The 57,671-nt window shown below is 71.0% G+C and carries 43 protein-coding genes, 1 tRNA gene and 1 pseudogene (1 of these 45 cut by a window edge); 10 read left to right on the top strand and 35 right to left on the bottom strand.

Annotated features, from left to right (window positions below; genetic code table 11):
* The 4 genes from ACWD4J_RS15655 to ACWD4J_RS15640 form a co-directional block, all read right to left on the bottom strand.
* Positions 1 to 809 carry the 5' portion of an aromatic ring-hydroxylating oxygenase subunit alpha gene (locus ACWD4J_RS15655; protein ID WP_451395903.1) on the bottom strand. 568 nt of this gene lie to the left of the window's left edge, so the window shows 809 of its 1,377 coding nt (coding positions 1–809); the start codon lies at positions 807 to 809; its stop codon lies beyond the left edge, outside the window.
* 34 nt (positions 810 to 843) lie between these two features.
* Positions 844 to 1,377, bottom strand: coding sequence for a 3-phenylpropionate/cinnamic acid dioxygenase subunit beta (locus ACWD4J_RS15650; RefSeq protein WP_451395902.1), 534 nt, complete (start codon positions 1,375 to 1,377; stop codon positions 844 to 846).
* Positions 1,378 to 1,523: 146 nt separating this feature from the next.
* Complete coding sequence (locus ACWD4J_RS15645; protein WP_451395901.1) at positions 1,524 to 3,713, bottom strand: protein kinase domain-containing protein; 2,190 nt, start codon at positions 3,711 to 3,713, stop codon at positions 1,524 to 1,526.
* A gap of 71 nt (positions 3,714 to 3,784) precedes the next feature.
* Positions 3,785 to 6,163, bottom strand: a complete 2,379-nt coding sequence (locus ACWD4J_RS15640) for a protein kinase domain-containing protein (protein WP_451395900.1) — start codon at positions 6,161 to 6,163, stop codon at positions 3,785 to 3,787.
* A gap of 661 nt (positions 6,164 to 6,824) precedes the next feature.
* Here ACWD4J_RS15640 and ACWD4J_RS15635 point away from each other — a divergent pair.
* A complete protein-coding gene (locus ACWD4J_RS15635; protein WP_451395899.1) occupies positions 6,825 to 7,307 on the top strand; it encodes a DUF5994 family protein in 483 nt (160 codons plus the stop codon).
* Between the two features lie 52 nt (positions 7,308 to 7,359).
* Here ACWD4J_RS15635 and ACWD4J_RS15630 read toward each other — a convergent pair whose 3' ends face one another.
* The 20 genes and pseudogenes from ACWD4J_RS15630 to bldG form a co-directional block, all read right to left on the bottom strand.
* Positions 7,360 to 8,553 (bottom strand): PP2C family protein-serine/threonine phosphatase, encoded by a 1,194-nt coding sequence (locus tag ACWD4J_RS15630; RefSeq protein WP_451395987.1) that lies wholly within the window; start codon positions 8,551 to 8,553, stop codon positions 7,360 to 7,362.
* A gap of 121 nt (positions 8,554 to 8,674) precedes the next feature.
* Entirely contained in the window at positions 8,675 to 9,190 is a 516-nt protein-coding gene (locus ACWD4J_RS15625; RefSeq protein ID WP_451395898.1) for a DUF5994 family protein, read from the bottom strand.
* A gap of 211 nt (positions 9,191 to 9,401) precedes the next feature.
* Entirely contained in the window at positions 9,402 to 10,391 is a 990-nt protein-coding gene (locus tag ACWD4J_RS15620; protein WP_451395897.1) for an STAS domain-containing protein, read from the bottom strand.
* Positions 10,392 to 10,774: 383 nt separating this feature from the next.
* A pseudogene (locus ACWD4J_RS15615) lies at positions 10,775 to 11,065 on the bottom strand (DUF3631 domain-containing protein); the annotation flags it as partial.
* Positions 11,066 to 11,295: 230 nt separating this feature from the next.
* Positions 11,296 to 11,369, bottom strand: a tRNA-Thr gene (locus ACWD4J_RS15610).
* A 119-nt stretch (positions 11,370 to 11,488) separates the two neighbouring features.
* Positions 11,489 to 13,054 carry an alpha/beta hydrolase gene (locus ACWD4J_RS15605; protein ID WP_451395896.1) on the bottom strand — a complete coding sequence of 522 codons (1,566 nt, stop codon included), beginning with the start codon at positions 13,052 to 13,054 and terminating at the stop codon, positions 11,489 to 11,491.
* Between the two features lie 128 nt (positions 13,055 to 13,182).
* Entirely contained in the window at positions 13,183 to 14,388 is a 1,206-nt protein-coding gene (locus tag ACWD4J_RS15600; protein WP_451395895.1) for a DNA polymerase III subunit delta', read from the bottom strand.
* Between the two features lie 193 nt (positions 14,389 to 14,581).
* The gene (tmk, locus tag ACWD4J_RS15595) at positions 14,582 to 17,752 is read right to left on the bottom strand and encodes a dTMP kinase (RefSeq protein ID WP_451395894.1); all 3,171 of its coding nucleotides are present in this window, start codon (positions 17,750 to 17,752) and stop codon (positions 14,582 to 14,584) included.
* A gap of 136 nt (positions 17,753 to 17,888) precedes the next feature.
* A complete protein-coding gene (gene topA / locus ACWD4J_RS15590) occupies positions 17,889 to 20,726 on the bottom strand; it encodes a type I DNA topoisomerase (RefSeq protein WP_451395893.1) in 2,838 nt (945 codons plus the stop codon).
* 229 nt (positions 20,727 to 20,955) lie between these two features.
* Positions 20,956 to 21,153 carry a hypothetical protein gene (locus tag ACWD4J_RS15585; RefSeq protein ID WP_451395892.1) on the bottom strand — a complete coding sequence of 66 codons (198 nt, stop codon included), beginning with the start codon at positions 21,151 to 21,153 and terminating at the stop codon, positions 20,956 to 20,958.
* A 300-nt stretch (positions 21,154 to 21,453) separates the two neighbouring features.
* Positions 21,454 to 23,754 (bottom strand): protein kinase domain-containing protein, encoded by a 2,301-nt coding sequence (locus tag ACWD4J_RS15580; RefSeq protein ID WP_451395891.1) that lies wholly within the window; start codon positions 23,752 to 23,754, stop codon positions 21,454 to 21,456.
* A 199-nt stretch (positions 23,755 to 23,953) separates the two neighbouring features.
* Positions 23,954 to 24,745 (bottom strand): ABC transporter permease, encoded by a 792-nt coding sequence (locus tag ACWD4J_RS15575; protein WP_451395890.1) that lies wholly within the window; start codon positions 24,743 to 24,745, stop codon positions 23,954 to 23,956.
* A gap of 120 nt (positions 24,746 to 24,865) precedes the next feature.
* Positions 24,866 to 25,648 (bottom strand): ABC transporter permease, encoded by a 783-nt coding sequence (locus tag ACWD4J_RS15570; protein WP_451395889.1) that lies wholly within the window; start codon positions 25,646 to 25,648, stop codon positions 24,866 to 24,868.
* A complete protein-coding gene (locus tag ACWD4J_RS15565; protein ID WP_451395888.1) occupies positions 25,645 to 26,649 on the bottom strand; it encodes an ABC transporter ATP-binding protein in 1,005 nt (334 codons plus the stop codon). The genes ACWD4J_RS15570 and ACWD4J_RS15565 overlap by 4 nt, the downstream gene beginning before the upstream one ends.
* 107 nt (positions 26,650 to 26,756) lie before the next feature.
* Positions 26,757 to 27,764, bottom strand: coding sequence for a helix-turn-helix domain-containing protein (locus tag ACWD4J_RS15560; RefSeq protein WP_451395887.1), 1,008 nt, complete (start codon positions 27,762 to 27,764; stop codon positions 26,757 to 26,759).
* 28 nt (positions 27,765 to 27,792) lie between these two features.
* Positions 27,793 to 29,328, bottom strand: coding sequence for a DUF7059 domain-containing protein (locus ACWD4J_RS15555; protein WP_451395886.1), 1,536 nt, complete (start codon positions 29,326 to 29,328; stop codon positions 27,793 to 27,795).
* 91 nt (positions 29,329 to 29,419) lie between these two features.
* Positions 29,420 to 30,007, bottom strand: coding sequence for a small secreted protein (locus tag ACWD4J_RS15550; RefSeq protein ID WP_451395885.1), 588 nt, complete (start codon positions 30,005 to 30,007; stop codon positions 29,420 to 29,422).
* Positions 30,008 to 30,200: 193 nt separating this feature from the next.
* Positions 30,201 to 32,606, bottom strand: a complete 2,406-nt coding sequence (locus tag ACWD4J_RS15545) for a sodium-translocating pyrophosphatase (RefSeq protein ID WP_451395884.1) — start codon at positions 32,604 to 32,606, stop codon at positions 30,201 to 30,203.
* Positions 32,607 to 32,897: 291 nt separating this feature from the next.
* Entirely contained in the window at positions 32,898 to 33,335 is a 438-nt protein-coding gene (locus tag ACWD4J_RS15540) for an ATP-binding protein (protein WP_451395883.1), read from the bottom strand.
* Positions 33,336 to 33,434: 99 nt separating this feature from the next.
* Positions 33,435 to 33,776: an anti-sigma factor antagonist BldG gene (gene bldG, locus ACWD4J_RS15535; RefSeq protein ID WP_010986038.1), complete on the bottom strand. Its 342-nt coding sequence runs from the start codon at positions 33,774 to 33,776 to the stop codon at positions 33,435 to 33,437.
* Between the two features lie 287 nt (positions 33,777 to 34,063).
* On the opposite strand from bldG, the gene ACWD4J_RS15530 reads away from it, so the two are divergent.
* Complete coding sequence (locus tag ACWD4J_RS15530; protein WP_451395882.1) at positions 34,064 to 36,400, top strand: DEAD/DEAH box helicase; 2,337 nt, start codon at positions 34,064 to 34,066, stop codon at positions 36,398 to 36,400.
* Between the two features lie 9 nt (positions 36,401 to 36,409).
* Here ACWD4J_RS15530 and ACWD4J_RS15525 read toward each other — a convergent pair whose 3' ends face one another.
* The 7 genes from ACWD4J_RS15525 to ssd form a co-directional block, all read right to left on the bottom strand.
* On the bottom strand, positions 36,410 to 36,856 hold the full coding sequence (locus tag ACWD4J_RS15525) for an Rv3654c family TadE-like protein (protein WP_451395881.1): 447 nt from the start codon (positions 36,854 to 36,856) through the stop codon (positions 36,410 to 36,412).
* A complete protein-coding gene (locus ACWD4J_RS15520; RefSeq protein ID WP_451395880.1) occupies positions 36,853 to 37,239 on the bottom strand; it encodes a TadE family type IV pilus minor pilin in 387 nt (128 codons plus the stop codon). Before ACWD4J_RS15520 ends, ACWD4J_RS15525 begins: the two co-directional genes overlap by 4 nt.
* Positions 37,240 to 37,330: 91 nt before the next feature.
* Complete coding sequence (locus tag ACWD4J_RS15515; protein WP_451395879.1) at positions 37,331 to 37,552, bottom strand: DUF4244 domain-containing protein; 222 nt, start codon at positions 37,550 to 37,552, stop codon at positions 37,331 to 37,333.
* Positions 37,553 to 37,649: 97 nt separating this feature from the next.
* On the bottom strand, positions 37,650 to 38,432 hold the full coding sequence (locus tag ACWD4J_RS15510; protein WP_451395878.1) for a type II secretion system F family protein: 783 nt from the start codon (positions 38,430 to 38,432) through the stop codon (positions 37,650 to 37,652).
* Entirely contained in the window at positions 38,429 to 39,283 is an 855-nt protein-coding gene (locus ACWD4J_RS15505; RefSeq protein WP_451395986.1) for a type II secretion system F family protein, read from the bottom strand. The genes ACWD4J_RS15510 and ACWD4J_RS15505 overlap by 4 nt, the downstream gene beginning before the upstream one ends.
* 5 nt (positions 39,284 to 39,288) lie before the next feature.
* Positions 39,289 to 40,497, bottom strand: coding sequence for a TadA family conjugal transfer-associated ATPase (locus ACWD4J_RS15500; RefSeq protein WP_451395877.1), 1,209 nt, complete (start codon positions 40,495 to 40,497; stop codon positions 39,289 to 39,291).
* Entirely contained in the window at positions 40,494 to 41,609 is a 1,116-nt protein-coding gene (ssd, locus tag ACWD4J_RS15495; RefSeq protein ID WP_451395876.1) for a septum site-determining protein Ssd, read from the bottom strand. Before ssd ends, ACWD4J_RS15500 begins: the two co-directional genes overlap by 4 nt.
* A gap of 553 nt (positions 41,610 to 42,162) precedes the next feature.
* On the opposite strand from ssd, the gene ACWD4J_RS15490 reads away from it, so the two are divergent.
* Entirely contained in the window at positions 42,163 to 42,996 is an 834-nt protein-coding gene (locus tag ACWD4J_RS15490; RefSeq protein WP_451395875.1) for an HAD family hydrolase, read from the top strand.
* Positions 42,997 to 43,409: 413 nt separating this feature from the next.
* Here the strand turns inward: ACWD4J_RS15490 and ACWD4J_RS15485 are convergent, their stop codons facing one another.
* The gene (locus tag ACWD4J_RS15485) at positions 43,410 to 44,234 is read right to left on the bottom strand and encodes an oxidoreductase (protein WP_451395874.1); all 825 of its coding nucleotides are present in this window, start codon (positions 44,232 to 44,234) and stop codon (positions 43,410 to 43,412) included.
* A 143-nt stretch (positions 44,235 to 44,377) separates the two neighbouring features.
* Between ACWD4J_RS15485 and ACWD4J_RS15480 the strand changes: the two genes are divergently transcribed.
* The gene (locus tag ACWD4J_RS15480; RefSeq protein WP_451395873.1) at positions 44,378 to 45,379 is read left to right on the top strand and encodes an ATP-binding protein; all 1,002 of its coding nucleotides are present in this window, start codon (positions 44,378 to 44,380) and stop codon (positions 45,377 to 45,379) included.
* Positions 45,380 to 45,454: 75 nt separating this feature from the next.
* Here ACWD4J_RS15480 and ACWD4J_RS15475 read toward each other — a convergent pair whose 3' ends face one another.
* Positions 45,455 to 46,828, bottom strand: coding sequence for a hypothetical protein (locus tag ACWD4J_RS15475; RefSeq protein WP_451395872.1), 1,374 nt, complete (start codon positions 46,826 to 46,828; stop codon positions 45,455 to 45,457).
* Between the two features lie 359 nt (positions 46,829 to 47,187).
* Here ACWD4J_RS15475 and ACWD4J_RS15470 point away from each other — a divergent pair, with 359 nt between their 5' ends.
* From ACWD4J_RS15470 to ACWD4J_RS15445, 6 genes are all read left to right on the top strand, one after another.
* On the top strand, positions 47,188 to 49,710 hold the full coding sequence (locus ACWD4J_RS15470; protein WP_451395871.1) for a bifunctional SulP family inorganic anion transporter/carbonic anhydrase: 2,523 nt from the start codon (positions 47,188 to 47,190) through the stop codon (positions 49,708 to 49,710).
* A 139-nt stretch (positions 49,711 to 49,849) separates the two neighbouring features.
* On the top strand, positions 49,850 to 51,847 hold the full coding sequence (acs, locus tag ACWD4J_RS15465) for an acetate--CoA ligase (protein WP_451395870.1): 1,998 nt from the start codon (positions 49,850 to 49,852) through the stop codon (positions 51,845 to 51,847).
* A gap of 268 nt (positions 51,848 to 52,115) precedes the next feature.
* Positions 52,116 to 53,522, top strand: a complete 1,407-nt coding sequence (gene nhaA / locus ACWD4J_RS15460; RefSeq protein WP_451395869.1) for a Na+/H+ antiporter NhaA — start codon at positions 52,116 to 52,118, stop codon at positions 53,520 to 53,522.
* Positions 53,523 to 53,612: 90 nt separating this feature from the next.
* Complete coding sequence (locus tag ACWD4J_RS15455; RefSeq protein ID WP_451395868.1) at positions 53,613 to 54,119, top strand: phage holin family protein; 507 nt, start codon at positions 53,613 to 53,615, stop codon at positions 54,117 to 54,119.
* Positions 54,116 to 55,075, top strand: a complete 960-nt coding sequence (locus tag ACWD4J_RS15450) for an alpha/beta fold hydrolase (protein WP_451395867.1) — start codon at positions 54,116 to 54,118, stop codon at positions 55,073 to 55,075. Before ACWD4J_RS15455 ends, ACWD4J_RS15450 begins: the two co-directional genes overlap by 4 nt.
* Before the next feature lie 152 nt (positions 55,076 to 55,227).
* Complete coding sequence (locus tag ACWD4J_RS15445) at positions 55,228 to 55,416, top strand: hypothetical protein (protein WP_451395866.1); 189 nt, start codon at positions 55,228 to 55,230, stop codon at positions 55,414 to 55,416.
* Between the two features lie 139 nt (positions 55,417 to 55,555).
* Here ACWD4J_RS15445 and ACWD4J_RS15440 read toward each other — a convergent pair whose 3' ends face one another.
* Together ACWD4J_RS15440 and ACWD4J_RS15435 are read right to left on the bottom strand one after the other, a co-directional pair.
* On the bottom strand, positions 55,556 to 56,755 hold the full coding sequence (locus ACWD4J_RS15440; protein ID WP_451395865.1) for a MarP family serine protease: 1,200 nt from the start codon (positions 56,753 to 56,755) through the stop codon (positions 55,556 to 55,558).
* 116 nt (positions 56,756 to 56,871) lie between these two features.
* Positions 56,872 to 57,570 carry an NUDIX hydrolase gene (locus tag ACWD4J_RS15435; protein WP_451395985.1) on the bottom strand — a complete coding sequence of 233 codons (699 nt, stop codon included), beginning with the start codon at positions 57,568 to 57,570 and terminating at the stop codon, positions 56,872 to 56,874.
* Positions 57,571 to 57,671: the final 101 nt, after the last annotated feature.

Here is a 57,671-nt window from a genome sequence, read left to right as displayed (position 1 = left end):
AACCCGAAGAACTTCGGGCCCGGCTCGTCCTCGGTCGGCGCCATCGAGAACGACAGCGAATGCCCGGGGGCCGCCTGGATGTGATAGCCCATCATGTTCTCGCGGAAGGGCACCGGGAAGGCGCCGATCTCCCACACCGACCGGTGCAGCGTGCCGAGGTGGTAGTCGTCCCCGGCGAAGTTCTCGCTGCCCGACTTCCAGTTGGCGTCGATGACGAACCGCTGCGGCGGTCCCACGACCTCCATGCCGTGCTCGTTGAGCCCGAACAGCAGGTCCAGGTACCAGGCCATGCCGCCCAGGTACTCCTCCAGCGGCGGAGCGGACGGGTCGAGCGTCGCGAAGATCAGCCCGTGGTACGACTGCACCCGCGCGGCCTTCGACAGCCCGTTGCCCTCCTTGGACATCCCGCCGAACGCGTTGCGCCACAGCGGCGCGCCCACCAGGTCGCCCTTCGCGTTGTACGTCCAGCCGTGGTACGGACACCGGAAGTGCGAGGTGTTGCCCGAGTCCGCGCGGCACACCTGCACACCGCGGTGCCGGCACGCGTCGAACAGGACGTTGATCCCGCCCTCCTCATCGCGGATCACGATGAAGTTGTCCTCGCCGATCTTGCGCAGGACATAGTCGCCGTTGGCCTCGATCTCCGACTCGTGGGCGAGAAACACCCAGCACCGGCCGAAGATCGTCCGCAGCTCGCGGTCGTAGATCTCCTGGTTGCCGAACAGCCCGGCGGGCACCTCGCCCTGGGCCAGACCCGTGTCGAGTTCGTCGAGAAGCGCGTCAGCTCTCGTGCTCTTCGCCTGCGTCATCGCCGCGGTCCTCTCAGCAGAGTGTTCAGAAGCATCAGAAGAAGATGGAAAGGTTGTGCGTGCCGATCACCGTGAGATCCAGCAGGACCTCGCGGCGCAGGAGGCGCAGCGCGCCGTCCTCCCTGCGCAACACGTCGTGCCGCTCACCCGAGAGCAGCTGCGGCTGGGTCTGCTCCTGCCGCGTGCGGTAGATCATCAGATTGCTGCGTACGCTCACGAGGTCCGCGTCCTCGGCGTCCGCGGTGACCCTGATGCCGGTCACGAAGTGGCGGATACGGGACGGCGGGTCCTCCGCCCAGGCGTACTGGGTCTCGTTCCGCGCCACCCGGCTCTCCAGCGATCCGTACGTCTCGTCGAGGTGGAACGCCCCGGGGACGAAGCCGGTCCCGCGCGCCCGCTCGACGGTCTGCCGGATCGGCACCTGGTAGACCACGTCGCGGCTGACCATCGCCTCCAGCCACTCGCGTTCCTGATAGGCATCCAGCAGCTCGGTCTCGGTGTCCATCCACTCGACGACCTCGTTGTAGAGGGCGCTGCCGACCCTCACCCTGACCCCAGTCCCGACCACGGAGGCCCCTCCCTTCCGAAGATGAACACACTTTTGCATGCACTTTTGCGTACGGCAATAGGCGGGAGTTAATTGGTCGTTACAGGCGCCTGGGACGGCTGTGCAGGCGGGGCGTCCGTGCAAGCAGGGCGTCCGCCCCGCCCACATCACGCGGTGGGCAGCGCGAAGGCCAGAAGTGTGGTGTCGCAGGCGATCCACATGCGACTGCCCGAGGCCACCATGGACCAGGGCAGGAACAGGGTGTCGACCTGGTACGGAAGGTGCCAGACCTGCTTGCCGTCGGCGAGGGCGTACCCGTACAGACCGGGGTTGCTGCCCCCGTCGATACCGAGCAGAACGAGGCCCGCCCGGACCCCGAGCAACTGGCGGAGGCCCTTTCCCGGGTCCGGCGTCTGCCAGAGACGATGTCCGTCGCGCAGGCTGTAGGCCGTGAGCGGGCCGGTCCCGCCGGTGACATCCGTACCGACCGGGGGATCCGGAAGGGTGAAGACCGTTTCACCGATCACGCTCAGCTGCTGTGTACCCGCCCCCGTGCGCTTCCGCCACCGGGTCGCTCCGCTGTCTGCGTCCAGCGCCGCGAAGGAGCCGTTGGCGAGGCTCTGCTCGAAGAGCACTGTGCTGCCGTCGCCGCTGAGGAGCGCCGTGCCCGCGAGCCCCTCGTTCTGGATGGGGACGCTCGGGTCCAGGCCGGTGGCGACCGTCCACAGCGGGGTGCCGTCGGTCAGCCGGAGGGCCGTCAGTTCGGCGGTGTCCTTGCGCAGGGCGATGGCGAGGCGGGTGCTCGGGTTGCTGCCGATGCCGAAGACGTCGGTGGTGTAGCTCCACAGCTTCTTGCCGGAGCGCGGGTCGAGGGCGTAGACGGCGCGGCGGTCATCCGTACCGCCCTCTTTCCGTGTGACGCACAGCAGCACACGGCCGCGCGGGTAGACGGTGGTGAGCGGGGCGTGGCGCTCCCAGCGCTTCTTGCCCGTGCCGTCGAGGGCGTACAGCCCGCCGGTCTGGGCCGAGGTGACGTACGCCCATCCGTCGCTGCCGGCCTGAACAACCAGGTCCGTGGAGTCGGGTTGCGGGTCGCCGGGCGGGGTGAAGTGCCAGCGTCGGGTGCCGGTCACCAGGTCCCGGGCGTGCACGGCACCGTCCAGTTCGATGGCGTACACGGTGCGCCCGTCCGTCACGGAGGGGGCGGAGCCGTACGGCTTGCTCTGCCACCCGGGCACGGCCTTGCCTGTGTCCGGGTCCAGCGCGGCCGCTCCTCCCCCGTTCCTGTCCGTGACCAGGAGCCGCCCGGGCGCCACCCGCCATACCCGGGAGAAGCCCTCCGGGAGCGACTTCTTCCACAGGAGGCTGGGCGGCTTCGGCTTCCCGGAGTCCCCAGAGGTCAGGTACCAGCCCGTGAGGGCCGCCGCCGCGATGCCGCCGCCCGCCGCCGCGAGCACCCGGCGCCGTCCCCATCGGCGGGCCGGTACGTGCAGCAGCGCCGCCTGGACCGTTTCCTCCCGCCTGCGCACTTCCCGCCGCACGGACTCCGGCAGCCAGCCGGTGCCGGGCAGTCCCGGCGCGCCGAACAGCGCCGCCAGTTCCGGCACCTCCGGTCGCTGCCACGGCTCCTTCTCCAGGCATGCCGCGAGAGCCGCGCGCAGAGTCTCCGGGATGCCCTCCAGATCCGGTTCCTCATGGACGGTGCGGTACAGCAGGATGTGCAGGCCGCCCGCTCCGAACGCGCCGCGTCCCGTGGCGGCGAACACCAGGGTGGCGCCGAGCGAGAAGACGTCCCCGGCCGCCGTGACGGTCCGTCCGGAGATCTGCTCGGGCGGCATGTAACCGGCGGTGCCGACGAGTTGGTTCGTGCCGGTCAGCCCGGCCCCGTCCACCGCCCGCGCGATGCCGAAGTCGATGACCCTGGGGCCGTCCTCGGTCAGCAGAATGTTGGAGGGCTTCAGGTCGCGGTGCACCAGTCCCGCCGCATGGATGGCGGCCAGCGCCTCGGCCAGCCCGGCGGCCAGCCCGCGCACCGTCTCTTCCGGCATCGGTCCGTGTGCGGTGACGGCGTCGGTGAGGGAGGGAGCGGGCAGGTAGGCGGTGGCCAGCCACGGCTGCGCGGCATCGGGATCGGCGTCCAGCACGGAGGCGGTGAAGGCCCCGCTGACCTTGAGAGCGGCCTCCGTCTCGGCGCGGAACCGCTCCCGGAAACGCGGGTCCTGGGCGTAGCTCTCCCGTACGACCTTGACCGCCACCGGACGCCCGGCCCGGGTGGCGGCCAGGTAGACCCGGCCCATGCCTCCGGAGCCCAACAGCCGGATCACCCGGTACGGGCCGATGGTCGCCGGGAGCGGCATCGATGACGGCGGCGGAACCTGAGACGACGAAGACGACAGAGACGGTGAGGGCGACGAAGACGGCGGGATGGTCATTCCGCGTCCGCCCGGTACGCCCGCACCCGGCCGCCGCCGCTGACGAACACCGTGCTGTCCTGCACCGCTACCCCCCAGGAGTCGATCCCCCCGGTGAGGCCGCTGCCGATGCCGGACGGCGAAGGGGAGGCGGACGGGGCGGCCGCGGCGGAGGAGCTGGGCTTCTCCTGAAGCGCCCAGAGCTGTTTGCCGTCCGAGGTGCGCAACACCAGGCAGCCGGCCTTCCCCCCGGTCACGGACGTGCTGCTCGCGCTGACCTGGAAGGGGCTGAACAGGACCGCGGTGACCTGCTCGGAGGCGGCGATGGTGCGGATGGAGAAGGAGTAGGTGGACAGCATCTGGGGGCTCGCGATCTTCCACCGGACCTTGCCGGTGTGCAGGTCGACGGCGTAGACGCGGCCGCCGTCGTTGGCCAGCACCAGATCGCCGGCCACTGCCGGGGGCGTCGCCGCGGTCATGGACACCGACCAGCGGCGGGTCCCGCTCGCCGCGTCGTAGGCGGTCATTCCGCCCTTGACGTTCACGGTGATCAGCAGATCGCCGGCTGCCGTCAGCGAAGAGGTGAGCTCCCCGCCGGCGGACTGCATATAAGCCGGGAGATTGCTGTCGGGATGGGCGGGGACCTTCTGCGACCACCTGGACGTGCCGCGCGCCGCGTCCAGTGCGTGCAACGTCAGGCCGGCGTCGGTGTCCTCGGTGTAGTAGAAACCGTGGCGGTCGGCGGCAAAGCGGATGCCGAGCGAGGTGGCCACGACGGGCTTCTGCCAGCGGATGGAACCGTCGTCCAGGTCGATGGCGGCGGCGGTCTCGCTGACGCTGTAGCCCGGGGTGGCGCTGGGCGTCGGGCTGGTGAACGAGAACCCTCCCTCGATCTTCCTGACCTGGCAGTAGGCGGTTTTGCCGTAACTGGCCAGCAGCATCGACACGTCGGCGTCCTCGGACATGCGGATCTTGGACCGCACCCGGGCGGTAGCCGGGTGCACGGTCTCCAGCAAGTGCACGGTCTCCAGCGAGTACTTCCCCTCGGAGGAGGAGAGGCCGGTGCTCATGTCCGAGGCGAGCAGCCCGGTACTGGTGCGGCCCAGGACAAACGCCTGGGCGAGCGGATCCTTCTCCCTCACCACCTGTCCGTCGGCCCCGAGGCCGTGTCTCCAGCGGACATCACCGGACGAGGCGTCGAACGCGGCCGCCGCGTACTGACCGTCGTGGAGCACCAGTGTCGAGCCGAAGGGGTAAAGCTGCGGGCTGGCGACGGAGATGGGTACGGGGGTCGTCCACAGCGGCTTGGGCGGGTCGGTGAGCTTCACGGTACGAACGGTGCTCCCCAGCGGCTTCCCGCTGCCCTGACTCTTCCCGTCCGTGCCGCCGCTGTCGCCGTCGTCCGCCAGGACCGCCGTGACCACTCCGCCCGCGGCCAGCGCACCGAGGACGGACAGCCCGCCGATCAGCACTGCTCGGCGGCTGGGACGAGGCCCCTTCCCGCCGTCACCGGGCAACGTCCCGGGAGGAGGCGGGACCACGGCCATCAGCTCGGCCTCACGGGCCCGAGCCGCCAGGTCCTCCCGCAGAGCGGGGACCAGCAGCGCCTCCGGGTCGGCGGGCGCCAGTTCGGCCAGAATCTGCTCCAGCGTGGGCCGCCGTGACGGGGTCTTGTCCAGGCAGCGCAGCAGCAGCGGATGCAGCGCGGCCGGAACCCCGTGCAGGTCGGGCTCAGCCGTCACGACGCGGTGCAGCACTCCCTCGTCGCCCAGACCGAACGGGCCCTCTCCACAGGCCGCGTACACCAGCATCCCCGCCAGCGCGAAGATGTCGCACTCCGGGCCGACGTCGTGGAACGACGCGACCTGCTCCGGCGCCATGAAGGCAGGGGAGCCGATCACAGTGCCGGTGCCGGTCAGACGGGTCTCGCCGAGGGCCTTGGTGATGCCGAAGTCGATCACACGGGGACCGTCGGCGGCGAGCAGCACATTGCCGGGCTTGAGGTCGCGATGCACCAGACCGGCGGCGTGGATGGCCCCCAGAGCCTCGGCCAGCCCGGTCCCGAGGGCACGCAGAGCGGACTCCTGGAAACTGCCGCAGGTGCGCACCGCCTGATCGAGTGTGGGTGCCGGGATGTACGCGGTGGCCACCCAGGGCCGGTACCCGTCGGTGTCGGCGTCCACCACGGGCACCGTGTACACACCGCTGACCCTGCGGGCGGCGGCCACCTCCCGGCGGAACCGGCTGCGGAAGGCGGGGTCGTCCGCGTACTCCTCCCGCACCTGCTTGACCGCCACCAGCCTCCCCGAGGGGGTCCGGCACAGGGACACCACGCCCATCCCGCCCTCGCCGAGCTGACGCATCACCACATACGGGCCGATGGTGGCGGGTAACACGACGGTCGCCGCTTCCGAACCCAGCCCCTCCCCCGAGCCTGGTGCAGGTGCCTGTGCTCCCATGCCTCCCCCAAGTACCGGAATACTCTGCAGCAACTTCAGCGAGGGGAGGGACGTCCCACCCCAGCGTACGGTTCCCCGTTACGGGGACGATGCAACAGTGCGCAGCAGCCGAGATCGACGGACGCCTTCATCCCCCGGCAGTAACCCTCGCCTCAGACCACCTGAGCCGCCGGCAGCCGCACGGCCCGCGCCCGCCGTCGCCGCCACCTCCGCCGAACGAAAAACCCCAGCTCAGAAACTGTCTGAGCGGGGGTTCCGGTGGAGCCGCCTTCGGGATGCGAACCCGAGACCTACGCATTACGAGTCCTGGTGGGGGTGTGGTGGGTGATTCCGGGCGGTGCCTCGGTGTCCGGAACCACCTGGTCAGGGCAGGGGCTGGGTGATGCGCGGTCTGCTCCATTACGGCTGGTGCCACACCGTCCGCTCACGCATCGCTCACGCACGACGGGCCGTGGGCATCCAGGTACTGGATGCCCACCCGGCATGGCGGCAGGACGCTCTGCTCCCTGCGCCACCGGCGCCCGGCGGCACGAGGAGTAGCGTAATAATGCCGGGCGGGTCCCGTGTTCGCACCGGCTCCCTAAGACGGGTGGTCCTCATGACCAGCTCCCATACACCCCCTGTTTCCGGGCACCTGCCCAGTGGCGTCCATGAGGCCGTGCGGCCGGGGTGTGCGCTGCTCCGGCTGGAGACGACGGAGTCACGCGAAGGTGTCCTCGACGGTGCGTGGTGGCCGCGGTCGCGCGACATCGGAGCCGAGCTGCCCGCACTGCTGAGCGCCCTCATCGAACATATAGGCCCCGTGAGGCGCGTCGGGCTGGACACAGCGGCCTGGGAAGGGCTCCCGACGCGGATCGTCGTGGACGACCAAGTGGTGCACATCGACGCCTTCCCGGTGGGTGACGACACTGTCCTGATCACCCGGGGCGACCAAGAGCTCTTCTCGCTACTGGTGGTTCCGCCGAACGCGACACCCGAGGCCGCCCGCACCGCGATGGCCCAGGCAGTCCGGGCAGACAACATCAGCCAGGCGGAACAGATCCTCATCGATACCGGGAGCGGGCGGGGTCCCTCCGACTGACGGACCTCCCTCGGCGAGACCGGCGGAACGGTGTCGGACGACAGTGGGGAGGTCAGCCGCGCCACTCCACCATGAGCAGCGTCGCGTCATCCGTGGTGTGTCCGCCCCGCGCCCGCTGGAGCGTGTGGGACAGGGAGCGCGTCACCGCACGGATCCCGCGGCCGGTTCTCTCCAGCTGATTCACACAGTCGATCAGCTGGTCCTCCCCGAACTCCTGCCCACCGGTCTTGTGCTCCTCGATCAGTCCGTCGGTGAAACAGAGGACGCGGTCCCCGCGCTCCAGCCCCAGCTCGCTGATCCGTGGCTCCGAACCACCCAGGCCGACCGGGAGGGTCGTCGGAGCGACCAGGCGCTGCGTGACGCGGTGGTTGCGGACGAGGATCGGCGACGGGTGCCCGGCATTGACCCACTGCAGCCGTCCCGTCGTCGTGTCCAGCTGCAACATCTGCGCGGTGACGAAGTGCTCGGGACCGAACTGCTCCGCCACGGCGCGGTCCATGCAGTCGTAGATCTCCGACAGCCCGATGCCGAGGCGGCGGGCGTGGCGGTAGGCGCCGATGGCCACGGTGGCCATCGTGGCCGCGTCCAGGCCGTGCCCCATCGCGTCGATCATGGCCACGTGGAGGATGTCCCCGTTGAGGGCGTAGTCGAAGCTGTCACCCGCCACGTCATAGGCGGGTTCCAGGATTCCCGCCACGGCGACACGAGGCATGATCATCGCCAGCGGTGGCAGCAGAGACCACTGGATCTCCGCGGCGACGCTCATCGGCTCACCACGTCGGACGCCGAAGAAAAGGTCGGAATAGCCGTGCTTGGTCACCAGCAGGTCGGCCACCAGGCCGGAGATCCTGAGCAACAGGCGGCGGTCGTGGTCGTCGACGTTGTCCAGCGTCACTGCCATGACTCCCACCTGGTCGCCGCCGTCCAGCAGCGGCAGATGGACCCGAACGCCGTCCTTCTCGGGCAGCTCGACGGGGACCGCGTCGAGAAAGCAGCGGCCCGCCTCGGAGTCGTCGATCACGTGCGGATCCCCGTCCGTGAGGCCCTCGCCGGGCAGGGGTACGAGCAGCATCTGGCCGTAGTCCTGCAGCAGCACCTGCGGACGACGGCCTCCCAACCGCTCCATCACGTCGGCGACCAGCGGCCCGATGAGATGGGGCGGAAGCTCGTGCGCGCGATCCAGAACCGCTCCCAGCAACGCTTCCCCGAAGCTCTCGGAGCGGTCCGCACGGCGTCCGGGCGTCATCCGCTCACCCGCCATGATCCGCGCGTACTCGACCAAGAGATTGCTCGTGCCATCGCTCCACCGAGCCCATCGACAACCGGACCGGCCAGCCGGTCATATGAACCCGACAGGCGTCGGGCCCTCACCTGAGTCCGTGTCCTCCTTCCGCCTCCCATGTGGCTTCTCCAGCGAGGTCTTCCTCGGCGAGTGCCAGCATGCGCGGAGCCGGCAGCGGGTTCTCCGGGTCGGCGGCAGCCATCAGCAGCTCGGTGGCCGCTCCAGCCGGCTCGTCAGGTGGGATCACCAGCAGCTCCCAGCGCCCCACCGTGCCGCAGTCCAGAGTGATGGCATGCGCCTCGGCGGCGAGACCCGACCGGACCACCTCGATCACGTGGCCGGGCGACATCACCGTCTGCGGGGCATCGCGCCACGAGGCGGTGTCTACGGTTACGCGGGTGACGGTGCCGACAGCCGGGTCCAAGGAGCCGACCAGCGCGGGCAACTCCAGTTCCAGCGCGTCGCACCGCGGCCACCACGCTCCGTCCAGCGGGCCGTGGCTGACGTCCGGCGTAAGGCTCAGCCGGGGCAAGGGCATCCAGTAGCTCTGTGCGTCATCCGGTGACGTACCTTCGGCGGGCTTCGTGATGGCGTCCATCATGCGATCCCGTTCCGGGCGGCTTGCGGCTGCCCGCGTCTGTCACTCGCCGGGAACGGCGCCGCCGTGGTCGTGCGCCCGAAAAGCTCTCGGTAAGGTCAGCGTACTCCCGGCCGTGACGGGCGGCGCGAGATGCCGAGCCAGGCGGCCGCACCGGCCTGGACGGCGCAGCCGTTTGTCGCCTGCGCAACGGATGCCCGCAGCAGACGCTCGATCAACGGCCTGCTGGGGACGGCCCTCCCAGACGCAGGATCAGCACACAGGGAGCGACCGGACCGGGCAGCCCCACGATCTCTCCCATGTTCTGCCAGCCCCAGGACTCGAAGGCGGCTTGTCCGGCCTGGTCGGCCGGATGGAGCAGGGCGACTCCCAGGGCGGCGTGCCGGTCGGTGAGCAGACGCTGTTGCAGGCGGTGGGCGATGTCGCGGTCCTGAGCGTGCGGATGTGCCACGACCTGAGTGAGGACCTGGAACCGTGCACAGGCGGTGAGCCGTTGGATGCTCTCCTGCAACATTCGGTCGAAGCCCCGCCTGCCGGAGCCGCCTGGGCCCACCGGAAAGCCGTAGGCACAGCCGACCAGCACCGTCGTCTCGGCGACCAGCAGAGCGAAGCCGGGACGCCGGGCACTGACGGCCAGGCGGCGCAGGAACGCTCCCCGGTTGTCGAACGACTCCCCGGGGGTGTCCGCGACGGACACCATGGCCAGATCCGCGATGTCCTCCCTCATCCCCTCGGTCTGCCAACGGGTCAGCCGGCGCAGGCGGATCCCGTCCTTGAGGACCGGCCCACGAGCGGGGTCCTCAAGCGTCCGCCTCCCGTCGGCCGACGGACCCGAGGAGGCCGTCTCCAGGAGGTCGCGGGGCAGGGCGGGCGGCACGGGATCCGTGGGGCCCGCGAGGAGCAGGGGGGTGGATCCGGTGACGGCGAGGAGCCGGGTGATCTGTGCGCACGGGTGATGCAGTTGCAGGGAGGCGTGCACTCGGCCGGCGCGCCGTGACGCCGACAGGAGGACGTCCAGGCCCCTGACATCGCAGGAGCCGACCGTGGTCAGGTCGATGTCGATGACGGTGACACCGTCGCGCAGACACTGCTCCAGCGCGGCCCGCAGTAGCGGCGCCGTGGCCGGTCCGATCTCACCGGCGAGCGTGACGAGTGCCCCCTCCCCTCGGTTCCGCCGGTGGATGTCCAGCCGGGAAAGGACCATCACGCCTCCCCTCGGCAGGGACGCAGGCCGGAACGGGTACGCGGTACGGGCACAGCCGTGACGAGCTTGCGTGGAATTGCTTCGACCGCGGTGGACATGATGCCGACCCGTCTCCGCGCCGACCGCTGGGGCGGCCCAGGGTTCGTCTCTCGCCGAGGACGACCCGGCGTGGCGGCCGGAATACGCGATGCCCTCGGTACCTCAACCGTACGTCGCGGGCAGCCGGAAGCGGCTGCGAGGGGGCCAGCAGTAGGCCAAGGAGTACTTGTGGGAACAGTCGAGGACACTTCGCACACCGGTGACAGGACTGGTCTCGTCCTCGGCGCGCGGCACGGCAAGGGCCGCGCGAGACACGAGCCGTTCTCACGGCCCGGGGCAGGTGATCACGGCAGGGACGGCCACCGGGGGATGCGGGGCTCAGCCCGAGCTGGGGCGGCGGGCTCGACGTCCACCGGGTGGACGGTGGGGCAATAGCGCCGCCACGCGTCGAGGAACTTGTTGCGCATGTAGCCCTTGCGCTGGGTGCCGTCGACGAGGCGGACCTTGCCGGGCTTGATGTCGTACTGGCGCAGCATCTTCGCCAGTACGCGGGCGTCCAGCCCGTTGCGCCCCCACTCCGCCCACGGGCTCTCGGCGTCCTGGCGCAAGTGGTACAGGAGCTCGTCCGGAGGAAGCCGCGCACAGGGCGGAGAAGGCCCGGAAGAAGGCCAAGCGCGCCAAGAAGGCCCAGGCCGAGGGCAGGAAGAAGACCCGGCGGAAGAAGCCCAAGGAGTAGGGCCGAAGCCCCCTCCGCTCACGCATCGTTCACGCAAGCCATCCCACGGCACCCCCGGCCGTGTGATACGCCATGCCGCGAACAATAGAAAACCCCAGGTCAACGACTATCTGACCTGGGGTTTACCTGAGCCGCCTTCGGGATTCGAACCCGAGACCTACGCATTACGAGTGCGTTGCTCTGGCCATCTGAGCTAAGGCGGCGTGTCGCGATCACTATGGTGCGATCAGCGGCGTCGCCAAGTCTACACAGTTTCCGAGAGTGCTCTGCACACCCCCTGAGACCACCGCCCCTCCGGCACCCGTGACCGCGGGTGACCGGGCTATGAGCAGCGCTTTCCGTTCACCGGAGCGACCCCGTCGAGCAGATAGCGGTCGATCGCGGAGTCGATGCACGTGCTGCCGCGGCCGTACGCCGTGTGGCCGTCGCCCTCGTACGTCAGGAGCCTGCCGGAGGAGAGCTGACCGGCCAGGGCCTCGGCCCAGTGGTAGGGGGTGGCCGGGTCGCGGGTGGTGCCGACGACGACGATGGGGGCCGCGCCGTTCGCCTCGATGCGGTGCGCCCTGCCCGTGGGCCGCACCGGCCAGTACGCGCAGCTCAGGGACGACCAGGCGAGTGCCTTACCGAAGACGGGGGACGCCTTCTCGAAGGCCGGGAGCGACTGCTCCACCTGCTCCGGAGAGGTGAAGGGCGCGGGGAGGTCGAGGCAGTTCACGGCGGCGTTGGCGAACATCAGGTTCGTGTACGTGCCCTTCGGGCCCCGCTCGTAGTAGCTGTCCGCGAGTGCCAGCAGCTCCGCGCCGTCCTTCTTCCTCATCGCCGCGGTGAGGGCGTCCCGCAGCTGGGGCCACGCCCCCTCGTCGTACATCGCCGCGATCACACCGAAGGTCGCCAGCGACTCGGTGAGCTTGCGTCCGTCGCTGGAGCCGCCGGCGATGGGGGCGGCGTCCAGCCGCTGGAAGAAGGCCTTGAGATTGCTGCCCACGGCCTCGGGCGTGCTGCCCTGGCTGCCGAGAGGGCAGTCCGTTCGTTTCACGCAGTCCTCGGCGAAGGCGCGGAACGCCGTCTCGAATCCGGCGGTCTGCTCCTCGTTCAGCCGGCGGGCGGACAGCGACGGGTCCATCGCGCCGTCCAGGACCAGGCGGCCGACCCGCTCGGGATACAGCCCCGCGTACGTGGCGCCCAGGAACGTCCCGTACGAGGCGCCGACAAAGTTCAGCTTCTTGTCACCCAGCGCAGCGCGCAGAATGTCCATGTCGCGAGCCGCCTCGACCGTGGAGACATGCGGCAGGACCGCACCGGACCGGCTCTCGCAGCCGTCCGCGAACTTCTTGAACGCGGCGGCCAGCTCGTCGGTCTCGCGCTTGTCGTCCGGGGTGATGTCGGTCTTCGTGTACGCGTCCATCTGGGGGCCGTCGAGGCACTCGACGGGCTCGCTGCGCGCCACGCCGCGCGGGTCGACGCCCACCATGTCGTACCGCGCGCGGACCTCGGCCGGGTAGCCGAGGGCCGCGTACGCCTGGAGGTAGCCGACGGCCGAGCCGCCCGGTCCGCCCGGGTTGACCAGCAGCGAGCCGAGGTGTTTGCCGGGGCCCGTGGCCTTCTTGCGGGCGACGGCCAGCTTGATGTCGCCGGAGTCCGGCTTCTCGTAGTCGAGCGGGACCTTCAGCGTGGAGCACTCGAATCCTGGGACACCGCAGTCACGCCAGCTCAGCTTCTGGCCGTAGTACTCCGAGAGACTCGCCGGTGTGGCCCTGGGCAGCGCTGCGAGCGCGGCATCGGTCGTCGAGTCGCCCGCCGAGCAGCCGGTGGAGAGCAGCCCGGCGGCGACGAGAAGGGCGCCGGCCGCCCGGAGCCCGCTTGCCTTGATGTGACGCGTGGTGTTCATCCAGCGAGCCTAACTGTCCGCAATGGCGCGACTGCGGTCCGTGGCGCTATGGACTTTGTGCGAGTCGAGTGGCAATCACGTCCGGCGGACTTCGGTGGCGGGTGGGCCGGCCCGGCAGGCCGTGCCGGTCAGCCCGCCCGCAGGGCGACCGTCATAGCCTCCACGGCCAGCAGCGGTGCGACGTTGCTGTCGAGGGCCTCCCGGCACGCGGAGATCGCCTCGATGCGGCGCAGCGTCGACTCGGGCGAGCTGCTGCGGGCTATCCGCTCCAGCGCGTCCTGCACCTCCGTGTTGGCGACGGCGACACCGGAGCCGAACTGCAGGGCGAGGACATCGCGGTAGAAACCCGTCAGGTCGACCAGGGCGAGGTCCAGGCTGTCGCGCTGGGTGCGGGTCCTGCGGCGCTTCTGTCTGTCCTCGAGCTCCTTCATCACCCCTGCCGTGCCGCGGGGCATCCTGCCGCCCTGTCCCGCGCCGAGGGCGGCCTTCAGGTCTTCGGTCTCCTTCGCGTCGACCTCCTCGGCGACCTGTCTGGCGTCCTCCGCCGCCTCGTCGATCAGCTCCTGCGCGGCCTTCAGGCACCCGCCTATGTCGGCGACACGGAGCGGCAGCTTCAGCACGGCGGCGCGGCGCTCCCGCGCCCGCTCGTCCGTCGCGAGGCGCCGCGCGCGGCCGATGTGCCCCTGCGTGGCGCGGGCCGCTGCGACCGCGACGCCGGGCTCGATGCCGTCGCGGCGTACGAGCACGTCGGCCACCGCGTCCACCGGAGGTGTACGCAGCGTGAGGTGGCGGCAGCGCGAGCGGATGGTCGGCAGGACGTCTTCCAGGGACGGCGCGCACAGCAGCCAGACCGTGCGGGGGGCGGGCTCCTCCACGGCCTTCAGCAGGACGTTGCCCGCGCCCTCCGTGAGGCGGTCGGCGTCCTCGAGGACGATGACCTGCCAGCGGCCGCCGGCGGGCGACAGATGGGACCGGCGTACGAGGTCGCGGGTCTCCTTGACGCCGATGGAGAGCAGGTCCGTGCGGACGATCTCCACGTCCGCGTGGGTGCCCACCAGCGCCGTGTGGCAGCCGTCGCAGAAGCCGCAGCCCGGGGCGCCGCCGAGTGCGCGGTCGGGGCTGACGCACTGGAGCGCTGCCGCGAAGGCGCGCGCGGCAGTGGAGCGGCCGGAACCGGGCGGACCCGTGAACAGCCACGCGTGCGTCATCTTCGACGCCTCCGGGAGCGGGGCGTCCGTGGCGACGGCGGTCACCAGGGCGTCGGCGTCTCGGGCGGCCGCGGCGAGCTGGGCGCTCACCTTCTCCTGGCCTACCAGGTCGTCCCACACGCTCATGGGTCCACCACCCTTTCGTCGCACTTCGCCTTGCCCGGTCCATTGTGGGGCCGCCCACTGACAGTGACGGTCAGGGCGGACCGGGCAGACCGTCGGGGCCGGACGGGCGGACGGTCAGGGCGGACCGGACAGACGGACCGAGCGGACCGGACAGACCCGCCCGGTCCGCGGTACGGCCGGCCCCTGCCGGCCCTCAGCGGCGGCCCCTGCCCCAGCGCCCGCCGTCGTCCCCGTCCCGGTCCTCGTGCGGCCCCAGCAGTTCGTCCGCCAGGGTCGGGAGGTCGTCCAGAGGGGTCTCCTCCGCCCAGTCGGACCGCGGGCGGCCCGTGCGGCCCTCGCTGTCGACGCGGGGCAGCTCGTGCGTCCTGGCGTTCGAACCGTCCGGCTGCGGGCCTGCCGGGCGCTCGTCGCGGAAGTAGCCCGGCGGCACCCGGCCGGCGGGGTCGTCGTCGCGCCGGGCATCGCGCACCGGAGGCAGAACAGCCGTCTCGTCCGCCGCACCCGCGGGCTCGGCAGGAGCCGCGGGCGGCTGCGGCAGCACCGCCGTCTCCTCCGCATCCGGGTCGGCTGCCGCGCCACCGTGCCGCACGGGCGGCAGCACCGCTGTCTCGTCGGCCGGACCCGGCTCCCGCACCGGCGGCAGTACCGCGGTCTCGTCCGCCGGTCCGCCCGAGGCGTTGTCCGGCGTCACGATCGGCGTGGGCACCGTCCGCTCGTTGTCGGGCGACACGCCGGAGCGTCCCGTGGCCGCCGCGTCAGATGTCTGTGCCGCGCATGCCGCCGCCGAGGCCGCAGCCGCCGCCAGCCGCCGGGCCTCCTCCGCCCGCAGCAGCGCCTCTTCCGCCTTGCGCTGCTTCTCCCGGCGCCGCTCCTCGGCCTCGGCGCGCAGCCGGGCCTCTTCCTCCTTCTGCCGGCGCAGCCGCTCCTGCTCGGCGGCCCGCACCTCCTCCTCGGCCTGCCGCCGCGCCCGCTCCTCCTCGGCGAGGCGGCGGGCCTCCTCGGCGCGCTGCCGGGCCTCCTCCGCCTGGCGTTCAGCCTCGCGGCGCTGGGCCTCCTCGATCTCGCGGCGCTTGCGCTCCTCTTCCTCGGCTCGGAGCTTCGCCAGCTGCTCCTGGCGCTCGCGCTCCAGGCGCTCCTCCCCCGCCTTGCGCGCGGCCTCCTCCTCGGCCTTCCGGCGCGCCTCCTCCTCGGCGGCCTTGCGCGCCTCCTCCTGGGCCTTCACCTCGGCGTCGGAGAGCGGCAGCATCACGTCGAGCCGGTGCCGGATCACGGTGGTCACCGCCTCCGGCTCCTGAGCCGCGTCGACGACCAGGTAGCGGCCGGGGTCGGCGGCAGCGAGCGTCAGGAAACCGGCCCGCACGCGCGCGTGGAACTCCGCGGGCTCCGACTCGAGACGGTCCGGAGCCTCCGTGAACCGCTCCCGCGCCGCCTCCGGCGACACGTCCAGCAGAACGGTCAGATGCGGTACGAGGCCGTCCGTCGCCCAGCGCGAGATACGGGCGATCTCGGTCGGCGACAGATCGCGGCCCGCGCCCTGGTACGCCACGGAAGAGTCGATGTAGCGGTCGGAGATGACGACGGCGCCACGCTCCAGAGCCGGCCTGACGACCGTGTCGACGTGTTCGGCACGGTCGGCCGCGTACAGCAAGGCCTCGGCCCGGTGCGACAGGCCCGCGGACGACACGTCGAGCAGGATCGACCGCAGCCGCTTTCCGACCGGCGTCGCGCCCGGCTCGCGCGTGACCACGACCTCGTGGCCCTTCGCGCGGATCCACTCCGCCAGCGCCTCGGCCTGCGTCGACTTCCCGGCGCCGTCACCGCCCTCCAGGGCGATGAAGAAACCGGAGGCGGCGGGCGCCTGGGCCGGGTCGCCGCCACGCAGCGCGTCCCGCAGATCGTGCCTCAGCGACACCCCGGACCGGTCGTCGGTCTTCGCCAGCAGAAGTGCGGCCACCGGCAGCAGCAGCGCCCCGACGAGCATCAGCGTGAACGCGGCGCCGCCGTGCGCGAACACGAACTTGCCGCTGACCAGCCGGTACGGCCCGATCGCCGCCGCCAGCAGCGGCGCGGCCACCGCACCGAGCGCGACGCTCACCCGCACGACCGCCTGCAGATGCTCGGTCGTACGCGCCCGCCGGTAGTCCTCGGTCTCCTGGTCGAGCAGCGTGTGCCCGGTGTTCGCGGCGACACCGGCGGCGACACCCGCGAGCGCCGCGAGCAGCAGCACGGTCGTCACATCGTGTACGAGGCCCACGGCGAGCAGCGCCACGCCGGTGAGCGCCACGGTCAGCGCCAGCAGCCGGCGGCGCGACAGGGACGGCAGGACGGACGGCGCCGTGCGGATGCCCACGACGGTGCCGCCGGTCAGCGCGAGCACCAGCAGCCCGTAGAGCACCGGGCCGCCCTTCAGGTCCTTGGCGTGCAGGACCGCCACGGCGACCGCCGCAGCGACGGCCGCGGCGACCGCGGCGCAGGCCAGCACCAGCAGCGGGATCGCGTTCGTGCGCCCCTTGTCGACACCGGCGCCCGTCTTGGGGCGGCGCAGGCCCTCGAGCGGGGAACGCGCGCGCGGCGTCTGCGCGTCCGGCAGTTCGAGGAAGTACAGGACGGACAGCGACGCGGCGAACAGGCCCGCTGCCACGTACGAGGCGAGGGCGGCCTGATGCTGCCCGAACCATGCGATGACCGCGCCCAGCAGGTTGCCCACGAGCGTGACCGCGACGAGCGCGGCCGCGGCGATCGGCAGCGCCACGAAACCGGTACGCAGCGACAGCCGCCGCAGCGCGTCCATGTGGTCCGGCAGCGGTCGCACCGCCGCGCCCTCGAGCGGCGGCGGGGGCAGCAGCGCGGGCGCCGCGCTCTCCCGGCACACCGTCCAGAAGCGTTCGGCGACGCCCGTGACGAAGGCCGTGACGAGCAGGAGCGCGAGCGCGTTGTCCGGGGTCCAGTCGATCCACAGCGGGGCGACGATCAGCAGCGCTGCGCGTACGCCGTCCGAGCCCACCATGGTCCAGCGGCGGTCCAGGGGGCCGCCCGGGGACGTGAGGGAGGTGAGCGGACCGAGCAGGACCGCGCCGAACAGCAGCGTCGCGAGGATCCGCGCCGCGAAGACGGTGGCGATGGCGGTCGCGACCCCGCGATAGCCACCGCCGAAGGAACCCTCGGAGATCGCCGCCTGGAGCGTCAGCAGGACGAGGACGAGAAGGGCTAGTGCATCTCCCACCCCGCCCACGAGCTGGGCGCTCCACAAGCGTTTCAGCTGCGGCCCGCGCAACAGTGCGCGGACGGCACGCTCTCGGGAATCTGCGACCAGGGCGTCGTCAGGGGCCGGGTTCTGGGCCGGTGGCTGCTCGGCTCGCGTCATCTTGCCAGCCTATCCGGAGGCGGGTACTCCCCGAAGGGCACCCGAACAGACTGACGCCCCGGCGCCGCGTGGCGCCGGGGCGTCGCAGGTCGGGCCGGAGGTCCGGTGACCGCTCTGCTCAGTCCTTCGCGGCTGCTCAGTCCTCCGTCACCGCCGAAGAAGCCGCCGTCTTCTTGGCGGTGGTCTTCTTCGCCGTGGTCTTCTTCGCTGCCGTGGTCTTGGCCGCCGCCGTCGTCTTCTTCGCAGCGGTCTTCTTGGCGGCCGTCGTCTTCTTGGCAGCCGTCTTCTTCGCCGGAGCCTTCTTGGCCGCCGTCTTCTTGGCCGGGCCCTTCGCCCGCTTCTCGGCGAGCAGCTCGAAGCCGCGCTCGGGCGTGATCGTCTCGACGCTGTCGCCGGAGCGCAGCGTCGCATTGGTCTCGCCGTCCGTGACGTACGGGCCGAAGCGGCCGTCCTTGACGACCACCGGCTTGCCGCTGACCGGGTCCGCGCCGAGCTCCTTCAGCGGCGGCTTGGCCGCGGCCCGCCCGCGCTGCTTGGGCTGGGCGTAGATCGCGAGGGCCTCGTCCAGCGTGATGGTGAAGAGCTGCTCCTCGTTCTCCAGGGAGCGCGAGTCCGTGCCCTTCTTCAGATACGGACCGTAGCGCCCGTTCTGCGCGGTGATCTCCACGCCTTCGGCGTCCGTCCCGACTACGCGCGGCAGCGACATCAGCTTGAGAGCGTCATCGAGCGTCACCGTGTCGAGAGACATCGTCTTGAAGAGCGAGGCAGTGCGCGGCTTGACGGCGTTCTTGCCGGTCTTCGGGGTGCCCTCGGGGAGCACCTCGGTGACGTACGGCCCGTAGCGCCCGGCCTTCGCCACGATCTGGTGGCCCGTCTCCGGGTCCTTGCCCAGCTCGAAGTCGCCGCTCGGCTTGGCCAGCAGTTCCTCGGCGTACTCGACGGAGAGCTCGTCCGGGGCCAGGTCGCTCGCAATGTCCGCGCGCTGGTGGCCGTCCGTGTCGCGCTCGCCCCGCTCGATGTACGGGCCGTAGCGGCCGACGCGCAGCACGATGTCGTTGCCGACGGGGAACGTCGAGACCTCGCGGGCGTCGATCGCGCCCAGGTCGGTGACGAGCTCCTTGAGGCCGCCGAGGTGGTCGCCGTCGCCGTTCCCGGCGTCCGCCGCGCCACCGTGGCCCTCGCCCTCGCCGAAGTAGAAGCGCTTCAGCCACGGCACGGACTCGGCCTCGCCCCGGGCGATGCGGTCGAGGTCGTCCTCCATCTTCGCGGTGAAGTCGTAGTCGACGAGCCGGCCGAAGTGCTTCTCCAGCAGGTTGACCACGGCGAAGGACAGGAAGGACGGGACGAGCGCGGTGCCCTTCTTGAAGACGTAACCGCGGTCGAGGATCGTGCCGATGATCGACGCGTACGTCGACGGGCGGCCGATCTCGCGCTCTTCCAGCTCCTTGACCAGGCTGGCCTCGGTGTAGCGGGCCGGCGGCTTGGTCGCGTGGCCGTCGACCGTGATCTCCTCGGCGGACAGCGCGTCGCCCTCGCCGACCTGCGGCAGCCGGCGCTCGCGGTCGTCGAGCTCGGCGTTCGGGTCGTCGGCGCCCTCGACGTACGCCTTGAGGAAGCCGTGGAAGGTGATCGTCTTGCCGGACGCGGTGAACTCGGCGTCCCGGCCGTCGCTCGCCAGGCCGCCGATCCTCACCGTCACGCTGTTGCCGACGGCGTCCTTCATCTGCGATGCGACGGTGCGCTTCCAGATCAGCTCGTAGAGCTTGAACTGGTCGCCGGTCAGACCCGTCTCGGCCGGGGTACGGAAACGGTCACCCGAAGGGCGGATCGCCTCGTGCGCCTCCTGCGCGTTCTTGACCTTTCCGGCGTACGTGCGCGGCTGGGCCGGCAGGTAGTCGGCGCCGTACAGCTGCGTGACCTGCGCACGGGCGGCCGCGACCGCCGTCTCCGACAGCGTCGTGGAGTCCGTACGCATGTACGTGATGTAGCCGTTCTCGTACAGCTTCTGCGCGACCTGCATCGTGGCCTTCGCGCCGAAGCCGAGCTTGCGGCTCGCCTCCTGCTGGAGGGTCGTGGTGCGGAACGGCGCGTACGGCGAGCGGCGGTACGGCTTGGACTCGACGGCGCGCACCGCGAACTGCGTGTTCTCCAGTGCTGCGGCGAGCGCGCGGGCGTTCGCCTCGTCGAGGTGGAGCGTGTCGCTCTTCAGCTGACCGAGCGAGTCGAAGTCGCGACCCTGCGCCACGCGCTTGCCGTCGACCGTGTTCAGGCGGGCGACCAGCGACGACGGGTCGGACGGGTCGCCGGCGCGGCCGGTGGCGAAGGTGCCGGTCAGGTCCCAGTACTCGGCGGAACGGAAGGCGATGCGCTCGCGCTCCCGCTCGACGACGAGCCGGGTCGCCACGGACTGGACGCGGCCCGCCGACAGCCGCGGCATGACCTTCTTCCACAGGACCGGCGAGACCTCGTAGCCGTAGAGGCGGTCGAGGATGCGGCGGGTCTCCTGGGCGTCGACCATGCGCTGGTTCAGGTCGCGCGGGTTGGCGACGGCCTCGCGGATCGCGTCCTTGGTGATCTCGTGGAAGACCATCCGGTGGACCGGGACCTTGGGCTTGAGCACCTCGAGCAGGTGCCATGCGATGGCCTCGCCCTCGCGGTCCTCATCGGTGGCGAGGAAGAGCTCGTCGGAGTCGCGCAGCAGGTCCTTGAGCTTCTTGACCTGGGCCTTCTTGTCGGCGTTGACGACGTAGATCGGCTGGAAGTCATGTTCGACGTCCACGCCGAGACGGCGCACCTCGCCGGTGTACTTCTCGGGCACCTCCGCGGCGCCGTTCGGAAGGTCACGGATGTGCCCGACGCTCGCCTCGACGGTGTATCCGGGGCCGAGATAGCCCTTGATCGTCTTCGCCTTGGCAGGCGACTCGACGATGACGAGTCGGCGGCCGCCCTGTGCGGTCTCGCTGGTCGGGGACAACTTCGCTCTTCTTTCCGGTCGGCACTCGGTTCTGTGCGGTACGTGGGGTGACGCTGCGGAGTGTGACGGTACAACCCGCCCCCGTGTCAAACGGGAAAAGCCCACAACGGCCACTCGAACGGTAACCCGAGTACCGGCATTCCTGCCGCACGGACTGGCGACCTGGCCTTTTCCGGGTGGACCCACGCAGCGAGCGGCGCGGGGCCCGGCTACCGGGCCGCCTTCGGTGTCACAGGCGCCCGAAGCACCACAGCCCGAGCATCAGTGCGCCTGCTCCCGCGACGGTCGCGAGGGTGGCCGATGCGACAGGGTTCACACCGTGTGCCACGGGTGCACGGTGCAGCACCCGCGCCCCGGTCCAGAGCAGCAGCCCGGCTCCGAACAGCACGAACACCGTCCCCGCGAAGATCGCCGGTCCGCTCTCCATGTGCTCTGCCCTCCGCCGCTGGCTTGGGTCCGGTGGGTCTCTTGAGCCAGGTGGGCCTCGGGGGCCGCCTTGGCTCGCTGGATCTCACCCGTGGCTGCCTCGGCCGCCCTTTGGCCGCCCGGGTCAGCCCCCGGCTTCCTGGAACCACCCGGCCCCACCCGGACCCACTCGGTCCGGAGCGGGAGGCTGGCACAACCGGACAGCCGGGGAACCAACCCGAGGTGAACAGCAGACGGCGCCCCGGCCGCCCACTCGGTGGCACTGGGAGTCGCACACGACCCTGCGCCGGGCCCGGCCGGCTCAGACCGAGCCCGGCGCGGGTATCTTCCCGCTCGCCTTCTCGCCGTCTGCCCGGCCCACCGTGCACACGGCCTTGGTGAACCCCGCCTCCCAGTCGTCCTTGCCTGGAACCCAGCCGTAGACCGTGAGCTCGGCGCCGGGCGCCCAGGTCGACTCGAACTTGTTCTTGCAGAGCTTGTTGGCGTTGGCGAGAGCCTTCTTGTACTCCATTTGCTCCGGGGCCGGGACCATCCCGACGACCTGGTCGGTGTGCGGTTGGGCGCAGTCGGTGAGCGGCGCCTTGTAGGTGTCCTTCTCCTCGACGTAGTTCCAGCAGTCGCCGATGGTCATCTGGCTGACCCACAAATCCGTGCCCGTGTCGCGGAAGTTGCCCACCTCACCGCCGATCGGGACATGCCGTCCCAGGACGAGACATGCCGTACCGCCACCGGCCGCCAGGAACCCGTCCTTCGCGGGCTTGAGGGCGTATGAGCCCGCGTCGGGCATGGCCGTCGCTATCGCCTCGGTCTGCTGCTCGCAGCGCCTCGGGCTTTCGCTGCGCGCCTCGTCGTAGTCCTTGGCGATGTCGACGGCGACGACCTGCCCGTCCGGAACGTCCTCCGCGCAGTCCACGACGCCGAGGTTGGGCACGGACTTGAACGCCTCTCCGGACCAGACGGCGTTCACACAGTCCCCGACCTGCAACCGCTTGGTCAGCCCCACGTTTTCGCCATAGGGGTATGCGGGGCCGGTCGGCGAGTCGGAAGCACTCGCCGACGCCGATCGCTTCGTACTCGTCTCCTTCTTCCCTCCGTCCTTTCCCTCGTCGCCGCCATCGCCGCCGAGCGAGAGCGCCGCCCAGGTGCCGGTGCCGATGGCGAGCACGACGGCGATCACGATCGCGACGACGGACGCGAGGGGCAGCCGGCGACGCGGGCCACCTGGTCCGCCCGGCCCAGGGCTGCCCGGCCCAGAACCGCCCGGGCCTCCGGTCTGCCCGAGGCCTCCGAACTGCGGCCCCGCACCCCCTGAATAAGCAGAACCGGAACCGGAATAGGGCGACCCCGGGACACCGGATCCGACCGCATAGGGATTCCATCCCTCGTACCCGGAGGCGCCGCCCTGCGCGGGCACCGGTGAGCCGAACGGCGTGCCCAAGTCCACTCCCACCTGCGGCCCGCCCGGCGTGCTCGGTCCGGACGCTGGAGTCTGCGGTGTGTGCGGCGTCTGCGGGACCGGGGCGGACTGCGGCGTCTGCGGAGTCCCGGCACCCATCGCCCCCGGCGTAACCGGAGTCCTCGGCCCGGACCCGTACCCCGACGCGTGCCCCGCTCCGTGTCCCGCCACCTGCCCGGATCCGTCCGGCGTCGGTCCGGATGCCCATCCGCCAGGTCCGGGTGCCGACCCCGGCACCGGTGCCACCACCGGAGGCGGCCCGAAGAAACCGCCCGCCGGCCCCTGGAGGACCCGCTCCAGGCCACGGATCACGGCCTCGGGAGCCGAACGGCGCACCGGATCCTTGATGAGCAACCCGTGAAGCACGGGCGCCAGTTGCCCCGCACGCTGCGGCGGATGGGGGTCCTCGGTGAGCAGGGCGGTCAGCGTGGAGTACTCGTCGTTGCGGTCGAAGGGGCCCCGGCCCTCCACTGCCTGATACAGCGTGGCGCCCAGCGAGAAGAGGTCCGCCGCGGGTGTCGGCGGCTCACCACGCGCGCGCTCGGGTGCCAGATAGCCGGGAGTTCCGAGGATCCCCGCGGTCGCGGTCAGCCGCGGCTCCCTGGACTCCGGCTGCAGCGCGATGCCGTAGTCCGTGAGCAGCACGCGCGCGTGCTGCTCACCCGAAGCGTCCGGCGCCAGAAGGATGTTGGCCGGTTTCACATCCCGGTGCAGGATGCCGATGCGGTGCCCGGCGGTGAGCGCGTCCAGCACCGCGAGCCCGATCCGGGCCGTCTGCTCGGGCGTGCGCGGCCCCGACCGGCGGACGAGCGCCCCGAGATCGACCGCGTCCGGCACGTACTCCATGACGATCCACGGCAGCCCCTCGTGCAGCAGCACGTCATGCACCGTCGCCACATGCGGATGGCCGCGCAACCGCGCCGCGTGCCGGGCCTCGCTGCGGGCCCGCGCGATGCGCTGCGCGGGCTCAGAGGCGTCCATCGGCACCTCCGGCATGGCGATCTCCTTCATGGAGACCTCGCAGGCCAACTCCCCGTCGTACGCGAGCCAGACGCGGCCCATACCGCCTGCGCCCAGCGCCCTCAGCAGCCGGTACCGGCCGTTGATGACCCTGCCTTCACCGTGATCCGGCGTCTCCCCCGCCATGGCGCCTCCCCCGAGACAGCGCGCCTCCCCCGAGGACGCGTGGAGCTTGTCTCACGAAGGTAGCTTCGCAGGCACCACTGACAGGAGACCTTTTCCCAACCAATCAGGTCAGACTGGACACATCTGCACCAGCTCGACCTTCCGCCCCAGTCGCTTCGGCGCACCGTGGCTGCCCCGCCCCCAGCCCGTCCAGGCACGTCTACAGCACGTCGAGGGTCGCCCGACGCCTGCTGCCGTACTCGAAGAACCGCAGCAGCAGTACGGCGAGGAGCACATATCCGGCCGCGACAGCGAGTTCCGCCCCGAGCAGGCGCCCGTCGAGCCCTTGCCCGGCCGCCGACTCCCGCGCCGCATCGGCCGCGTGCGTCAGCGGCAACACCTCACCGGCCGCGCGCATCCACTGCGGCAGCGTCTCGCGCGGCACGTTCGCGCCCGTGAGCAGGAGGAGCAGGGAACTCGCCACGTTCGACACGAGGAAGACGTCACGAAACCTCAGCCCGAGCGCCCCCAGCGCGAGTCCGAACGCGGAACAGGCGGCGGCGGCCGCGAGCAGCACGACGACCAGCGCCGGCACAGCGGCCCCCGGTATGCGCAGCCCCAGCAACAGCGCGGCCACAGCGAGCGTGAAGACACTCACGACCAGGCCGTTGAGGACGTAGGGAAGGGCGCGGCCGAACCACAGGGCCACGCGGTTGCGGGGGCTGAGCAGAACCGCGCCGAGCGTGCCGTAGCGCCTCTCGTTGGCGACAGCCATGGTGCCGCCGTACACACAGGCCGTGGAGGAGGCGAGGACGGCGTTGCCGAGCACGTAGAAGTGGTCGTCGGCGACGCCGAGCTGCCGCCCGAGGTAGACGAAGAAGAGAAGTTGAAGCGCCGGCCCTGCCAACAGGGTGCCGACGAACATCGAGGGTGAGGTCCAGTTGAAGAGGGCTCGGTACGAGATCCCGCCACCGATGACCACGAGCCGTGCGGTGCGGATGAGTTGACGCATGGTGGGTTCCCTGGGATGGATTGGCACGACGGCCTGGAAGGCCGGTAGGAGTGGCTCGGCGGCGATCCGAGGCCTCGGGGCACGCGAGGGCGAGAGGCCTCGGGCACGTGAAGGCTCGAGTCACGTGAGGGCGAGAGTCGCGGCGGCACGCGCGCGTGCCTCGACTCGGCCGAGTACCGCGACGGCGAGCAGGGCGTACAGGGCTCCGAGCCCGAGCCCCAGGCCCATCGGCGCGAGCACGTCTCCGCCGGATGTCGCGGCGTGCACGGCCCGGGCGCCCCAGGTGGTGGGCAGCACCCAGGACAACGGGTGGGTCCACATGGGCAGCACGGTGACCGGAACCAGCATCCCGGACAGCAGCCACACGGGGGCGTCCAGCGGATTGGCCAAGGCGTTGGCGTTGCGCAGCAGCACGAACGTCGCAGCAAGCAGCAGCCCCATCGCGCCGAGCGCGAGGACGCAGGCCAAGGCCGCCGGCAGGAAGAGGGCCGGATGCGCGAAGTGCAGCGGCACCCCGAACAGCAGCCGTCCCCAGGCGACGGTCGCGATCATCGCGTACGTTCCGACCACCGCCGTGGCGAGAGTGATCGGCAGCAGCACCAGAGGCAGCCGGGTGGGCGCGACGACCAGGCACTCCAGGGTGCCGAGCCAGCGCTGGTTCTGCACCGCGCCGCCCGAACCGAACAGGACGGACGACCAGATGCCCATCAGCCCGGCCCCCACGGAGGCGGTGAGCAGCCGGTCCGGGTCGCCCGCCGCGCGGAAGAGGTAGACGGCGAGCGTCGCGTAGACCAGCGGAAGCAGGACCGCGAAGGTGATCTCCAGCGGCGAGCGGGTCATGTACGTGACGTGGGTGCGGACACCGACGCCGACGAGGCGGGCCATCCGTCGAAGGGAACTCATACGGGGACGGCCTCCGAGTCGCCTGCGGAGCGGCCCGCGTCCTCCACGATCGCCACGTACGCGTCCTCGAGTGTCGGCTCACGGGTGACGATGCGCCCCAGCCGGACACCGTCGAGCGCGGAGAGCACGCGCGCGTGGAGCTCGGTTCCCCTGTCGCTGTGCACGGTGAGGACCTGGGCGGCGCCGCGGTCCTCGGCGGCGGCACCGCGCACGCCCGGCAGTCCGCGGATGGCGGCGAGCTGCTCGTCGGAGGCTCCGTAGGCCTCGATTTCGAGGATGTCCCGCTCCTGGACACGCGCCTTGAGCGTGCCCGGCGTGCCCAGGGCACGTATCGCCCCGCCCGCGATCACCGCGATGCGGTCGCACAGCTCGTCGGCCTCGGCCATGTAGTGGGTGGTGAGGAGCACCGTGGTGCCGGACGCCGACAGATCGGCGACGGTACGGCGCAGATCGCGGGCCGCGACAGGGTCCACGCCGATGGACGGCTCGTCGAGGAAGAGGACGTCGGGACGGTGCAGCAGTCCGCGGGCGATGTGCAGGCGCTGCCGCATGCCCCGCGAGTAGCCCTCGACCCGCTCCTTCTCCCGCCCCGCCAGACCCACCAGGTCGAGCAGTTCGGCGATCCGGCGTCGCTGTTCGCGCGGCTCGACCTCATAGAGCTCCGCGAAGTAGCGCAGGTTGTCGAGGGCGGACAGCCGCTCGTACAGGCCGCGGTCGCCGCCGAAGACATAGCCGATCCGGCGGCGCACGGCGACGGGGTCGCGGGCCACGTCGTGCCCGAACACGCGCGCCGAGCCCGAGGTGGGCAGCAGCAGCGTGTTGAGCATCTTGATGGTGGTCGTCTTGCCTGCCCCGTTGGGTCCGAGCAGCCCGAAGAGCTCGCCCGGCGCCACATCGAAGCTGACCCCGCGTACAGCTTCGACGGCGGTCCGCCGGGTTCGCGACCAGCCGGTCCGGGACGTGTAGGTGCGGCGCAGTTCGTGCGCCTCGATCGCAAGCATGCGCCGACGCTAGGCGCGGGCGCCGAGAGCCCGCGATCAATTCGGCGGCTGCCGAATCGTCGGCTCGGTACGGCTGTCCGGGGTGCGGCATCGGCCCGCAGAGGCCCTCAGCCCGCCACCCGCAGCACGCCTTCCCCCGCCAGCAGCGCCAACAGGGACCGCCCCGTGTCCGTGAGCTGGTAGTAGACGCTGCGCCCGACCCGGTGCCGGGTCACCACACCGGACTCGGCAAGCACCGACAAGTGCTCGGACACGGTGCTCGGCGCGAGGCCCAGCCGGTCGGCGAGGCCCGCCGTGGTGAGCGGGCCGCCCAGCTCGCGCAGGACCGCGGCGCGCCCGCGCCCCAGCAGCAGCCCGAGCCGGTCGCCGGCCGGCGGCTCCTCTGCCCGCTCGCGCAGGGCCGCGGCGCCCCGTGCCTGGAACGAGACGGCCAGCACCTCCGGATCGTCCGTGGAGTAGAGCCGGCAGCCCTCGGCGAAGACGAGCGGCACGAGCAGCAGCCTGCGCTCGCCCGCCCGGTACTCGGCGTCGATGTGCTTGGTCAGTTCCAGCACCGGCGGCGTCCACTTCGCGCGTGCCTCGAGTCCGGCGAAGAGGGCGTCCACGCCTTCGGTCGCGAAGGTCCGTGCGCGCACCAGGACTTCGTCCTCGACGAGCCGCCGCATGACGGGCCACAGATCGGCAAGTGCGCCCTCCCAGTACGCGGCGTACGCGTCGGCGAGCGCCGCGCACGCCGCCTCCGGGTCGTCACGGTAGGGCCGGACCACCGGGCGATCGTCCATCCCGGGGTAGTGCTCGTCCAGCTGGGCGCGCACCACCTCGGGCGGCGTCGTCCGTACGATCTCCAGCTCCTGCTCGACGGACGTCGTACCGACCGGCTGCGGCAGCATGAAGTCGGGGAAGTTGAGCGGACCCTCGTACAACAACGCACGCAAGGGCGCGAGCCGCTCGTCGTCGCGTATCACCTCACGAGCCCGGCCCACCCACTTCTCGTACGGCCAGGACGGGCGGCGTTGCGGCATCGCCAGGTGCAGGCTGCAGAACGCGTCCCACAGCGGGCTGACCGCGATCCGCGTCGCCCCGAGGGCCGCCTCGTTCAGCTCGATCCGTATCACCGCGCGGGCACCGCCGGTTCGGTGTGTGTCACCGCGCCGGCTCCAGGAACCCCTGCTCGATCAGCAGCCGGATCTGAGCCGGTGTCCGGTCGCGCAGCAACACAGACTCCTCACCGACCAGTTGTGCGATCGCGTCGAGGATGCGTCCCGCGCTCAGTGTGCCGTCGCAGACGCCCGCGAATCCGGCGCCGACCGTGTCCACCTTGGTCGCCCGGCGCATCCCGCGGTGCTGACGCAGCACCACATGCTCGGGGTCCTCGGCTCCGGGCAGCCCGACCTGCTCCTGCACCACCTCGGCGGCGAGTGCGAAGTGGGCACCGAGCAGCGCCGCGTCGTCGTGCGTCCGCAGATACTCCTGGCGCTCGAAGTGCCGCCGCACGGTCTCGCCGAGCGGCTGTTCGACCGGATGGGGCCACTCCTCCACTGTGATGGAGGGTTCCGCCGAGTCCGTCCTGTGCAGCGTGATCCATCCGAAGCCGACGGACCTGGTCTTGCGGGCCTCGAACTCGTCGAGCCACGCGTCGTAGCGCGCGGCGTACTCGGCCGGGTCCGTGCGGTGGTCGCCCGCGTCGCGCAGCCACAGCTCCGCGTACTGCGTGACGTCCTGCACCTCGCGCTGCACGATCCAGGCGTCGCAGCCGCGCGGCACCCAGGAGCGGAGCCGGTCGGTCCACTCCTCGCCCTCCACGTGCTGCCAGTTGGCGAGGAACTGCGCGTACCCGCCCGGGTTCAGCCGCTCCCCCGCCTGCTGGACGAGCGTCCGGCACAGGTCGTCCCCGCCCATCCCGCCGTCCCGGTAGGTGAGCCGGGCACCGGGCGAGATCACGAACGGGGGGTTGGAGACGATCAGGTCGTACGTCTCGTCGGCCACCGGCTCGAAGAGGGAGCCCTGGCGCAGATCGGCCTCCGGGGCCCCGGACAGCGCGAGCGTGAGCCGGGTGATGTGCAGCGCCCGGGGGTTGAGGTCGGTCGCCGTCACCCGGGTCGCGTGCTGAGCGGCGTGCAGCGCCTGGATGCCGGAGCCGGTACCGAGGTCCAGGGCCGAAGCCACGGGCGTACGCACCGTGATCCCGGCCAGGGTCGTGGACGCCCCGCCGACCCCCAGTACGACTCCCTCGTCACGGCTGCCGATCCCTCCGGCACCGCCGACCGCGCACCCGAGGTCGGAGACGATGAACCAGTCCTCGCCGTCCGGTCCGCCGTACGGCCGCACGTCGACCGTCGCCGCGACCTCGTCGCCGCCGGCCCGGACCAGCCAGCCGCTGTCGAGGCACTCCTCGACCGGCAGCACGTCCGCCACGCGCGCGTGCGCCACGGGTTGCTGCAGCAGGAAGAGCCGCACGAGCGCCTCCAGCGGTGCGTCCCCGCGGGTGGCGCGCAGTGCCGGAACGGTCTCGCTGCGCGCCAGCGCCGCGTACGCGGGGGCGCCGAGCAGCTCGAGCAGCCCGTCGGCGGTGAAGTCGGCGGCCAGGAGGGCGTCGCGCAACCGGGCGGCGACGTCGGCCCGGCCGGGCGAGGGCAGGGAGGACAGGGAGGACTGACTGGCGGTACTCACGCGACCCATTGTGTCGTCCCGAGGTCAGAAGGGCGCGCCACCTTCACCGAACCGCTGTGGGCAGGCGTTCCTCGGCCGCCCCCGGAGGGGCGGCGCCGCGTCACCCCTGCGTAGCCGCCGGCGAGGCAGACGCGCTCTTGCAGCTCGCCTGCTGCTGCATCGCCTTGCCGACGTCGCCTTCCTCGAGCTTCTCCAGGGCGTCGTTGCCGCTCTTGCTGAGCTTGTCCAGCTGGCTCGCGATGTCCTTGAGGCCGTCGGCGAACTTCGCCTGGTCGTCGGTGTTGAGGTCGTCGACCTTCTTCTGCAGCTCCGCGTACGACGCGGAGATGCTCTTGAGCTCCTTGACGGCGTCCTGCTGCTTCTTCTCGCCGTCGTCGACCGGCGGCGCGCCGGCCTTGTCCACAGCGGCGCCGATCGCCTGGTACGCGTCCGACATGTCCTGGAATGCCTGCGAGTCGGTCTTCTGGACATCCTTCGGCGTGCTGTTGTCCGAGGTCTGCTTCTGGATCGCGGTGTTCGCGTCCTCGATCGCCTTCGCCTGCGGCTTCACCGCGTCGCAGACCGACTTGGCCCAGGCGTCCAGCTCCTTGTTGCTGTCACCACTGCATCCCGACAGCGCCAGTACCAGTACCGCACCGCCGGACATTGCGGCAGCGAGCTTCTTGTTCACCGGATTGGTCCCTTCCATGGCTCTCGGCCCCGGAACATACACGTCAAGTGGGCGACTATCTCATGCCGGACGTCCCATATAGACGGTATTGAAGCCATTTGTACCAAGAGAGAGAAGGGTCACGAGCGCACAGAAACGGGCGTGCGACGCGCAGTAACGCGTCGCACGCCCGCCCTTCGAGCGCTGCCTGACCAGGACTTCTGACCAGGCGTCAGGAAACCACCGCCGGATCGGCCGGCTTGGAGGTCCGCTCGGCGTTGTCTTCGTCACCCACAGCGATGCCTCGCCGCTTCGATACGTACACCGCACCGATGATGACGACGAGGGCCAGCACCGCGATCAGCACCCGGATACCGAGACTGGCGTGGTCGCCATAGCTGAATTTGACTACTGCGGGCGCGATGAGCAGCGCCACCAGGTTCATCACCTTCAGCAGCGGGTTGATCGCCGGCCCGGCGGTGTCCTTGAAGGGGTCGCCGACCGTGTCGCCGATCACCGTGGCGGCATGGGCCTCGCTGCCCTTGCCCCCGTGGTGGCCGTCCTCGACGAGCTTCTTCGCGTTGTCCCAGGCACCTCCGGAGTTTGCGAGGAAGACAGCCATGAGGGTGCCTGTGCCGATCGCGCCCGCGAGATACGCACCGAGCGCCCCGACGCCGAGGGTGAACCCGATCGCGATCGGCGCCATCACGGCCAGCAGACCGGGCGTCGCGAGCTCGCGCAGCGCGTCCTTCGTGCAGATGTCGACCACGCGCCCGTACTCCGGCTGCTCGGTGTAGTCCATGATCCCGGGCTTCTCGCGGAACTGCCGCCGCACCTCGTAGACCACCGCGCCCGCCGAACGCGACACCGCGTTGATGGCGAGACCGGAGAAGAGGAAGACGACGGCCGCACCGGCGATAAGACCGACCAGATTGTTGGGCTGCGAGATGTCCATCAACAGGTTCATCGGCGCACTCCTGCCGGTGACGCTCTCGCCGACCTCCTGCGCGGCGGTGACGATCGCGTCCCGGTACGAGCCGAAGAGCGCCGACGCCGCCAGGACGGCCGTGGCGATGGCGATGCCCTTGGTGATGGCCTTCGTGGTGTTGCCCACGGCGTCCAGATCGGTGAGCACCTGGGCGCCCGCGCCCGTGACGTCGCCGGACATCTCGGCGATGCCCTGAGCGTTGTCGGAGACCGGACCGAAGGTGTCCATGGCGACGATCACGCCGACCGTGGTGAGCAGACCGGTGCCGGCCAGCGCCACCGCGAAGAGCGCGAGCATGATCGATGTACCGCCGAGCAGGAACGCCCCGTACACGCCCAGGCCGATCAGCAGCGCGGTGTAGACAGCCGACTCGAGACCCACGGAAATACCGGCCAGAACGACGGTGGCCGGGCCGGTGAGCGAGGTCTTGCCGATGTCCCGCACGGGCCGCCGGGTGGTCTCGGTGAAGTAGCCGGTGAGCTGCTGGATCAGCGCGGCCAGGACGATGCCGATCGCCACGGCGACCAGTGCGAGGACCCGCGGGTCGCCGCTCTTGCCCTGGATCGCCGCGTCGGTGACGCCCTTCAGGTCGGCGTACGAGGACGGCAGATAGACGAACACCGCGACGGCCACCAGCGCGAGCGAGATCAGCGCGGAGATGAAGAATCCACGGTTGATCGCCGTCATGCCGCTGCGGTCGGCACGGCGGGGCGCCACCGCGAAGATGCCGATCATCGCCGTCAGGACGCCGATCGCCGGAACGATCAGCGGGAAGGCGAGCCCGGAGTCGCCGAAGGCCGCCTTGCCGAGGATCAGCGCGGCGACCAGCGTCACGGCGTACGACTCGAAGAGGTCCGCGGCCATACCCGCACAGTCGCCGACGTTGTCGCCCACATTGTCGGCGATGGTCGCGGCATTACGCGGGTCATCCTCCGGAATGCCCTGCTCGACCTTGCCGACCAGGTCGGCGCCGACGTCGGCGGCCTTGGTGAAGATGCCGCCACCGACACGCATGAACATCGCGATCAGCGCGGCGCCGAGACCGAAGCCCTCCAGCACCTTCGGCGCGTCGGCCGCGTACACGAGCACCACACACGAGGCACCGAGCAACCCGAGCCCCACCGTGAACATGCCCACGACACCGCCTGTGCGGAAAGCGATCTTCATGGCCTTGTGCGAGACGGCCGTCAGATCCTTATTCGGTTCTCCTTCTGCGGGAGTCGCTTCACGGGCGGCGGCCGCCACGCGCACATTGGCCCGTACGGCGAGCCGCATCCCGATATAGCCGGTGGCCGCCGAGAATGCCGCGCCGATCAGGAAGAACGCCGAGCGTCCGGCGCGCTGATTCCAGTCGTCCGCGGGCAGCAGCATGAGCAGGAAGAACACCACGACGGCGAATACCGCGAGAGTGCGCAGCTGCCGGGCCAGATAGGCATTCGCGCCTTCCTGGACCGCCGCTGCGATCTTCTTCATGGTGTCGGTGCCCTCGCCCGCCGCGAGCACCTGGCGCACCAGGACTCCGGCGACCACCAGAGCCGCGAGCGCGACGGCCGCGATGACCGTCACGATGAGCCGGTTGTCGTCGGTCAGTACAGCGGCTGCGAAGGTTGATGGGTGGTCCAGCTGATGAGGGGTAGAAAGCCCCGCCATTCGTCCTCCTTGACGCTTGGGCTGAGCTCAAGATGTGGACGGATTGTAGGTAGCAGGCCCTGATCAAAACAGAGCGCGACAAACGGAATCGACCTTGATGTGCTCTTCAGTAAATGATCCATCAATGCCGACGGCATCCAAACGGAGTAATGCCCTGAAAGCGTTGACGCGAGACCAATGATCTAGAGAAATGAAAAAAGGCCCTGCTCAACAGGGCCCAAAAAGAAAAACGATCAGAACGCGCCCCTCACCCGGGGGCGGCGACCGGCTTCAAGCGATCACCGGTGACGATCACGGCAGTACGGTCGCGGACGCGGTCGGCCAGCTCATCCGGATGAGGCCACCGTGCTCGTCAGCGCTCACCTCGACGTCGTCCACGAGGCCACTGATGACGGCGAGGCCCATCTCGTCCTCTTCCAATTCCGGCTCGTCGGCTGCCGCACCGTCCTCGCCGGGCACCCCGTGCGAGGTGGAGGTGTGGGGCACCTCGTCACCGACCTCGATGGAGAACTGCTTCTCCTCCTCGGTCAGCAGCACCCTCACGGGCGCGGTGACACCTCCGCTCTGGTGAAGCCCGACCGCCCGCGTACAGGCCTCGCCGACGGCGAGCCTGACCTCGTCGAGAACGGCCTCGTCCACCCCAGCCCTGCGCGCCACTGCTGCCGCCACCAGTCGGGCGGTCCTGACATGCTCGGGCAGCGCGCTGAAGCGGAGTTCAACGGTGGCCATGCATCCCCCTCGGACGTATGGGCGTGCTCTCGGAAGACCGGGCCGCCTAAGGCCCGGTCCCCCTTCTTGTGCACCCCGGGCCAGGCCCGGGATACCGGCTCAGTCGGTGGCCGCGACAGCTTCCTCGACCGAGGTGTGGATCGGGAACACCTTCGTCAGACCGGTGATCCGGAAGATCTTCAGAATGCGCTCCTGGTTGCAGACGAGGCGCAGCGAGCCCTCATGGGCGCGCACCCGCTTCAGTCCGCCCACCAACACGCCGAGCCCGGTGGAGTCGAGGAAGTCCACGCCCTCCATGTCGACGACGAGGTGAAAATTGCCGTCGTTCACCAGCTCGACCAGCTGCTCGCGCAGCTTGGGCGCGGTATATACATCGATTTCGCCACCGACCTCGACGACCGTACGATCGCCGACGGTACGGGTCGACAGGGACAGGTCCACGGATCCTCCAGCACCTTGCTATCGAGCGGTCGCCCCTTGGGACACCTCGGCTTGAGCCCCCGGGACGGATCGCCAGCCGCGATGGCATTCAATCACTTACCGGCAGGCGTGCACGACGCCTTAGGCCATTGTCCGTCACCCCAGTGACACACTCGATGCCGATGGCCAAGAATCACCGATCCGATCGACGCACGGGGGACACCACGTTGCGCCCCTCCTCCGACGCTGTCCTGGACCGGCTCGCCTCGGGCCCGAGCCGGGCTTCCCGTATCACTCATACGGAGCACTTGCCCCCGAGAGCGGGCCGCCATGCCGTCTGGCCGGACCGTGTCCGCCCCGAGGTCATCGCGGCCGTGCAGGCAGCTGGGATCGAGCACCCCTGGTCCCATCAGGCACTCGCCGCGGAGTACGCCCTGGACCGCGAGTGCGTCGTCGTCTCCACCGGCACCGCCTCCGGCAAGTCCCTCGCCTATCTCGTACCGGTCCTCAGCACCCTCCTCGACGGCTCCGACGCGCCCAACGGGCGGGGCGCGACCGCCCTCTACCTCGCTCCCACCAAGGCGCTCGCAGCCGACCAGTGCCGGGCCGTGAAGGATCTCGCGCGACCCCTCGGGGGCGCCGTACGGCCCGCGGCCTACGACGGCGACACCCCCGTCGAGGAACGCGAATGGGTGCGTCAGTACGCCAACTACGTGCTGACCAACCCCGACATGCTGCACCGCGGAATACTCCCGTCCCACCCGCGCTGGTCCTCCTTCCTGCGCGCCCTGCGCTATGTCGTCATCGACGAATGCCACACCTACCGGGGCGTCTTCGGCTCCCACGTCGCCCAGGTGCTGCGGCGGCTGCGCCGCGTCTGCGCCCGCTACGGCTCCGAACCCGTCTTCCTCATGGCCTCCGCCACCGCCGCCGAACCCTCCGTCGCCGCCCAGCGCCTGACCGGACTGCCCGTACGCGAGGTCTCCGACGACGCATCGCCCCGCGGCGAACTCGTCTTCGCCCTCTGGGAGCCACCGCTCACCGAGCTCCACGGCGAGAAGGGCGCGCCCGTGCGGCGCACGGCCACCGCCGAGACCGCCGACCTGCTGACCGACCTCGTCGTGCAGGGCGTGCGCACGGTCGCCTTCGTACGGTCGCGCAGGGGGGCCGAACTGATCTCCGTGATCGCCCAGGAGCGGCTGGCGGCAGTGGCGTCAGCGACCGAGGCGCTGGGCGACCGGCCGCTCGCCCAGCGGGTCGCGGCCTACCGAGGCGGCTACCTGCCGGAGGAGCGCCGCGCCCTGGAGCGCGCCCTGCACTCGGGTGAACTCCTCGGTCTGGCCGCCACCACCGCCCTCGAGCTCGGTGTCGACGTGTCCGGTCTGGACGCCGTCGTCATCGCCGGCTATCCGGGGACCCGGGCCTCGCTGTGGCAGCAGGCGGGCCGCGCCGGTCGCTCCGGGCAGGGCGCCCTGGCCGTGCTGGTCGCCCGGGATGACCCGCTGGACACGTATCTCGTCCACCATCCGGAGGCCCTGTTCCAGCAGCCGGTGGAGTCCACGGTCCTCGACCCGGACAACCCGTACGTCCTCGCGCCGCATTTGTGCGCCGCGGCCGCCGAGCTACCGCTCACGGACGACGACCTGCCCCTCTTCGGCCCGGCCACCGCCGGGCTGCTGCCGCAGCTGGAGGCCGCGAAACTGCTGCGCCGCCGTGCCAAGGCCTGGCACTGGACCCGCAGGGAACGCGCCGCGGACCTGGCCGACATCCGCGGCGAAGGCGGCCGGCCGGTGCAGGTCGTGGAGGCCGCGACCGGCCGCCTGCTCGGCACCGTCGACGCCTCCGCGGCGCACGCCACCGTGCACGAGGGCGCGGTCCACCTCCACCAGGGCCGCACGTACCTGGTGCGGCACCTGGACCTGGAGGACTCGGTCGCCCTGGTCGAGGAGGCCGATCCGCCGTATTCGACCGTGGCCCGCGACACCACGTCCATCTCCGTCCTGGAGACCGACGTCGAGGTCCCGTGGGGCGAGGCCCGTCTGTGCTACGGATCCGTCGAAGTCACCAACCAGGTCGTCTCCTTTCTGCGCCGCAAACTCATCACGGGCGAGGTGCTGGGCGAGACCAGACTCGACCTCCCCCCTCGTACGCTCCGCACGCGCGCCGTGTGGTGGACGGTCACCGAGGACCAGCTGGACGCCGCACGGGTCAACCCGGAACAGCTGGGCGGTGCCCTGCACGCCGCGGAGCACGCGTCGATCGGCATGCTGCCGCTCTTCGCGACCTGCGACCGCTGGGACATCGGCGGCGTCTCCATCCCGCTGCACCCGGACACCCTGCTGCCCACCGTCTTCGTGTACGACGGCCACCCTGGTGGCGCCGGCTTCGCGGAGCGGGCCTTCCACACCGCCCGGGAGTGGCTCGCCGCCACCCGCCAGGCCATCGCCTCCTGCGAGTGCGAAGCGGGCTGCCCGTCCTGCATCCAGTCCCCGAAGTGCGGCAACGGCAACGATCCCCTGCACAAGCGCGGAGCCGTACGCCTCCTGACGGTGCTGCTTCAAGGAGCTCCCGCGGATGAGGCACCCGGTCCTGCGGAATGCGAGGCGCCCCGTCCACCGGTGAGCGCGGAGTCCACCGAGGCCTGAGTACCAGCTTTACGGACCTGGTCCCGGACCTGGTCCCGGAGCGACAGGACCCGCCGGCCCCGCCCGCGACCTGACCTGTGCCGTCCAAGGTCCGAGGCCGGCCGCCGCCGTGACGTCGGAGATCTCGCCGGACACAGCGCACCGCGCGAGCCGGGCGCCCTGCGCCCGGGCCACCCGTTCCGCCCGGGCACACGCGTGCGCAGCCCCCTCCATCCAGTGGTCCGCCGCAGCGAGCGCCGCCAGGTCTGCGGCACTCCCCGCCTCGTGACGAGCGATCACGGCCTGCCCCATGGTCAGCACGGCGCCGAACACCAGGCACAGCACCGCGATCGCGCCGACGACCCAGACGGTGGCGGATCCCCGGTCCGACGTGCGGGCCGATGACCCGCGCCTTGTCCAGGCGAGCCGTTTCCACCGGCGCCTGGCCCGGCAGAGCCACCTACTGGAATGCCTCATCCGCCCGTCACCCCCACCGTCTCCTCCGCCAGCGCAACGGCCTCGTGCCTCAGGCGCAGGGACAGCACATCCGGACCTGGTGAGTCCGCCGTCACCTCGACCCGGACCAGGCCGCCGTCCCGCCGCACGGTGACCCGTGCCCCATCCGGTGCGGCCTGCTCCGCCGCCGCCACAGCGACCCCCTCGGGATCCTGACGGGCCGCCGCGCGGGCCCCGGCCCGCGCGGCGTCCACACACTGGATCTGGGCGGACGCCGCCAGCAGCGCCCACACCAGTCCCATCGCGAACAGCACCAGAGCGGGGAGCACGACCGCAGCCTCGGCCGTCGCGAACCCCTCGTCCCGGCACCGCCGGACCGGTCGGCTCACAGCGGGCACCCTCATGCCCACCCCACCCGGTCGCAGCTCGTCCGCCGCCGGACACATCTCGCCTCCGGCCGCATCCCCCTGCTGCCGATCCACGTCCCGCGTCGCCTCAGAACTGGACATCGAGCGCCTTGTCCACGATGCCCTGCAGCGCGGCCATCACCTGACCACTCGTCAGCACTTTGTAGAGCAACGAGGCGAACCCCACCGCCGCGATCAGCCCCATCGCATACTCGGAGGTGACCATCCCCTCGTCCCTCCGCAGCACCTCGGACGCCGTACGAACCTTGCGCGACAGGCCACGCGCGCGTGCCCACATCACTTCACACATCCCAACCCCCAGAAAGTTCTCAAGGACTTCAGTACCTGCGGGCCCTGCTCGACGGGCCCGCGTTCCCAGGCCGGAGACCGGCCGCACGCACCCCCCCTCAGCCACCACCCCCGCCCAGCACGCCACCCGCGAGCCCGATCAGCACCGGGACGACTCCGACGGCGATGAACGCGGGCAGGAAGCACAACCCGACGGGCGCGGTGATCAGCACACCGGCGCGGCGCGCCTTTGCCATGGCCGTACGTCCCCACTCGGCCCTGGCCTCCGTGGCGAGCCGTGCGACCGGTACCGCCGCCGGTGCGCCCGAATCTCCGGCCCGCTCCAGCAGCCGGGCCAGCGCCTCGGCCCCCGGTATCGCGGCCAGCCGCCGCCATGCCTCCGCGGGTTCGCCGCCGAGCCGCACCTCGGCCGCACCCCACGCCAGCCGCTCACCCACGGGGCCGCCCAGCGACCCGCCCACTGCCTGCGCCGCGCCGACCGGGTCGGCGCCGGCGGTGATGCATGCCGCCAGCAGATCTGCGGCGAGCGGGAGTTGCCGTGCCGCCGCATCCTGATCGACGCCGGGGAGGGGCGTAGCCGTCCGGCCTGCCCGCCGCCAGCGCACGGCGCCATACCCGGCGAACGCCCCGACCAGGCACCCCACGACACCGCCCACGACCGCATATCCGGCGCAGACAGCACCGACCACCGGCGCCCACCGCCGTACCGCATGTCGTAGTCGCGCTCCCCTTGCAGGAGCCTTCCGGCCTGCCGCGCCCAGCAGCACATCCAGCCGTCGCCGCACCGCCCGTTCACGCCGCCCGGAACTCAGTACGTGGACCAGCCACAGCGCGACACCTGCGAGGCTCACCGCCGCCCCCAGCCTGTGGACAGCGTTCACCGCTCCTCCGCTCCTCGTACGATCCTCAGCGCCCACCACAGCCCGGCGCCCTCCAGCGCTCCGCCGACGAGCAGACAGCCGAGCCCCGGCCCCGTGTGCAGCAGCACCCGCAGCGGATCGGCGCCCAACGCCGTGCCGAGAAACAGGCCCAGGAGGGGGAGCGCCGCGAGCAGTACGGCCGTCGAGCGGGCGCCCGCCAACTGGGCGCGCAGATCGGCCCGTTGGTCACGGTCCGCGCGGAGTGCGTTCTCCAGCCGCTCCAGTCCGGCGGCCAGCCCGGCGCCTCGGTCCACGGCGACCCGCCAGCACGCCGCGAGACCACGCAAGCCGTCGGCGCCCGGCTCCGATGCCGCTTCGCCGAGCGCCCCCGGCACATCCCCGCCGAACCGGGCTGCCGCCACCACGGCTGCCCGGCCCCCGCCGAGACCTCCCGAATCGCGGGCCGCGACGAGCAGCGCCTCGGCGGGCTGCCGCCCCGCGCGCACCTCTCCGGCGAGCGCGCCGCACAGCGCGATCACCTCATCGGTCCGCCGCTCGCTCAGGCGCCGTGCCGCTCTCGCCCGCCGCGCCCGCCGCGCCAGGGGCACACCCACTGCACCCACGAGAAGCGGCACCAAGGACTCGCCCATGACCGCGACGACCACCCCGGCCACCAGGCACCACCATTCGGGCCACAGCCGCGCGCGGCACCAGGCAGCCGCCTCCTCCCATGACGGCCGGGCAGGTCCAGCCGTCCCGGCGTCGGCCAGCAGCAGCCGTGCCCTTCGCACTGCCCGGTCGCGCTCGCCCATCAGCCAGGCCGCCGCTCCCGCGCACACCATCGCCGCGCACATCGGCGCTTCGGACACCATCCCCGTCACAGCGCACCACCCCCGAGCAGTTCCTGCAGCCGCTGCCAGCCCCGCTCGCGCCGGAAGGCATCCGGGCCCCAGCGCAGCGCAGGCACCGTCACGACAAGCCCGGAGGCCTCCCGCTCCAGCACGTGGACCTCCGCGATGCGCCGCCGTCCGTCGCGGTCGCGGGCGAGGTGGAGCACCACGGACAGCGCGGCCGCCAACTGGCTGTGCAGCGCCGCCCGGTCGAGACCGGCCGCCGTGCCCAGCGCCTCCAGGCGCGCCGGCACATCGCCCGCCGCATTGGCGTGGACGGTGCCGCAGCCCCCTTCATGACCCGTGTTGAGCGCGGCAAGCAGATCGACGACCTCCGCACCCCGCACCTCGCCGACCACCAGCCGGTCGGGGCGCATCCTCAGCGCCTGACGCACCAGGTCCTCGAGCGTGACGAGCCCCGCACCCTCCTGGTTGGCGGGCCTGGTCTCCAGGCGCACCACATGCGGATGGTCGGGCCGCAGTTCAGCGGAGTCCTCGGCGAGCACGATCCGCTGGCCCGGCCCGACGAGCCCGAGCAGGGCGCTCAACAGGGTCGTCTTGCCTGAACCCGTACCGCCGCTGATCAGGAACGACAGCCTCGCATCGAGCAGCGCGCGCAACACGCCCGCTCCGCCGGGCGGCACCGTGCCCGCCCCCACCAGTTCGTCCAGGGTGAAGGCACGCGGCCGTACGACCCGGAGGGACAGACAGGTCGAGCCGACGGCGACCGGTGGCAGCACCGCGTGCAGGCGCGTCCCGTCGGGCAGCCGGGCGTCCACCCACGGCCGTGCGTCGTCGAGCCGCCGCCCGGCGACCGCCGCCAGACGCTGGGCAAGACGCCGTACCGCCGCCGCGTCCGGAAACGACACCCCCGTGAGTTCCAGGCCGCCCCCGCGGTCCACCCACACCCGGTCGGGCCCGGAGACCAGGACGTCGGTCACTCGCGGGTCGGCGAGCAGCGGCTCCAGAGGGCCCGTGCCGACCAGCTCGGAACGCAACTGTTCTGCTGCGCCCAGCACTTCGGCGTCACCGAGCACCCTTCCCTGCTCCCTCAGCGCCTGGGCCACCCGGGACGGGGTCGGGTCGGATCCGCTCTCTGCGAGCCACTGCCGCACCCCGTCCAGCAGCCCGGCGCCTCTTCCGGCCTGCCCCGCTTGTCCGGAGCTGCCTGCGGGCGCGACGGCCTGGCGGCTCATACGCCCCCTCCTTCGGCGGGAACCCGCTCCCAGAAAGCCCGGCAGAACCGCGCCAGCGGACCGCGCGCCGCCGCGCCGGGCGGCGCACCGCCCGCCTGAGCCGCCAACAGCCCGGGCTCCACCGGCAGTTCTCCCGCAAGGGGCAGCGCCAGGAGCCGCGCCACCTCCTCCGCGGGAAGCCCGCCGAGTCCTCCGGTGCCGTGCGCGGCGCCCACCACGACCCGCAGGTCCTGCAGCACCATGCCCAGCACCGACGCGACCCGTCTCGCCGCGGCCACCGCACGCAGCTCCGGAGGCACCACCAGCAGCCCCAGGTCCAGCTGGGCGAGGACCTCGGCGATCCCCTCGTCCACCCGGCGCGGCAGGTCCACGACGACCGAACCGCCCCGCCGGCGGGCAGCGGCGAGCACCGCCCGCACGGCCTCCGGCGGAACGACCACCGAATCGCCCCTGTCCCAGCTGAGGACGCGCAACGCATGCAGCTCGGGCAGCGACTCCTCCAGGGCTGCGCCCCCGACTCTCCCGCGGGACTCGGCGAACGCAGGCCAGCGCAGCCCGTCGGCGCTCTCACCACCCAGCAGTACGTCGAGGCCACCGCCCAGCGGATCCGCGTCCACGAGCAGGGTGCGGCGCCCCTCGCGTGCCGACGTCACCGCGAGCGCGCATGCGAGCGTGGAAGCCCCCGCGCCTCCGCGCCCGCCGATCACCCCGACCGTGAGCGCGGGCCGTCCCGCGCCCTCCGCGACGTCGGCGATCCGGTCCACCAGCCACTGCTCACCGTCGGGCAGCCGCAGCACATGGTCGGCGCCGATCTCCACGGCCCGCTGCCACACGTCCGGATCGTCCTGGTCATGGCCGACCAGCACCACGCCGCGTCTGCGCGCGGCACCCCGCACCCGTACAGCGGCATCGTCCCCGACCAGCACGAGCGGCGCCGCTTCCCAGCCGCCCCGCTGCTCGGGCACCCCGTGGTGCACCTCCGGTCTCGCCCCGGCCGCGGCACACAGCCGCAGCAGGTCGTCGAGCAGCTCCACGTCCTCCGTGACGATCAGCGGTGCGCCCTGCCGCCCATCGGCGGCCGGCGACCGGTCGTATGCGATGGCTCCCGCCACGATCCCCAGCCCCTCTCGCTGTACACGTCATGCGCCCGTGAACCCGTGGCCGCGGAGGACCGGCCGCCAATTCACCGAAGAGAAGTGACGGGACGGCCGAGTGAACCGGCGAAACCGAGCCGGCCATGAACTCCGCGAGCGGGACGAGCGGAATCACCGTGCAGCGATCCCGGAAATCGTGTGGATCTTGGTCAATAACTGTGGACAACCCAGCGGTTGTGAATATCCCTCTCACCCATACCGGTGACATCGCCGGAACTTCCGGAGAGGAACGCAACCACTACGCAGAGTGACCAGTTGAGGCAGTCGGATCGCACCATCAATGACGCCGCAGGGAGGGCCCGATGAGCGGAGAAGAGAGGACGAAACCCGTCCGGACATGCGACGACCCCCGCCGGGGGGGAGAGCGGGGGTCGTCCCCACGGCCGACTCGGGGGGGGAGGAGTCGGACCGGGTTAGCACGGTCGCGAACGATCCGTGACTTCCATGGTGTACCCGAGAGCCCTCTCAGGCAAACCCACGCGCCACACCTTACGCCGAATGGTGGGCGCCTATGCTCTGGCTCGTGGAAAACCACTCGTCACCCCGCACTGCGGCCTTCTTCGACCTGGACAAGACGGTCATTGCGAAGTCCAGCACGCTCACCTTCAGCAAGTCCTTCTACCAAGGCGGACTGATCAACCGCCGGGCCGTACTGCGCACCGCGTACGCCCAGTTCGTCTTCCTGGCGGGCGGGGCAGACCACGATCAGATGGAGCGTATGCGCGAGTACCTGTCGGCGCTGTGCCGCGGGTGGAACGTGCAGCAGGTGAAGGAGATCGTCGCCGAGACCCTGCACGACCTGATCGACCCGCTCATCTATGACGAGGCCGCCTCGCTCATCGAGGAGCACCACACCGTCGGCCGCGACGTCGTGATCGTCTCCACCTCGGGTGCCGAGGTCGTCGAGCCCATCGGCGAGCTGCTCGGGGCGGACCGTGTCGTGGCGACGCGGATGGTCGTCGGCGAGGACGGCTGCTTCACGGGCGAGGTGGAGTATTACGCGTACGGGCCCACCAAGGCGGAGGCGATAAAGGAGCTGGCGGCATCCGAGGGGTACGACCTCGCGCGATGTTATGCGTACAGCGACTCGATGACCGACGTGCCCATGCTGGAGTCCGTCGGTCATCCTTATGCGGTCAACCCCGACCGCGCACTGCGCCGTGAGGCCATGGCGCGCCAGTGGCCGATTCTCGACTTCCACCGGCCCGTCCGGCTCAAGCAGCGGATCCCCTCGTTCAAGGTGCCCCCGCGCCCCGCCCTTGCCGCGATGGCCGCCGTCGGCGCCGCAGCCGCCACCGCGGGCCTGGTCTGGTACGCGAGCCGGCGCCGCACGGCGACGGCCTGACCACCCGGTCCGTCCCGGCCGCCTCAGCGGCTCGGACCGGCCCCCACCAGCACAGACGCCACCCGAGGTGTCCGAATTACCGTTGTTTGAACCCGAAAGTAAAGAAGTGTAGCGACTACTTCCGCTTGCCCTCGGCCCTGGAGTACAAAGGACTCAACGGCCCGCGAGACCAAGGCATATCCGGAAGGATCACTTGTAACGCAACCCAAGGCCCACGGACCGATGTATGAACACCGGGCACCCACGCGACGTCGACCCGTCGATTACGGGCCAGCCGCACCAGGCAACGGGCACAGTCCCCGGCCTGATGGGCAGATACAGAGGACGCATGGTAACCGGGTGGACATGCCAGCGGCGGTACGAATCCTCGTACCGCCGCAGCCCTGTCCGCTGGTCCAGCCGGCCCGTCGGCCTCAGGCCGCTCCGCGCTGGAGCGCCTCGCAGACCGCCGTCGACTCCCTGACCCCCAGCTCGACCGCGCGCCCGCAGTGCGCGATCCAGGCGGCCACCCCCTCTGCCGTACCGGACACATAGCCCTCGAGGGCTGCCACGTAGGCGGCCCGGCCCTGTTCCGCATGCCCGACCTCGGCCGGGCAGATCGACTTCGGGTCGAGGCCGCTGCCGATCAGCACGATGCGCTCGGCGGCGCGCGCGACCAGCCCGTTGTGGGAGCCGAAGGGGCGCAGGGCCAGCAGTTCACCGTGCACCACGGCCGCGGTCACCAGCGCCGGGGCCTGGCTGCCCGCGATGATCAGCTGCGACAGGCCCTCCAGACGGCCTGCCACCTCCTCCGCGTCCGGCAGCGGAAGATCGGTCAGCGGTTCGTCGACCGGTTCACCGTCCCGCCGGGGCCGCCCGACCTCGTCGGACCGGCCGGCGGCCGCCACGAGGTGGAGGCGGGCCAGCACGCGCAGCGGCGACTGCCGCCAGATGGAGAGCAGTTGGCCCGCCTCAGCGGTCAGCCGCAGGGCCGCGCCGACGGTACGCGCCTCCTCGTCGCCGCTGAAGTCGGTGCGCCGACGCACCTCTTCGAGTGCCCAGTCCGCGCCGGACAGCGCGGCCGATCCGCGTGCTCCGCGCAGCGCGGCCTCGGACGTGATCTCGTTGCTGCGGCGGCGCATGATCCTGTGGCCGTAGACCCGGTCCACCGCCTTGCGCACCGATTCCACGGACTCGGCGACACCGGGCAGCGCGCCCAGGGCCACGAGCGGGTCGGCGGACGCCCCTGTCGTACTCATGAGTACGACCCTACGCGCCGGGCGATCTCCCGCCATCACTGCTCCGATGAGCTTCTCACCACACTCGTAACCGGCCACAAAGGAGTGGTCTTGCGGCCGTCGAGTTGCCACGCTCCGAGATCGCACCATTACGCTTGGCGAACATGAAGATCGCTTTCGTGGGTAAGGGCGGCAGCGGCAAGACCACGCTGTCCTCCCTCTTCATCCGTCACCTCGCCGCCACCGGCGCTCCGGTGCTCGCCGTCGACGCGGACATCAACCAGCACCTGGGCCCCGCGCTCGGTCTGGACGAGCTGGAGGCCGCCGCGCTGCCCGCGATGGGCGACCGACTGCCGCTCATCAAGGACTATCTGCGCGGCATCAACCCGCGGATCTCCTCCGCCGAGACGATGATCAAGACGACGCCGCCCGGCGCCGGCTCCCGGCTGCTGCGGGTGTGCGAGAACAATCCGGTCTACGAGGCGTGCGCCCGCCCGGTGGAACTCGACGACGCCGCCGTCCGTTTGATGGTCACCGGCCCCTTCACGGAAGCCGACCTCGGTGTCGCCTGCTACCACTCGAAGACGGGCGCGGTGGAGCTGTGCCTGAACCATCTCGTGGACGGCCGCGGCGAGTACGTGGTCGTCGACATGACGGCAGGCTCGGACTCCTTCGCGTCCGGCATGTTCACCCGCTTCGACATGACCTTCCTGGTGGCCGAGCCGACCCGTAAGGGGGTGTCCGTCTACCGCCAGTACAAGGAGTACGCACGGGACTTCGGCGTCGCGCTGAAGGTCGTCGGCAACAAGGTGCAGGGGCAGGACGACATCGACTTCCTGCGAGCGGAGGTGGGAGAGGACCTGCTCGTGACGGTCGGGCAATCGGACTGGGTGCGCGCCATGGAGAAGGGCCGCCCGCCCCGGTTCGCACTCCTGGAGGACGCCAACCACCGTGCCCTGCAGGCACTTCGGGCCGCAGCCGACGCGACGTACGACGTTCGTGACTGGGACCGCTACACGCGCCAGATGGTGCACTTCCACCTGAAGAACGCGCAGAGCTGGGGCAACGCGCGGACGGGAGCAGATCTGGCCGCGCAGGTGGACCCCGGTTTCGTGCTGCGGGAGAGCCTCGACGGCTCGCAGGTCGGTGCCCCTCAGCCGGCCTGAGCGCCGGATCGCCCAGGCCCGCGCGTTACGGCACCGGCCCGAGCGATCCCTGAGCGTCCCGTCCCGGGGACGTCCCTAGCCTTGCCTGGGCGTCGAAGCCCCGGACGCTGAAACCCCGGATGCCGAAGCCCTGGGCACCGGAGCCCCTGATGCCGGAGCCCCGGACGCCGAAGAGCCCGGGGCCCCCTTCGGGGCCGGCGAGGGCGCGGCGGCGAGATAGGCGGCCCAGCCCGCCTTCGGGGCCTCGCCGACGTCCAGGCGGCGCAGCTTGCCGAGGACGGCCGGGTCCTGGGCGTCGAGCCAGTCGGCGAGCTGCCGGAAGGAGACGCAGCGCACGTCCGGCTTGTTGCACACCCGCTGGACGGTCTGCTCGATGGCCCGCATATAGGTGCCGCCGTTCCAGGACTCGAAGTGGTTGCCGATGATCAGTGGCGCGCGGTTGCCGTGGTAGGCGCGGTCGAAGCCCCGCAGCAGGCCGTCGCGCATCTGGTTGCCCCAGTACTCACGCATCGACGGGTCACCCTGGGTGGCGGTGCCGGACTGGTTGACCATGAAGTTGTAGTCCATGGTCAGCGTCTCGAAGGACCGTCCCGGCACCGGTACGAGCTGCATCGACAGGTCCCAGAGGCCGCCCTTGCGCTCGGGCCAGACCTGGTTGTCGACGCCGCTGGTGTCGTAGCGGAAGCCGAGCTCGCGGGCCGCCCGGCGGAAGTTCTCCCTGCCCTCCAGGCAGGGTGTGCGGGCACCGATGAGCTCCTTGTCGTAGTCGAAGGGCAGCGGCGCCGTCGCCCTCAGGCCCGCGTTCGTCTTCCAGGACTTCACGAAGGACTTGGCCTGCCGGATCTCGTCCTTCCAGTCCTCCACCGACCACTCGCCGACGCCCCCTCCGCTGCCGCAGAAGTGGCCGTTGAAGTGCGTGCCGATCTCGTTGCCCTCGAGCCAGGCCCCGCGGAGCTGCTCCACGGTCGCCTTGATGCCCCCGCGGTCGTTGAAGCCGATGTCCGAGCGGCCGGGCGAGTGGTGCGGCGGCCGGTAGAGGTCGGCCTTCTCCTCGGGGAGCATGTACACGCCGCTGAGGAAGTACGTCATGGTGGCGTTGTTCTTCTTGGCCACCTTGCGGAAGTACGAGAACAGCTTCTGGCTGTCCTCTCCCGCACCGTCCCACGAGAACACCACGAACTGCGGCGGTTTCTGGCCGGACCTCAGGCGTTGCGGCTTCGCCAGATGCGGCTGCACCCCGGTGTACGCGGTCGAACCGTCACCGATCAGGCGCACCGCGCTCTTCGGGGCCGGAGCCGGAGCGGGTGCCACGGGCCCCTTCCGCCCCTTGGCACCCTCCCTCGTGCCCTCCTTGGCGCCGGTGGCGTCGCCGGAGCAGCCCGCGAGGGCTGCGGCACAGGCTGCGGCGGTCGTGATCCCCGCAGCGATCCTCACGGTGACGGCCGTCATCCGCCCACCTTCTTCCTTCGGGTCGGGGCAGTGCGTCGATTCGAAGACACGCATCGATCCGGGCCGGTTCGCCGATCGAGGCGTTTTGCCGGGAATGTCAACGGCGCGCCCAACGTCGCATGAGGCCGCGGAAGAACTAGTCCGACAAGCCGAAATGGGGGCACGTTCACTCGCCGGGATGAAAAAGTGACCCTTTTGACCCGATTATTGGGCACCAGTCTTTACGCTGCATTACGGTTCGTTTACCAAGAATTGAGAAATCCCGCCGCTGCAACGCCGTGACCCACGGCCGCGACCCACCCGGCAATGGCCGGGCCCCCAGTTCCGCGACCGCGCCGCCCCGGAGGAGACGGGAAAAGATGTCAGCCTGCGTCCCCACTCGCACCGACGACTCATCACTCACGACCGACGCCCATGGACCCCACAGCCCGCCCCCGGGCCGGCACGGAAGGTTCCGGATCAGCGGCGCCGACCTGTCCGCCTCGGTGGCCGTCTTCCTGATCGCCCTGCCGCTGTCGCTGGGCATCGCTCTCGCCACCGGAGCACCGCTCCAGGCAGGCCTCGTCGCCGCCGCGGTGGGCGGCCTCGTGGTAGGCCGGTTCGGCGGCGCACCGCTCCAGGTGAGCGGTCCGGCCGCCGGGCTCACCGTGGTGACCGCCGAGATCATCCATCGCTACGGATGGCGTACGACCTGCGCCATCACCGTCCTCGCCGGCCTCGCCCAACTCGGCCTGGCCCTGCTCCGGGTGGCGCGCTCCGCGCTCGCCGTCAGCCCCGCCATCGTGCACGGCATGCTGGCCGGCATCGGCGTCACCATCGCCCTCGCCCAGCTGCACGTCGTGCTCGGCAGCACCCCGCAGAGCTCCGTGGTCGACAACCTGGTCGCACTGCCGGGCCAGTTGGCCCGGCTGCATCCGGCGGCGCTCTCGGTGAGCCTGCTGACCCTGGCCGTGCTGCTGGCCTGGCCCCGGATTCCCGGGCGGGCAGGGCGCGCGGCCCGGAAGATCCCCGCCGCCCTCGCGGCGGTCGCGCTGGCCACGGCCGTGGCGGCACTGGCCGGGCTGCGACTGCCCAGGGTGGATCTGCCCTCCTGGTCGAGCCATGCGCTGCCGCAGCTGCCCGACGGACCCGTGCTGGGCATCGCGGCCGCCGTGCTGACCGTCACACTCGTCGGGAGCGTCGAGTCGCTGCTGTCAGCCGTCGCCGTGGACAAGCTGGCCGCAACACGCAAGGGGCCCCGCGTGCCGCGGGCGGACCTCGACCGGGAGCTGCGCGGCCAGGGCACCGCCAACATCGTCTCGGGAGCGCTCGGCGGCCTGCCCGTCACCGGCGTCGCGGTGCGCAGCGCGGCGAACGTCCAGGCGGGCGCCGTCAGCCGCAACTCCGCCATGCTGCACGGACTGTGGGTCGTGGTGGCAGCGCTCCTTCTCGTGCCGGTGCTCGACCTGATCCCGCTGGCCGCACTGGCCGCGCTGGTCATGGCGGTCGGCGTCCAGATGGTCAGCATCACCCACATCCGTACGGTCACCCGCCACCGCGAGGTGCTGGTCTACGCGGTGACCACGGTGGGCGTGGTGTTCCTCGGCGTACTGGAGGGCGTGGGAATCGGCATCGCCGTCGCGGTCGCCGTCGCCCTGCACCGGCTGGCCCACACCCGCATCACCCACGAGGAGGACGCCTACGGCACCCACCACGTCCGGGTACGCGGGCAGCTGACGTTCCTCGCCGTGCCCAGGCTCAGCCGGGCCCTGCACCACGTACCCCAGGGTGCGCATGTCGTGGTCGAGCTGGACGGCTCGTTCATGGACCACGCGGCGTACGAATCGCTGCAGGACTGGCAGGACTCCCACCGGGCACACGGCGGATCGGTCGAGATGGCCGGCCGCGCGGGGATCGCGGCCTCCCCTGCCCATCAAGGCGACTCGGCACAAGGCGGCAAGGCCGCTCAGCAGGACTCCCGGGATCCCCACGCCAGAAGGAGGTCGAGAGTGGCGGAGAAGGCGCGTGCCTGGGGACGGCTCATGGAGCCCACGATCGCCTCGCACTCGTGCTGCCGCCCGTGGACGCCGTGGCGCAACCACCACTGCGACCGGCCCCGGCCCGCACAGGAGGACGGCCTGCCCAGCGGTCACCAACTCGCCAGCGGGATCAGCGCGTTCCAGCGCAACACCGCTCCACTGGTCCGTGGTGAGCTCGCCCGGCTGGCGCGCGAAGGCCAGCGGCCCACCCAGCTGTTTCTGACCTGCGCCGACTCCCGGCTCGTCACCTCGATGATCACCTCCAGCGGTCCGGGCGACCTGTTCGTCGTACGCAACGTGGGCAACCTGGTGCCGCTGCCGGGCGAGGAGAGCGGTGACGACTCGGTCGCGGCAGCCATCGAGTACGCCGTGGACGTCCTCGAAGTGCAGTCGATCACCGTGTGCGGGCACTCCGGATGCGGTGCGATGCAGGCCCTTCTGCAGTCCGCCGGGTCCGCCGGATCCGCCGGGCACGGGCAGTCCGACGGGGAGGCCGGGCATCAGCCCACGGGCGCCCGCCCCGCCCCGCCTGACAGTGCTCAGACACCCCTCAGGCGCTGGCTGCGGCACGGGCTGCCCAGCCTTCGGCGCCTGGCGGACGCCGAGCGGCCCTGGGCGCGGCTGGCGGCACGAGAGCCGGCCGATGACGTCGAGAAGCTCTGTCTGACCAATGTGGTGCAGCAGTTGGAGCATCTGCGGGCGCACGAGTCGGTGGCTCGGCGGCTCGCGGACGGGACGCTCGAGCTCCACGGCATGTACTTCCATGTGGGCGAGGCGCAGGCGTATCTGCTCTCCGGCAGCGCACCCGACGGCATGGTCTTCGACCAGGTAGGCGAGGTGTCCCTGCAGGACTCGCACGCCTGAACCTCTCCCCCTTCCCATCCGTGAGTAGGTATGACCCCGTGTACCCCGAGGTGTGCCCGCACACGGGGCCATACTCACGTAAAGGTCTAAACCAATTTGGCTGCAGACCCTTGCACCCATGGCTTCGGCCTGATGAGCTATGGCCTGGGACACAACGGACACCCTGGGAAAGGGAGATGTCGTGAGCAACGAAAGCCTGGCCAACCTGCTCAAGGAGGAGCGGAGGTTCGCGCCGCCCGCCGACCTGGCCGCGCACGCCAACGTCACCGCGGAGGCGTATGAACAGGCCAAGGCTGACCGGCTCGGGTTCTGGGCCGAGCAGGCGCGCCGGCTGACCTGGGCCGTCGAGCCGGCCGAGACGCTGGACTGGTCGAATCCGCCGTTCGCCAAGTGGTTCGCGGACGGCAAGCTGAACGTCGCGTACAACTGCGTGGACCGCCATGTCGAGGCGGGCCTCGGCGACCGCGTCGCGATCCACTTCGAGGGCGAGCCGGGCGACAGCCGGGCCATCACCTATGCCGAGCTGAAGGACGAGGTCTCGAAGGCCGCGAACGCCCTGACCTCGCTCGGTGTGCAGAAGGGCGACCGCGTCGCCGTCTACATGCCGATGATCCCGGAGACCGCGATCGCCATGCTGGCCTGCGCCCGGGTCGGCGCCGCGCACTCGGTCGTCTTCGGCGGCTTCTCGGCCGACGCGCTGGCCACCCGTATCGAAGATGCCGACGCCAAGGTCGTCATCACCTCCGACGGCGGCTACCGACGCGGCAAGCCGGCCGCGCTCAAGCCCGCCGTGGACGAGGCCGTCGCGCGCGTGGACCGCGTCGAGCACGTCCTGGTCGTACGGCGCACCGGGCAGGACGTCGCCTGGACTTCAGGCCGCGACGTGTGGTGGCACGAGCTGGTCGAGCAGCAGCCGGCCGAGCACACCCCGGAGGCCTTCGACGCCGAGCACCCGCTGTTCATCCTGTACACGTCCGGTACGACGGGTAAGCCGAAGGGCATCCTGCACACCTCCGGCGGCTACCTCACACAGGCCGCGTACACGCACCACGCGGTGTTCGACCTCAAGCCCGAGACGGACGTCTACTGGTGCACCGCCGACGTCGGCTGGGTCACCGGCCACTCGTACATCGTGTACGGACCGCTGGCGAACGGCGCGACGCAGGTCATGTACGAGGGCACGCCCGACACCCCGCACCAGGGACGCTTCTGGGAGATCGTGCAGAAGTACGGGGTGACCATCCTGTACACGGCGCCGACCGCGATCCGTACGTTCATGAAGTGGGGCGACGACATCCCCGCCAAGTTCGACCTGTCCAGCCTGCGCATCCTGGGGTCGGTCGGTGAGCCGATCAACCCGGAGGCGTGGATCTGGTACCGCAAGCACATCGGCGCCGACACGTGCCCGATCGTGGACACGTGGTGGCAGACCGAGACCGGCGCGATGATGATCTCGCCGCTGCCCGGCGTCACCGAGACCAAGCCCGGGTCCGCCCAGACCCCGCTGCCCGGCATCTCCGCGACCGTCGTCGACGACGAGGCGAGCGAGGTGCCCAACGGCGGAGGCGGCTACCTCGTCCTGACCGAGCCGTGGCCTTCGATGCTGCGCACCATCTGGGGCGACGACCAGCGGTTCATCGACACCTACTGGTCCCGCTTCGAGGGCAAGTACTTCGCGGGCGACGGCGCGAAGAAGGACGAGGACGGCGACATCTGGCTGCTCGGCCGGGTCGACGACGTGATGCTGGTGTCCGGCCACAACATCTCGACCACCGAGGTCGAGTCGGCGCTGGTCTCGCACCCGTCGGTCGCCGAGGCGGCGGTCGTGGGCGCGGCGGACGAGACGACCGGCCAGGCCATCGTCGCCTTCGTGATCCTGCGGGGTACGGCCGCGGAGTCGGCCGACCTGGTCGGTGAGCTGCGCAACCACGTCGGCTCCACGCTCGGGCCGATCGCCAAGCCGAAGCGGATCCTGCCGGTCGCCGAGCTGCCGAAGACACGCTCCGGCAAGATCATGCGGCGGCTGCTGCGCGATGTCGCCGAGAACAGGCAGCTGGGAGACGTCACGACGCTGACTGACTCGTCCGTCATGGACCTCATCCAGTCGAAGCTTCCGGCTGCGCCGAGCGAGGACTGACACCGGACGGCTATGCACCGAGAAGGGCATCCGGCAGCACGCCGGGTGCCCTTCTCGCACGTCACCGCACGTCAGCACATGTCATCGCACGTCAGCGCACGTCACATGAAGATCATCAGGTAGGCCCCGCGGCCACCCGGTAGGGTGGTTCTCGCGTCAGGAACGCGTAAACGATCGCGCAATGATCGTGTCAGGGTGCGCCGGGAAGTCTGGTCGGCAACGCAGTACAGCGAACCGTTTTGCCGAACACGCCCAGGAGGTCCCACCCGTGGCCGCGCCCGCACCCGCACCCCCGAAGACCCGCAAGGTACTGGGCCGCCTGTCCCTCCCGGAGCGGAACTACGTCGCGGACGCCCTGCGCGCCGAAACGCTCGGCGGCGTCCTCCTGCTCGTCGCCGCTGTCGCAGCGCTGATCTGGGCGAACACCCCGCTCCACGGCAGCTACGAGGCCGTGCGCGACTTCCATGTCGGGCCCGCCGCACTCGGCCTGGACCTCTCCGTCCAGCACTGGGCCGCCGACGGGCTGCTCGCGGTCTTCTTCTTCGTCGCCGGAATCGAGCTCAAGCGGGAACTCGTCGCCGGTGATCTGCGCGACCCCAAGGCGGCGGTGCTCCCGGTCGTCGCGGCGATCTGCGGTATGGCCGTACCCGCGCTCGTCTACACGCTGGTCAACACGGTCGGCGGAGGTTCACTCCAAGGGTGGGCCGTGCCGATGGCGACCGACATCGCCTTCGCGCTCGCCGTCCTCGCGGTCATCGGCACCTCGCTGCCGTCCGCGCTGCGCGCCTTCCTGCTGACGCTGGCCGTCGTCGACGATCTCTTCGCGATCCTGATCATCGCCGTGTTCTTCACCAGCCACCTGAACTTCGCGGCACTCGGCAGCGCCGTCGCCGGCCTCGCCGTGTTCTGGCTGCTGCTGCGCAAGGGCGTCCGGGGCTGGTACGTCTACGTGCCGCTCGCGCTGGTCATCTGGGGGCTGATGTACAACAGCGGCGTCCACGCCACCATCGCGGGTGTCGCCATGGGTCTGATGCTGCGCTGCACGCGCCGCGAGGGTGAGCAGCAGGCCCCCGGCGAGCGCATCGAGCACCTCGTACGCCCCCTCTCCGCGGGCCTCGCCGTGCCGCTGTTCGCGCTGCTCAGCGCCGGTGTGGCGGTCTCCGGCGGGGCCCTCGGCGCGGTCTTCACGCGGCCCGAGGCGCTGGGTGTGGTGCTGGGGCTGGTCGTGGGCAAGGCGGTGGGCATCTTCGGCGGCACCTGGCTGACGGCCCGGTTCACCAGGGCTTCGCTCAGCGAGGACCTCGTATGGCCCGACGTCTTCGCGCTGGCGTCCCTCGCGGGCATCGGCTTCACCGTCTCGCTGCTGATCGACGAGCTCGCCTTCGCCGATGACCCGGTGCTGTCCGACGTGGTCAAGGCGGCCGTCCTCACGGGCTCCGTCATAGCGGCTCTCGTCTCCGGCGTACTGCTGAAGATCCGCAACGCCAAGTACCGCAAGCTGTGCGAGGACGAGGAGCGCGACGAGGACCTCGACGGCATCCCCGACGTCTACGAGCTGGACGACCCCGAGTACCACCTGCGCATGGCCCGGATCTACGAGGAGAAGGCCGCCGAGCACCGCAGGCGTGCGGAAGCGGCGTCCGGGGCAGGCGGCCAGGACGACCGTCCGGCATGATCTGACATCAGAGGGGCAGTACGCACTCCCCCGGCCACCGCCGGGGGACCCCAGGTGTCAGAACCCGCAGAAGAGAAGAGGGAGACCGCGATGACCGCATCCGACGGCCCTGTCGGCGCCGAACGCAGCATCGGCCAGCTGTTCGCCTCGGCGACCAGCGAGATGTCCGCACTGGTGCACGACGAGATCGCGCTGGCCAAGGCCCAGCTGCGCCAGGACGTCAAGCGCGGTGCGGTGGGCGGCGGAGCGTTCGCGGCGGCGGGTGCGGTACTGATCTTCTCCCTGCCCATGCTGAGCTTCGCCCTGGCGTACGGCATCAACGCGTGGAGCCACTGGCATCTGTCGGTCTGCTTCCTGCTGTCCTTCGCCGCGAACGTGCTGGTGGCCGGGTTGCTGGCGCTGATCGGCGTGGTGTTCGCGAAGAAGGCCAAGAAGGGCGGCGGGCCGCAGAAGGCCGTGGCCTCCGCCAAGGAGACGGCCGCGGTCCTGCAGAAGGCCAAGCCGCATCCCCGTGCCGCGGTTACCGCCTCCGCCCGGCTCGGCCTGCCGGAAGGCGTCGGCGGCAAGGCCGAGGCTGTGGCACGCTCGTCCTCATGACGGACCCCTCCGCCCCCTCGGCCCGTTCGGCGCAGCCTGCTTCAGCCGTACGCATCGACATCCCCGGCCCGCAGAAGGTGACGCACCGGGACGTCGCCGCCAACGGCGCGCGCTTCCACATCGCCGAACTGGGCGACGGGCCACTGGTCCTGCTGCTGCACGGCTTCCCGCAGTTCTGGTGGACCTGGCGGCACCAGATGGTCGCGCTCGCCGACGCGGGCTTCCGCGCGGTCGCGATGGACCTGCGCGGCGTGGGCGGCAGCGACCGCACGCCGCGCGGCTACGACCCCGCGAACCTCGCACTCGACATCACGGGTGTCGTACGGTCCCTCGGCGAGCCCGACGCGGCGCTGGTCGGTCACGACCTCGGCGGCTATCTGGCGTGGACGGCGGCCGTGATGCGCCCCAAGCTGGTGCGCCGGCTCGCCGTCTCCTCGATGCCGCATCCGCGGCGCTGGCGCTCGGCGATGCTCTCCGACTTCCGGCAGACCGCCGCGGGCTCCTACATCTGGGGCTTCCAGCGGCCGTGGATTCCCGAGCGTCAGCTGGTCGCCGACGGCGGCGCGCTGACGGGCCGGCTCATCCGGGAGTGGTCGGGGCCGCGGCCCCCGGAGGACGAGGCGATCGAGACGTACCAGCGGGCGATGTGCATTCCCTCGACGGCGCACTGCTCGATCGAGCCGTACCGGTGGATGGTCCGCTCCATGGCGCGGCCCGACGGCATCCAGTTCAACCGCCGTATGAAGCGGCCCGTGCGGGTGCCGACGCTGCATCTGCACGGCTCCCTCGATCCGGTGATGCGTACGCGCAGCGCCGCGGGTTCGGGCGAGTACGTGGAAGCCCCGTACCGCTGGCGGCTGTTCGACGGGCTGGGGCACTTCCCGCATGAAGAGGACCCGGTTGCGTTCTCTGCCGAGCTGGTCAACTGGCTGAAGGATCCCGAACCGGATCGCTGACGGGCCTGTGCCGGGCTTCTTCCAGCGGCCGTCCGAGTGGTCGTTAATCGGACGGGAACACCAGTCCTTCGAACGCCACATGCCTGCCGCATAGGCCAATTGAGGGCCCGTCGCGCGGTTACCGACCTTGAGGCACGGGCAGACCTCGGGGTATGGGCTGGACGCACGACTACAGTGACGCAGCACGCAACCGCCGCTCGGCCACGGGGCTGACCAGTCATCAGGAGGGCGGTCCGCATCATGCGGGACCGGACGATTCCTCCCAGGTGATCGGCATTCCCCGCATCCTCCGCCGCAGGGCCCGCTGGGTCTCGGCGCGCCTGCGGCACACGCGCGGCTAGCTGCGGCGGCACACGCGCGGCCCTCGGCTCCTCCGACGGCTCTCCGGCGCTCCCCGGACGTACGCGCCCCTCTGCAGGGCACGCTGCTGATCCAGGCACACCCCTGCTGCGGTCACGCACCCGCTCCGGGCACGCGCCGCTACAGGGCACACCCCTCGCTGTCGACCTGCTGGTTCGCGGTGCGGCCCCGGTCGGCGTCCTGGCGTACCTCGTCGGCGGTGAGTGCGTAGCCCGTGTTGGGGTCGTCGAGCGACTTGGCGAAGACCACGCCGTAGACCTTGCCGTCGGGGGTGAGCAGCGGGCCTCCGGAGTTGCCCTGGCGCACCGTCGCGTAGAGCGAATACACATCGCGGCTCACCGTGCCGCGGTGGTAGATGTCCGGGCCGTTGGCCGGGATGCGGGCGCGCACACGCGCGGGACGCACGTCGTACGAGCCGTTCTCCGGGAAGCCGGCGACGATCGCACTGCTGCCGCTGGTGGCGTCGGTGGAGGAGAACTTCAGCGCGGGCGCCTTGAGCTTCGGCACGTCCAGTACGGCGATGTCCCGCCGCCAGTCGTAGAGGACGACCGTGGCGTCGTAGAGCTTGCCCTCGCCGCCTATCTGGACGGTGGGCTCGTCCACGCCGCCGACCACATGGGCGTTGGTCATGACCCGGCGGTCGCCGAAGACGAAGCCCGTGCCTTCGAGGACCTTGCCGCAGCTCTCCGCGGTGCCGACGACCTTGACGATGGAGCGCTGGGCGCGGCTGGCCACGGGGCTGTTGGCGAGCGCGGGGTCGGGGGCCTGCACCTCGGTGATGGGCTCGTTCGAGAACGGGCTGAAGACCTGCGGGAAGCCGTTCTGCGCGAGGGCCGAGGAGAAGTCCGCGAACCAGGTGTTCGCCTGTGCGGGCAGCGCCTGGGAGACGCCCTGCAGCACCTTGGAGTTGCGCACTTCCTTGCCGAGCGTCGGCAGTGTCGTGCCCGCCAGGGCCGAGCCGATGAGCCAGGCCACCAGCAGCATCGCCACCACGTTCACCAGGGCGCCGCCCGTGGCGTCCAGGGCGCGGGCCGGGGACCACGTGATGTACCGGCGGAGCTTGTTGCCCAGGTGTGTGGTGAAGGCCTGGCCGACGGAGGCGCAGACGATGACCACGACGACCGCGACGACGGCGGCCGTGGTGGTCACCTGGGCACCGTTCGTCACCTTGTCCCAGAGGACGGGCAGGACGTAGACCGCGACGAGACCGCCGCCGAGGAAGCCGATCACCGACAGGATGCCGACGACGAACCCCTGGCGGTAGCCCACGATCGCGAACCACACAGCGGCGACCAGCAACAGGATGTCCAGCACGTTCACCGATTCAAGCCTCGCCTCGCATTGCGGCCGCCGTCTCCTGGCGGGGTCCCCGCGGGGCCCCCGGCGGAGCTGCCGATGTCAGGTCCCCGGGATCACACATCACGTACGCCAGCCTGTCATGCACGCCAGTCGAGCGGGACCTGCTTGCTGGTGTCCCAGGGGCGCTCCCAGCCCGAGTAGTGAAGGAGCCGGTCGATCACTCCGGCTGTGAAACCCCAGACCAGGGCCGATGCGACCAGGAACGCGGGGCCTTGGTGACCCCTCGGGTGCACGGCCATCGCACGATTGGCCGGGTCAGTGAGATCCGCCACGGGGACCGTGAAGACACGGGCCGTCTCCGCCGGGTCGACTACGCCGACCGGGGACGGCTCGCGCCACCAGCCCAGCACGGGTGTGACGACGAAGCGGCTCACCGGGATGTACAGCTTCGGCAGGACGCCGAAGAGCTGGACGCCCCGCGGGTCGAGCCCTGTCTCCTCCTCGGCCTCGCGCAGGGCTGCGCGCAGCGGCCCCGCGGCCGCCGGGTCGCCGTCCTCCGGGTCCAGGGCGCCGCCGGGGAACGACGGCTGCCCGGCATGCGACCTCAGGGAGCCGGCCCGCTCCATCAGCAGCAGCTCCGGTCCGCGTTCGCCCTCGCCGAACAGGATCAGTACGGCCGACTGGCGGCCCGCACCGTCCTCCGGCGGCAGAAAGCGGCTGAGCTGCCGCGGCTCGACCGACTCCGCGGCACGCACCACGGGGGCCAGCCACTCGGGCAGGCCCTCGGTACTCACCGCCACCGAGCCGTCCTGGTCCCAGGCCCTGTCGGCGTCCATATGGCTCACGTGCGTCATCGCCACCCCCGTCTGTCTGAGCACAACGCCTCCGCCCATGCGGATGGTTCCACCGGACGGCCCGCCGATGGGCCGATCGGCCG

The sequence above is a fragment of the Streptomyces sp. NPDC002577 genome (genome assembly GCF_053594815.1).
Note: the sequence above shows the minus strand (reverse complement) of the source record. Positions and strands in the feature narration are given on the sequence as shown.

Excerpts from the sequence above, each read along its gene's own strand:
- ACWD4J_RS15645 (WP_451395901.1), bottom strand. The coding sequence starts at position 3,713 with ATGCCGCTCCCGGCGACCATCGGCCCGTACCGGGTGATCCGGCTGTTG.
- ACWD4J_RS15635 (WP_451395899.1), top strand. The coding sequence starts at position 6,825 with ATGACCAGCTCCCATACACCCCCTGTTTCCGGGCACCTGCCCAGTGGC.
- ACWD4J_RS15630 (WP_451395987.1), bottom strand. The coding sequence starts at position 8,553 with ATGACGCCCGGACGCCGTGCGGACCGCTCCGAGAGCTTCGGGGAAGCG.
- ACWD4J_RS15625 (WP_451395898.1), bottom strand. The coding sequence starts at position 9,190 with ATGATGGACGCCATCACGAAGCCCGCCGAAGGTACGTCACCGGATGAC.
- ACWD4J_RS15620 (WP_451395897.1), bottom strand. The coding sequence starts at position 10,391 with ATGGTCCTTTCCCGGCTGGACATCCACCGGCGGAACCGAGGGGAGGGG.
- ACWD4J_RS15605 (WP_451395896.1), bottom strand. The coding sequence starts at position 13,054 with ATGAACACCACGCGTCACATCAAGGCAAGCGGGCTCCGGGCGGCCGGC.
- ACWD4J_RS15600 (WP_451395895.1), bottom strand. The coding sequence starts at position 14,388 with ATGAGCGTGTGGGACGACCTGGTAGGCCAGGAGAAGGTGAGCGCCCAG.
- tmk (WP_451395894.1), bottom strand. The coding sequence starts at position 17,752 with ATGACGCGAGCCGAGCAGCCACCGGCCCAGAACCCGGCCCCTGACGAC.
- ACWD4J_RS15585 (WP_451395892.1), bottom strand. The coding sequence starts at position 21,153 with ATGGAGAGCGGACCGGCGATCTTCGCGGGGACGGTGTTCGTGCTGTTC.
- ACWD4J_RS15580 (WP_451395891.1), bottom strand. The coding sequence starts at position 23,754 with ATGGCGGGGGAGACGCCGGATCACGGTGAAGGCAGGGTCATCAACGGC.
- ACWD4J_RS15575 (WP_451395890.1), bottom strand. The coding sequence starts at position 24,745 with ATGCGTCAACTCATCCGCACCGCACGGCTCGTGGTCATCGGTGGCGGG.
- ACWD4J_RS15570 (WP_451395889.1), bottom strand. The coding sequence starts at position 25,648 with ATGAGTTCCCTTCGACGGATGGCCCGCCTCGTCGGCGTCGGTGTCCGC.
- ACWD4J_RS15565 (WP_451395888.1), bottom strand. The coding sequence starts at position 26,649 with ATGCTTGCGATCGAGGCGCACGAACTGCGCCGCACCTACACGTCCCGG.
- ACWD4J_RS15555 (WP_451395886.1), bottom strand. The coding sequence starts at position 29,328 with ATGGGTCGCGTGAGTACCGCCAGTCAGTCCTCCCTGTCCTCCCTGCCC.
- ACWD4J_RS15550 (WP_451395885.1), bottom strand. The coding sequence starts at position 30,007 with ATGGAAGGGACCAATCCGGTGAACAAGAAGCTCGCTGCCGCAATGTCC.
- ACWD4J_RS15545 (WP_451395884.1), bottom strand. The coding sequence starts at position 32,606 with ATGGCGGGGCTTTCTACCCCTCATCAGCTGGACCACCCATCAACCTTC.
- ACWD4J_RS15540 (WP_451395883.1), bottom strand. The coding sequence starts at position 33,335 with ATGGCCACCGTTGAACTCCGCTTCAGCGCGCTGCCCGAGCATGTCAGG.
- ACWD4J_RS15525 (WP_451395881.1), bottom strand. The coding sequence starts at position 36,856 with ATGAGGCATTCCAGTAGGTGGCTCTGCCGGGCCAGGCGCCGGTGGAAA.
- ACWD4J_RS15520 (WP_451395880.1), bottom strand. The coding sequence starts at position 37,239 with ATGAGGGTGCCCGCTGTGAGCCGACCGGTCCGGCGGTGCCGGGACGAG.
- ACWD4J_RS15515 (WP_451395879.1), bottom strand. The coding sequence starts at position 37,552 with ATGTGTGAAGTGATGTGGGCACGCGCGCGTGGCCTGTCGCGCAAGGTT.
- ACWD4J_RS15505 (WP_451395986.1), bottom strand. The coding sequence starts at position 39,283 with ATGGTGTCCGAAGCGCCGATGTGCGCGGCGATGGTGTGCGCGGGAGCG.
- ACWD4J_RS15500 (WP_451395877.1), bottom strand. The coding sequence starts at position 40,497 with ATGAGCCGCCAGGCCGTCGCGCCCGCAGGCAGCTCCGGACAAGCGGGG.
- ACWD4J_RS15490 (WP_451395875.1), top strand. The coding sequence starts at position 42,163 with ATGCTCTGGCTCGTGGAAAACCACTCGTCACCCCGCACTGCGGCCTTC.
- ACWD4J_RS15485 (WP_451395874.1), bottom strand. The coding sequence starts at position 44,234 with ATGAGTACGACAGGGGCGTCCGCCGACCCGCTCGTGGCCCTGGGCGCG.
- ACWD4J_RS15480 (WP_451395873.1), top strand. The coding sequence starts at position 44,378 with ATGAAGATCGCTTTCGTGGGTAAGGGCGGCAGCGGCAAGACCACGCTG.
- ACWD4J_RS15475 (WP_451395872.1), bottom strand. The coding sequence starts at position 46,828 with ATGACGGCCGTCACCGTGAGGATCGCTGCGGGGATCACGACCGCCGCA.
- ACWD4J_RS15470 (WP_451395871.1), top strand. The coding sequence starts at position 47,188 with ATGTCAGCCTGCGTCCCCACTCGCACCGACGACTCATCACTCACGACC.
- acs (WP_451395870.1), top strand. The coding sequence starts at position 49,850 with ATGGCCTGGGACACAACGGACACCCTGGGAAAGGGAGATGTCGTGAGC.
- ACWD4J_RS15455 (WP_451395868.1), top strand. The coding sequence starts at position 53,613 with ATGACCGCATCCGACGGCCCTGTCGGCGCCGAACGCAGCATCGGCCAG.
- ACWD4J_RS15450 (WP_451395867.1), top strand. The coding sequence starts at position 54,116 with ATGACGGACCCCTCCGCCCCCTCGGCCCGTTCGGCGCAGCCTGCTTCA.
- ACWD4J_RS15445 (WP_451395866.1), top strand. The coding sequence starts at position 55,228 with ATGGGCTGGACGCACGACTACAGTGACGCAGCACGCAACCGCCGCTCG.
- ACWD4J_RS15435 (WP_451395985.1), bottom strand. The coding sequence starts at position 57,570 with ATGGACGCCGACAGGGCCTGGGACCAGGACGGCTCGGTGGCGGTGAGT.